We start from the raw sequence: 56780 nt of genomic DNA on the forward strand, positions 1-56780 counted from the left end.
TTCGTCCAAAACATCTGGTGTGCACACGTCGCCAGCGTGCAAGATGACTGAAGCATCGCGCAGATGCTCGGCCACTCGGGGCGGGCATGACTTCCAGCGCCGTGGCGAGTGCGTGTCGGCGAGTACGACCACTCTCATCCGTTCATTCTGCTGCAAAGGTTCTGCAACGGCTGTTCATACGATGAACTAATGGGAGTTCCCTGGGGCGTAGTCGCCTACTCAGCTTCAGCCGACCGCGCCGAGATCATCGAGGAGTGGGGTCCACTCGCGCAGCAGTCCTACGAGGACCTCGGCCTCAACATCCTGCACGGCAACGACCGCATCCATTTCCTGCCCAGCACCGAGCCGACGGTCCACCATGACCCCGAGGCCCGTGCCCTGGTCGATGCGTTGCCGTACTGCGATGGTTCGTACGACGACTTCGAGCGGCTTTTCGATGGGTACGAGCTGTTCGTGCCGTGGGATTCCTTCGGTGCGGTGCATGTCCCGGGCAGCAGCCGGGTGGACGGCAAGTTCGCGGTGTGGGTACGGGATTTGGCGCGATGGATGAAGAACCGCGACGACTTCCCGGCCGGGTCCGATGTGGCCTTGCTGGCCAGCCAGTTGCACGCGCAGGCCACACTCGCCACCGAACTGGCGATGATCATCGAAATCAGCTTCTGACCAAGGCGAATCCGGCTTCCCGGCTGATTTCCAGAGCTGTCGCGGTGTGCACGGCGGCTTGGGTGTGGTCGTTCAGGCTTTCCAGTGCGGCGGCAAGGCCGAGGTGGATCCGTGCTTCGGTATGCCGCTGGCCGCCGCGTACCGCCAGGTCAAGGGCACGGATCAAAGCGAAATACGACCCGCGTGACGTGTTCACCCACAAAACTGGGGGTACACCCCTCGTGAGTGTTTTCGCCGGTTCTAACCGGCGAAAACACTCACGAGGGTCTTTCAGGGGTAATTGGCCAGGTTGGCCACGTTGCGTTGCGGGTTGGAGGGGCCGCCGGTGTTGTTGATGATCCGGTTGATCGTGCCCGCGCCGCCGAGGGACACGGTCACCATGCTGTGAAACCGGACGCCGGGAACGTTCGGCACCTCGAAGGCGCGTTCACCGACAACACTGCGGTTGACATTGAAGTTGCAGTAGCTGCCAAGGCCCCACGCCTCGTGGTTGGTGACGTTGTGGCCCACCTTGTAGGCCGCGTAACCCCGCGTCGCCCCGTTCATCCAGGCTGCCTGGTTGGGCGGGTCGTACGGCATTTCGTTCTGGTAGAAGTACGTCCAGCCACGGTTGCCGTTCCAGATGGTCTGGTATTTCTGGTAATGCTCGACGAACAAGCCGTACGCGGTCACGTCGTTGCCGTTCACGATCAGCCCGACATCCGCGGTGTTGGTGTTCCAGCCGACACCGGAACCGTGGTCGCCACGCCAGATCCACGAGTGGTCCGAGATGACGTTGTTGCTGTTGATCACCAGGCTGTTGGTTGCCCGGCCGACACCGGCGCCGCCGACCCGGATGTACAAGTCGTGCAACGAAGTCGGGTTCGCCGCGTGATTGGCGGTCGATCCGTTCGGTCCAACTTGGACAAGGGTGTTGGAGTTGGTGGCACCGGCGTCAACCAGGATCCCGGCGATCTTCACACCGTCCACATCGGCCACTGACATGGCCGTGATGCCGTTCTCCGGGATGAAGGTCGCCAGCCCGAGGCCGAGGACGACGGTGTTCGGCCTGGTGATCTGGATCGTCTGGTTCAGCCGGTAGATGCCAGGCGTGACAAGCAGATGCTGTCCTTGGGCGAGGGCCGCGTTGATCTGCGCGGCCGTGGTGCCCGGTTTGACGATGAAGAACTGGGAGATCGGAATCGACGTGCCCGCGGGCGCGCCGCTCTGCCAGGTCGTGCCACGCGCGTTGTTCCGGACAGCTGGAACGAAAACGTGGTAGTTACGGCTCGAGTCGGAGTACAGGAACGGCTTCTCCCGGATGACCGGTGTGTTGGCGACCGTGGTGTGCGGCGGGCTCGGGAAGGTGCTGGCCGGAGCGCCTGCGACGCCCGTGAACACCATGTTCCAGTTGGACCCGGCCCAGCTGCCGATCTGCGAGTCCCGCGTGTACCACTGCTGTTGCGAGCCGGACCGGACCTGTCCGTCGATCCTGCTGTCGGCGATGAACCCGCCACTGGACCATCCGCCGTCGTCGAGCTGCAGATTGCCTTTCAGGTGCATGCGGCGATACGCCGACGCCTGCGAAACGGCCCAACGGTCATTGCCACCGGTCGGCGCGACAGCGAGGTTTTCCGCGCCACGCCAGAAGTTGTGCGTGGCGTTGCCGCCGAACCAGTCGGCCTCGACGTGCACCGCGCCGTTGATGTTCGTGTTGTCCGGCGACATGCCAAGACCGATAACCTGGGTGTAGTACCCGACATTCACGTTGACGTTGTACGAACCGGGCTCGAACAGGAACGCGTACCGGTTCGCGCCGAACTGGCTGCGTTCTTGTTGCGTGAACACTTGGTTCACGCGTTGCTGAATGGTCGACTGCGGCGTACCTGGCGTGAAGATGATGACGTTCGGGCCAAGGTCGGGCGGTGCCGCCATCGCTTGCGTCGGCACGAGAAGCGCCGCCGTGAGCGAGGTGAGGACCCCCAGCCGGAGAAGTCGCCGTGAGATCACCAGAATCTCCTAACGTCGGCCGCTGCCGCTCGCTAACAGGGCAGGGTCAAGCGCACAGCGGCGTCCCATCCACCTGGCGGCGACACGCTCATGTGCGCGACGTGGAGCACCGTGATGATAGCGCTCTCACGAGCGTGGCGCGACGCGAAGTCGCGGTGACGGGATGCTGAATTCAGCGGGATTCGAGGAAGCGAACGGCCTCGTTGACCATGTCGCACAAGGGACACGACGGCGTTGTGGTCGTCGCCGCAGGCCGTTCGACGGTCCGGGCCTCGGGCTCCTCCGTCGGAGTAGGAGAGGTGTGCCCAGTGGTTCGCGGCTTGTGCGTGGTTGACGGCTTCGGCGGCTGCACGGTCGCCGTCATCGTGACGGTCGTCGGCACGGTCACGGGAGGAAGCGTCACGGTCGGCAGCGCCGGAGCTGGCCCGGACGCGGTGACCTGACTCGCGGACGGTGCGTCGCCCACCATCGCCACCACAGCAAGGCACGCGGCGCACGCCCCGGCAATGGCCAGTGGCACGCGAAGAGACCGTCGCGACGGCGTCTTGACCCGGTCCCGGCCGCTCTTCTTCGCGCGGCGCAGGGCGGCGTCGGCCTCGACGATCAAGGCCTCCAGGTCGGTGTCCGGATGTCCGATGGCGACGCCGAACGACGCCGTGATCGAGTCGATCCGGACGGTTCCGCCCTCGGTGGGGGCGTGCACGATCAACGACCGGACGGCCTGCCGGACGCGTTCGGTCACGACCATGGCTTCGTCCAGAGTGGTCTCCGGGAGCAGCAGCAGGAACTCGTCGCCGCCGTGCCCGCCGTACCGGCCGAGCAGGTCACCCTTTCGAGTGCCCTCGCGCAACGTGCTCGCCACGCCTTTCAGGACCGCGTCACCCGCGACATGGCCGTACTTGTCGTTGACCTGTTTGAAGTTGTCGAGGTCGACGACGACCAACGCGGTCGATGCGGACGCCGCGAGCAGCCGTGGTGCCTGCGCGTCCCATCCCCACCTGTCCAGCAACAAGGTCAGGCGGTCGGTTGCCCATGGGCCATGCGGGTGGCCGCACGAATCGCAACTGGACGAATTGGTCATCTTGGGGCAGTCTCCCTTCGGCCGGTGAGACTATCGGTTGACTGCCCGTGACGCAGCGTTCAGAGGGGTGAACCGTTGATCTGTCGGGTGATCTCTGTGTGACCGGCCCGCAGGCTCGCGATAACTGTGCCCCACATGACAATCGCGCCACCGAAACCTGTCACGGCAGGCCATGCCAATGGCTGCCCGGACGACCCGAGAACAGTGGCGAGAATGGCGACGCCGCACAACAACAGCGCCATCGTGCGGAACCGGGTCGATCCGAAGATCTTCGTGAACGGGATGAAGTGGACGCCGACGCAGAACAGGATCCACGTCGCCACGGCCTCAGGCTTGCCCAAGAGACCGGTCAGCACCCGTGAACCCGCGAAGATCGCGACAACCATGAGCAGAACCGCGATGCCGTACTGCTTGCCGAAGGGGTTCTTGGCGCCTTCGCCAGGATCCGGCAGCTGACCGCCGTGCCGACGCAGGCTCATCACCCACGCCACCAGGCCAATGAGAATCGCGATCCCGACAATCCGCAGGATGGTCGCCTGCTCGGGCGCTGACGTCACGCCGTAGAACCACCAGCCGATACCGAAACCGCAGCTGATGAACGTGGTCGCCATGAGAGTGGCCATGTGGCCTTTGGTGAACAAGATGGACCCCAGTGTGTTTTCGAACCGTCAGGCGAGGATCTTCGCCAAGACGGGCAGTGCGATGTTGCGTCCCGAGACAACCGCGACCGGCTGACCGACGACGTCGACCTTCCCGGCGAGCAAGGCCGCGACCGAGACAGCGCCCGCGCCCTCCGCGATCACGCCATGGTTCGACGCGAGGTACCGGATGGCGTGATGCAGTTCCGCCTCGGTGACCTGGACCAGCGAGTGGACGTGCTTCTTGATGAGGCCGACGGTGACCGAGCCGGGTTCGAGGTTGCCGGTAATGCCATCGGCGATGGTGTCACCGACCGTTATCTCCACCTCATGGCCCGCTTTGATGGTTTCCGACATCGCGACCGACTCAGCCGACTCGACGCCAACTATCCGTACATCTGGTCGCTGCGACGCCCACAACCCGAGACCGGATGCCAACCCGCCGCCTCCGACCGCGCACACAACCGTCATCGGTCCGTCAACCTGCGCGTCGAGCTCGTAGCCGATGGTTCCCTGGCCAGCAATCACGGCCGGGTCGTTGTACGGCGATACAAACACACCGTGCGTGAGCGTGAGGGCGTGCTGTTCGGCTTCGTCGTACGTCGTGCCTACCTGGATGAGCTCGACGCTGTCGAAGGCTTGCAACTTCGACACCTTCACGGACGATGCGTGGCCCGACACGACAACCGTCGCCCGGGTTCCCAGCAATGCCGTCGCCGTCGCGACTCCCAACCCGTGATTCCCGGCGGACGCGGTCACAACTTCAACGTCCGACGGCAGGTCTTGCATGGCCGCGATGGCACCACGGACTTTGAAGGACCCGCTCGGCTGCGCGGTCTCCAGCTTCAGCCAGATGTTCCCGGTGGTGTCCAGCGGCGTCGGGCGCAGTACGGCGGACACCCGTTCCCGCGCCTTGGCCAGATCGTCGACGTCAGGGACATGGACCGTGCGGATCATGGGCATAGCCTAATCACACCGAGTTTTGCGGGGCGTTTAATCCGTTGAGCCGACGACGGCCGACGCCGTAACCTGATGTCTGCGAGGCCATGAAGGACCTTCCTCCTCACTTCGACTCTAAATCGACCACAGGTTCTTCGCTTTCCTCGCATCAGACTTCGGGCTCGCCACGCAGGGGGAGGGTGGCGAGCCCTCGCCTGTTTGCAGCTCGATGCCGATCCCTTGCCACCTCGCCTGTGAACCTGCTTGTCTCACCTCACTGGGAGGTGACCATGAAGGTTCGAGTGGTTTTGGCGGTCGTGCTCGCGTTGGTGGGAATGGCACCGGTGGCGACAGCGGCGACACAGGTCAAAGTCCTTCAGCTGAACATCTGCAACAGCGGTGTGGCTGGCTGTTACACCGGCCGAGCACTGTCCAAAGCGGTCTCGGTGATCACGTCGACCAAGCCGCAGGTCTTGTCGGTCAACGAATCCTGTTCTGGCGACGTCGAACCGCTCCGCCAAGCGATGGGTTCGGCCAGGGCGGCATTCGTTGCAGCGCAACGTCCTGATGGTTCGCCTGTGCTGTGCACGAACGGGCAGCAATACGGCAACATCGTGATGGTCTCGGAATCTCTCGCGGGTTCAACCACAGCGACAGGCAGGTACGACGCGCAGGACACCAGCACGGAGCGGCGGGTCTGGGCATGTCTTCCCGCTGGGCGGATCAGCGCCTGCACCACGCACCTCTCCGCGCGGAGCGGGTCGACGGCGATGGCGCAGTGCAAGGAGTTGATGGCCAAGGCCGTCACCTACCCGCGGCCTACGGTGATCGCCGGGGACATGAACATGCGGTACCAGGGCTCGCCGAACGTTCAGGACTGCAATCCGAGCGGCTTCTACCGCAAGGGTGACGGCAGCCTGCAACATATCTTCGCGAGTGCCGATCTGGCATTCGTCAGCGGTACGAAGATAGACATGGCCGGAACCACTGATCATCCGGGTTGGCTTGTCACGGTAAATATGGCTTGACCGCTGTCGGGGCGCCCGGCATGATTCAGCTACACACCGAGCAAGGAGAAATCATGGCGAACATGCGACAGCGGGGATACTCCGCCCAGTTGCTTTCGCCCTGCTTGCGAGGTTGGCAACTGCACAGTCGTGCGTGGCTCTCCGCAGTGACATAATCTTTGTCATGTTGCGAGAGCCGCCCATCGGTCAGCCGATAAGGGCGGCTTTTGCTTGTGCGGAACATGCGGTCGTTGCGTAATCGGCTAACGCGCCAGGCTTCCACCCTGGAGACGCGGGTTCAATTCCCGCCGGCCGTTCTATTTCCATTGTTTTATTGCCCGTTGGTCCAGCTGGCATGGACGCCGGACTCTGACTCCGGAGACCGAGGTTCGAACCCTTGACGGGCAGCGTTTCACCAAAAAGAAGGCCCCTGTGGCGGAAGTGGCAGACGCACGCGACTCAAACTCGCGCGCCCGCACCGGGCATGCAGGTTCAAGTCCTGCCAGGGGTACGTTCCACAGTGGAGGGCTGGCCGAGCGGCAAGGCACCTCATTGCTAATGAGAGGTCCGGCTTAACATCCGGCGCGCGTTCGATCCGCGCGCCCTCCGCAGAAGTTCCATTACTACCAGGGGAATCACGATGACCGACACCAAGGTCGTGATCCGCAAGACCTTGCGGGTGCCGCGAAGTGCGGGTGCGCCGGGAGACGGCGCACGTGTCGCGCGGCAGATGGACGCCGCGCTGGCCGGGGTCGTCTTCAAGGCGAGTGGCGATTTGCTTGCGCACGTCTCGCAGCTGGAGCCCGGCGCGGCGATGGACCTCGCGGTCGACGTGATCGGCGCGGTGCGTGAACTCGTCGGCGACAACGTGCCGCACAACTCGTACTTCATCAAGTTCCCGGACGGTGTCCCGGACACCGTCGAGTTCTGGGTGAAGTGCCTGCGCGAGGCGCTCACACCGGCACGCAAGTGGTTCCGGAGCGACCGGGACCTGCTGACCATGGGCTGGATCGACCTGCTCAAGCTGCCACGCTACGGCCGCTACCAGCACACGTACGAGGAGCTTCTCGCCGCGCACGACGAGCTGATCCCATCGGTAAAGGACCGCGTGACTGTCCTGCACCTGGGTGACATGCTCCAGGAAGAGCTCGACCGTCTGTTCGTAGACCTCACGGGCAGCGTGACCCCGCTCGGCGAGGCGGACCTCGTAGCGCTCAAGAGCCTGACGACGGCAGCCACCGTACAGCTGGACGCCATTCCGGTCAGGGAGAACCGGGCGGTCGTCAACGCGGCACGGATGGAAGACGGTCAGCCGTTGGTGTTCGTGGACACGGTCACCGACGTGTTGCGCGTGGCGTGCCAGACGAGCGGCGGCGACGTGACGCTGCAGGAGCGCACCAAGTTCCGCAGTTTTAAACGGCGTGAGCGTCGCGTGTTGCTTGCGGCGTTGGACGCGGTCATCGCTGGCAACAGCGGCAAGCTCGGTGACGTGACCATGTACGCGGGGCCGTGGAAGCGGCTCGGCGAGTACCTGCACCCGCACGAGTACCCGCAGTTCCCTCACGCGCAGGACGTGTTCGCGGTTGCCCGTGGCGAGCGGAAGGTTCGTACGCTCGCGGGTCGCGCTGAGCTGGCGTTCGCGACCGACGGCGTGACGAAGGCCGTGTCCGTCCTGGCCAACGCGCCGGGTCTGCTGGTGCGGTCGCTGGACCGGTTGCTGCGTGAGGCCGAGCCGAACGAGATCGAGGCCGTGGTTGACGCGGCCACGAAGGCGTTCGAGTCGACCTCTGGACGCGTGCTGTGCTCGCTGCGTGAGCACTTGGTCAACCGTAACAAGCCGGACGCTGCGCGCGTGTTCACGACTCGTGCGCGTCGGGCGTGGGTGACCAAGGACAACCGGAAGCCGTTGTCGCGTAACGTGATCGACCGTGCGACCACAGCGCTGGACATCGAGTTGCTCAACCGCATGCCTGCGTACGAGCGGCTTGTGGTGGACCCGGCGGTGCTTGACGTGGCGTTGCCGCTGACTGGTAAGGCCACAGAGGACGGTTTCGCCGTGCTGCCGCGCGGTACCCGGACTCCGGTCGACGGCGAGGTGTTGCGATTCTTCACGTACTGGAAAGAACAGGAGCGCCGGACCGACTACGACTTGTCGGCCCTGTTCCTGGACGAGAACTTCCAGTACGCGGGGCACGTGTCGTGGACGAACTACCGTAACGACGGCGCAGTCTACTCCGGTGACATCACCGAGTCGAAGAACGGCGCCACGGAGTTCATCGACATTCCACTGGACTCTGTGGACTTCGCGTACGTCGTGCCACAGGTGAACATCTACGCGGGGGAGGGGTTCGACGAGGTCGGAGAGTCGATGTTCGGCTGGATGACCCGTGAGCGCGCGCAGAAGGGCGCGCCGTTCGAAGCGCGGACCGTACGGACACGTTCGGACATGCGGGGCTCGGGCCGAGTCGCGTTGCCGATCATGTTCGCCCGCGGTGAGAACGGCACGTGGACCGCGAACTGGATGCACCTCTACCTGACCGGAGGCGTGAACTTCAACATGGTCGAGGGCAACCAGTCCAGCGCGAGCCTGCTCGCGCGCAGCCTGTTCCACCGCGACTACCTGACGATGTCGTACCTGGTCGACATGCTGAAGGCGAAGGCGGGATCGGTGACCGTGTGGGAGCCGGGTCTGCGGCTGACCGAGCCGGTCGTGTTCGTCGGACTCGACCGCCCGGAAGGCCTGCCGGACGGCTCTGAGGTGTTCACAAGGGATCGGCTCAACCAGCTGATCCCCGCGTGAGGTAAACTGAACAAAGCGAGGCCATGGAAGGACTTCCTTCTCACTTCGAATGGTCATAGTCCTCCCACTTTCCTCGCGCCGACATGAGGCGGGGGCCTGCTGGCCCCCGCCTTCTTCCATGTCACGTCCCGGCGCACGCTGATCAGCCTGGCCGCCACAGCCGCGATGACGGCGTAGGCGATCATGACCAAGGCGCCTGCCCACACGGGCAACAGGTCACCAGCCGGGAACGGGCCTGACGAAAGAGCATCTCGCGTCCAGCCGCTGGCGGCCTTCGCGACACCGGTCGGGGTCCAGCGGCCAACATCAGGAACAAACGACACCAGTGCCCACTCGACGTACATCACCCACACGAACGCGACGATGATCGCGGCAACCATGTTGCGTACCAACGCGCCCACAGCCGCACCGAACAAGCACCAGAGCGAAGTGCTCGCAACGGAACCAAGAAGCACCAACGGCACGTCCGAAGTCCACACTGGATAGTCGTGGCCAGCCAACAGGATTGCCGCGACCGGTACGCGCTCGTGGACCAGTTGCAGGACCTGGCAAAGCAGTTCCGGTCGACCACCGGCCGAACCTGCGAGGTCTCGGTATCCGGCGACGCCGGGGCAGTTGGCGCCAGAAGCCTGGCTTGCCGTGGTTCGTACCGCACAAGAAGCATTGACCAACGCGCACAAACACGCCCCCGACGCGCAGGTCATGATGGACCTGCGTTGCGCGCAAGACTGGTGTGAACTGGAAGTCCGTGACACGGGCGGAACCTCAGGCGAGTCCACAGGGAACGGTTACGGGTTGGTGGGAATGCGGGAACGAGCCGAGCTGATCGGCGGAACACTCGACGCGGGACCGGTGGATGAGGGCTTCCGGGTCCGGTTGCGGGTGCCCGCGTGACCCGGGTGATCGTGGTTGACGACCAGACCGTCGTCCGGGAAGGCCTTGTCCTGCTGCTGCGACTGTTGCCGGACATCGAGGTCCTCGGTGCCGCGGCTGGCGGGGAGGAAGCGCTCCGGCTCGTGGCAACCGAACGGCCGGACGTCGTCCTCATGGACCTCGGAATGCCCAAAATGGACGATGTCGAGGCGACCGTGAAGTCCCACATCAACAATCTCTTCGCCAAGACAGGCGTACGTGACCGCGCCCAAGCGGTCACGTACGCATTCAGGAGAGGACTCGTAGGCTAAGTGCCGCGTGACCCCGCTCCCTTGGCTTTGCTGGGGCTCAAATCGTCCCTGGCGGCACCGGCCGGAACGCCGAACGACAACCAGTATTCCGACGTCCCGGCGTCACCACCAGGAACGATTTGATCTCCCAGCAAGGCGACAGGGAGCGCGGCCACACGACACTAAATAGGCTGCCACAGCGCGAGTGTGGTAGGCGGTGCCCAGTCCTCTTGGGACCTGTGTGCCTGGCGGCAGCGGTAGGTCACATCGTCCACAGTGACCGTGTCGCCGATGGCGTACGCGATACCCACGGCCCAATCCGGTGTCGGATCGGTCACGAACACTCTGTCCTGCGTCTCCACTCCGGTGTTGGCGCGGATGATCTGGCCGAGCGTCTGCCGGTAGGTGATGCCGTACCGGCGTTCGATCTCGGCGAGCGCCGGGTCGTTGAGGTAGAAGAACCGGTCACCATCCCGCAGGTTCTCGAACTGCTTGCGCCAGATGGCGTTCTGCAGTTCACCGAACTCGGATCCGGGCACGTGCCGTTCGGCGATCATGCCGGTGAACGCGTCGAGATTGTTCACGTTGCCGCCGTGTGTCGCGCTCAACCGTGCGGCCAGGGTGCTGCGCCGGACACCGGTCACACCGTGGCTGTCGGCCGCTGGGCTGCCCAGCAGGATGTCGCGGCCACGGATGTCCGACAGCCGGGTGAAGTCCATGATGTCCGGGTCGTTGCTCGGATTGGCCGGGTCGATCTCGGGGTCACGCGGGAACTGGCTGGTCGATTCGCCCGTGATCGCGGTGAAGCTGGTCTTCGGCGCGAGGCCGTACGCCCGCCGGAGATCGTTGTAGAGCGGCAGCCCGTGGTCACGGCCGCGGGCGATGTCGATCGCGCCGAGGTCGCTCACGCCACGGAAGCACTTCGGCAATTCCGGTCCGTCAAGGCATTCCGGGTTGCCGGGTACCGGGATCTGGAACAGCACACTGCGCAGCTGGTTGTCGATCTGCTCGTCGTTCTTGTACTGCGACTCGCCGCCGAGGCCCTTGAGCACCGGTCCGATCCCGACCTTGGCAAGCAGGTCCGGGTTGAAGAACGCGGTGTTCAGCGGAACGACCAGTGCTACCTCGTCGCCTTCGTGCTCGACCTCGATACCGGCCGCCTCGAACTCGGCGAGCTGCGCCTCGGTGTACTGATCCGCTGGCGCGCTCGGCTCGAGCTCCCCGTGGATCATGCTGTGCGCGCGGTAACCGACTACCGCGAACTCATTGGACAGTGATGAGTTCACGTTCCGGTTGTAGCCGCTGTATTGCGACAACCGAACACCCATTGCGGGCAGGAACTCGTTGTACGTGATGTACTGCTGCTCGGCGCCGATCACCCGCCGGGCGATCTCGAACTTGTCCTGTTGAGACAGTGTGTTCGGCAGCCGGTTGACGATCCGGTTGTGCTCCAACGCGAACAGGGTGTGTGTCGCGGTAAGGCCCCAGTTCTCGTTCGCTCGCACGTCACCGGCGACCATCGCGCGCCCAGGGTTGGCCCGGAGGTGCCCGGCCGCGTCCATCGGCGGCGCGGTGTTGACGTTGCCGCGTGCGGAACGGCGTGGCAGCAGACCGTTTTCCAGCAGCAGTCTGGCACTGTTGTTGGCCATGTTGCCGTCGACCGGACCTTCACGCAGCCATTCCAGTCGTTGCGGTGTTCCACTATAGACAGAGAACCCGTCGATGTAGCTGGACACCGTGTTGATCTGCTCACGGACCACATTGCCCGTTCCGGTGCCAGGAGCCGCTGGCGTGCGCAGGAAACCAATGGATCCCAGATCGTTGACGAATTGTTCGAGCGGATCGTTGCTGTTGAAACGGATCGGCGCGTTCTCGCCGCCCGCTTCCTGACGCAGCCCGAAAGTATGGTCCATGAACTGTCCCCATGCGAATCCCCATTGGGTGACCCGGCTTTCGGAGAACAGATTCTGGGATACGTCACTGAACACCCGGTTGCTGACGGCCCGTGGTTCCGGCCCGCCGACCGGTCGCCCGATCCCGTCCGCGTAGTTCGCGGGTGCGACCCTGATGTATGGCGTGTTGGTACGGCCCCAGTTCGGGTTGGCCAGGTTGTTGCAGCTGCCATCCAGGGTGCGGATGGTGGTGGTCGAACATTGTTCTTGAGCAGGTGCTACTGTGGCGGACAGGGGGAAGACGACGAGAATCGCTCCGACCAGCGCCACAGGTCGGCTTCTTCGCATCGGGAGACCTTTCACAAGGCGTGCAGGGTGAAGCTGGCCGGGCGGTCAGGCGGCGGGGCCAGTGAAGATCAAGCGTAGTCCCGGCACGGAAACCCGTGATATGACAAGCTGCCCTTAAGACTGATGGTCTTCCCTCACGTGAAAAACCCCTCCCACTGGAAAAGGTGGAAGGGGTCAGGCTTGAGATCCCTCAGCTCATCGCCAGATAGCCGAGGAAGAAGCCGAGCGCGGTGGCCACGACGGCAACCGGAATCGCCCATTTGCCAAGGACTTTGTCACCCATCGCGAAGCCGACGACGGTGAGCACGATCGCCGCGAGGCCGAACACGATGGGCAGGAACAGAATCGCGATGGCGGACAGGACGAACGAAATGATGGAGCACACGCGGGCGCCGGTGACCGGCTGCGGTCTGGCTGTCTGTGACATGGCTACTCCCAGTGTCTGACAACAGAACTGTCTCACTGGAATACCCAAGCCGTTATGGCCCAATCATCATACTGATGGACCGATGGAGCAGGGCCGCCGTGCGAGGGCGGACGGCGGCCCTTGTGGGTGTCCGCTCAGCAGCGCTTCCAGATGAACCGGTAGCGGCTGTTGGGATTGCGGTCGGGGGAATCCATCGAGATCCAGCTCGATGTGACCTGCGGGTTTGACGTTCCCGCGCTCACGCGCAGCGCGGTGTTGATGTTGAGAAGGCGGTGCGCGTCGCATGGCGCGTACACGACCTGTCCAGGATTGGTCGTGTCGGTTGTGGCCCAATCATCACGCAGTGGGCCGTTGAACGCGTGCACGCGCCGGTCGGTGTCCGAGTCGCCTTGGAAGTAGTAGTTCGCGCCCTGCCACGCCTGGGCGCCCGCGGCGAGGCTGATCCGGCCGGTGTAGTCCGCGCGCACGATGCCGAACGTGAATCCGCTCGGCACCCGGACATCCAAGCTGAGCTGGCAATTCTTCCTGAAGTCGGTCGGGTCCGCGCCAACACCGACCCTGGCGACATAACTGCGGTGCGCGATGGTGAACTCGGAATTGTCGTCGGCGACCGTGACCTCGGTCGTTCCGGCCGGGCAGCCGGAGCCGTTGGCGGTCACGACATCCACGGTCACCCGCCCGACCGGGACGTCGTCCGCGGCCGTAACCGTTGGCGCATTGACGGATAACGCCGCAACAAGGGCAAGCAACGTACTGATCATGAGGCACCTTTCAAACACAAACCATTCCGGTAGCGGGCCCTGCACGCAGGGTAGCCCCATCGCCGGACAAGAAAAGCCGACGGATGGAGCAATACTTTGCGCGACGCGATTTCGGACAATTCCTCATGTCGTCGTGATTATGATCCGACGACTCTATGAATCCCATTCTCCGGCACAGTCCATAACAGATTTACCCAGAATTGGCGGCCGTCCACTCCGGAGTCGGATGTGGCCGGGAGTGCACCGGCCGGCGACGTCGAGTCTTGAACTAAGTGTCGCAACCCGTTGGCGGACAGTGGGCCTTGACTGGTGTAAACCATTTCATCAATGTGAACGCCCTGGTCGCGCTCTTGCGGTTGATCTTGATATTCCATCCGCGCATACCTGAACCGAGGTCGTTGACCGCTCGTACTCATCGATAAGGCAAGAACTGCCGAAAGCGAGGTGACCACAGTGGACGGCAGATGTCAGCGCTTGACTTGTGCCGCAACGGTTATGTGGTCTAGACCAATTGCTGATCTTGATTGGTCTGGTGGTTGCGGCCTCCCGGTCGTGACCACTTGGGCAGCACGGCGCGAGCTGTCCGCCGCCAGAATGTTTTTTGCTGCTCTGAGGAGTTCTTTTTCCCATGTCTCTCAAACGCAAATTGTCCGTGGCCGCCGCGGCGGCTGGACTCGCTCCCGCATTGCTCGTTGTGCTGCCATTCGGCCAGGCAAGTGCGCATGGTTATGTCTTCGCCCGGCAGCCGCCAGGCCCAGTGCGCGGCAGGCACGGTGTCCTGCGATGAGATCAAGTTCGAACCGCAGAGCGTGGAAGGCCCCAAGGGGCTGACCAGTTGCAGCGGTGGCGTCGGCCGGTTCGCCGAACTCGACGACAACGGCAAGCCGTGGCGTGCCACGTCGGTCAGCGGCACGGTCGACTTCACGTGGACCTTCACCGCCCGCCACGCCACCAAGAACTACGAGTACTTCCTCAACGGGCGCAAGATCGCCGACATCGACGGCGCGGGCCGTCAGCCCGCACCAACGGTCAAGCACTCGGTCAACCTCGGCGGTGTGTCCGGCAGGCAGACGTTGCTGGCGGTGTGGAACATCGCCGATACGCCGATGGCCTTCTACTCGTGCGTCGACCTTCAGATTGGCGGCGGTGCAACGGCTCCGCCGACCACCCAGCCGACCACGCCGAAGCCACCGACCAGCCAACCCACGACGCCGAAGCCGCCGACCACGCAGCCGACGACCCCGAAGCCGCCGACCAACACCCAGGCACCGCCTGCCAGCGGCGCCGAGTGGAAGCCGAACACCGCTTACCCAGCGGGTGCCGAGGTAACGTTCAAGGGCGCGCGCTACCGCATCATCCAGCGTCACACCTCGCTGACCGGCTGGGAACCGCCTGCCACGCCGGCACTCTGGCAGAAGCTCTGACCCGGTAGCCATTGGCGGACCGCGCTGCAGAGCCCGGCGCGGTCCCCTGATCAGGAGAACCAACTGAAGTGAAGCGCTTCTACCTCGCGATCGCCGCGGCGAGTCTGATGGCCGTCGCCGCATGTACTTCAACGCAGCCGGGTTCCGGGTCCCCGGCCGTACCGCCGACGCAGGCGCCCGTCGACGCCGAGGCGAAGTCGGCACCAGCGGGCAATTTCAACGATGTCGACGTGATGTTCCTGCAGATGATGATCCCGCATCACGCGCAGGGGATGGAAATGGTGCAGCTGGCCGCCAAGAACGCGGCACGGCAGGAGATCAAGGATCTGGTTGCCGCGATCGAGCTGACCCAGGCCGACGAGGCCAAGAACATGACCGCGTGGCTGCGGCAGTGGGGCAAGCCAACCACGGCCGACCCCCATGCGGACGCGCACGTCAACCATGGCGGACTGCCCGCGACCAACCCCGAGGTGATCGCGGATCTCGCCAAGGCTTCCGGTTCCGAGTTCGAAAGCAAATTCCTCAACCTGTTCACCGGGCACCAGGGTGCCGCGGTGGAAATGGCGCAGCGCGAGGTCAAACAAGGCGCGAGCCAGCCGGTGAAGGAACTGGCCGACCGGATCGTGAAGTCCCGCAGCGGGCAGATCCAGCAGATGCTCACCCTGCTCGGACAGCAGTGAGCCCGCCGGGCGGCGGCCATGGTCTGTCCACATGCGACAAACCGGAGGGTGGGCGCCGCCCGGACGTGACGCGGCAGGACGACTGACAGGCCCGTCGGTGAGGGACTACTGTGGAGGTCAACCGAGGCAACACCCCTATGAAGGGACCTCACCGGTGTCGGAGAACGGCCTGCTCAACTGGCACGTCGAGGAAGACTCCGACGTCGTCGTCCTGCACATCGCCGGCGAGATCGACCTGGCGAGCGAGGACGACTTCGCCGAGGCCTTGGCCCACGCGCTGGACATGCCGACGCCCGTCGTGCTCGTGAACCTCGCCGAGGTCACGTTCCTCGGCTCGGCCGCGTTGCACGTTCTGCTGCAAGCCAACGAAGAAGCACACCGCCGCAAACAGGCCCTGCGGATCGCCCACGGCGGATCCTTCGCCCAGCGCGTGCTCACAGTCGCCGGGCTGGACCAGGTGCTCGACATCTACGAGACCAAGCAGTCGGCCATGTCGTGGTTGCCTGAGCCGTCCGACGGCCGTCACGACCTGGGTGTCCGAGATGCCAAGCGGTAGCGTGTGCGATTAGGTTTCCGCGTGACCCGTGATCCTGATCGCCTGGTGCTGTTTACTGACGCTGTTGCCGCTCGTCGACCTCGCCAACGAGCGCGTGGACCATCCAGTCGAGATCGTCACCGGCAACTGGGAGACGATCGGCAGTTTCGCACTGAGTTTCGTCGTCATCGCCCGGCTCTGGCTGACCCATCACCGGATGCTCGCGCACGTGGCGCGTTACACCAACGGCCTGGTGCTGTGGAACATGGCCTGGCTGTTCACGGCCGTGTTGCTGCCGTTCCCGACCGAACTGGTCAGCCAGTACGGCAGCGACACGTTCACCATGGCCTTCTACATGGGCACGGTCCTGGCCAGCAGCATCTGCCTGTCCGCGATGACCGCCGTGATCTACCGTTCCCCGGACATCCAGGACCCGGAGAACCCGCTCGACGTGTGGCACCTGGCCAACGGCGTCACCACAACGGCACTGATCGCTGTCGCACTGGTACTCGCGCTGGTCGTGCCCGGAGTGAACTACTTCGCCCTGTTCTTGCTCGTGCTGACGCCCGTGATCCTGCGAAGCTGGGCACGGGCTAGGACGTGAGCGTGACCCCCGCTTCGGTCAGCAGCCGTTCGGCTTCGTCCCGCTGGTCGTCCTCGACGAGGATTCGTTGCTGGAGCGCGCCGATGGAGCCGTCGATCACACTCATGTGACTGTCGGTGAGGCTGTGGTTGATTCCCGCGTCCTTGAGAACGGAAGCGGCGAACGACATCAGAACGGGATCATTGGAACGAAGCAGCTCGATCATGGCTCCACGATACGGGTGTCGGTGAATCGCGGCCGACCGTGACGAGTTCGCGCCATCACCGGAAATCGGCAGCATGATCCCTGGCCCACTGAGCGAACGTGCGCGGCTTGCGCCCGGTGAGTCGCTCGAAAGTGTCATTAGGCGGTAAGACGTTCGTGCCCGCCTTCAGCTCGACCAGCCACTGCGGATAGTCAGAGGGGACGCACTCCTCGAACCGGATCTCCCGGCCAATGGCAGCGCCGATGGCCCGGACCTGGTCGATCTGGGACACGTTGGCCGGACCAGTGATCGTGTACGCGGCACTGACGTGGTCATCGGTGAGTAGGGCGTCTACGGCAAGCGTGGCGACATCGAGCTCGTGGACCCACGGGTAGCCGGTGTCGGGGTTGGGCTCGCGTACGACGCCCGTCGCGCGGATCTGCTCCGCCCAGTCCAGGGCGTTGGCCGCGAGGAGGCCGGGGCGGATGTGGGTCCACTCGGCACCGGTGGATTCGACCATTGCTTCCACGGATCGGTGCCATTCGCGTTCTTCGTTGAGGTGCTCGGCGAGGGCCGTACCGTCGTCCTCCACCCCGAACCCAGCGGCCGCGGCGGAGTGCACGACGAACCTTCGGACCCCGGCATCATGTGCGGCGCTGACGAACTTGGCGTCCGCGAAGGGAAAGAGGTAGATGCTTGTGATTCCTTTGAGGACATCCGCCCAGGTGTCCGGACGTTCGAAGTCGCCGTAGACGGCGTTCTTGCGTTGTGGGCTGCGCGTCATGACGCGTGGGTTGTGATCGGCCAGAAGCCTTGCCACGCAACGGCCGATGTTGCCCGTCCCGCCGGTGATGAGAATGGTCATCGAAAGTCCCCCACATGATCGGCGGCCCATTGGCAGACGGTCTTGGCCGGGCGTCCGAGGACGTCCTCGACGGTTGGTAGCACGGGTTCTGGGGTTACGGTCGCTTGTTGCCAGATGTCCAGCAGCCAGTCAGCGACGAAGTCAGGAATGCCGGATGTCGTCCGCCATTCGTCGGGCGTGAGTTCGTCGAAGCTGACTTTGAGGCCGACCGCGTGGCCGATGGACTCGGCTTGTTCCTTCTTGGTCAGGGATTCCGGGCCGGTCAGGGCGTATGTCTGTCCATTGTGGCCATTGAAAAGGAGGGAGGTGGCGGCGACGGCGGCGATGTCTTGCTCGTGCACCGGGGTTTGCCGGGCGTTGGCGTAGGGCTCCTTGACGACGCCCTCGGTCTTGATGCCCTCGGCCCAGTCGAGCAGGTTCGCCGCGAACATTCCCGGCCGGATGTGCGTCCACTCGAGCCCGGAGTGTTCTACGGCTTGCTCGGTTGCTTGGTGCGCTTCGTCTTCCACGGCTGAGGTCAAGGTGACTATTCGTTGCACTCCAGCGTTTTTGGCTCGATCTATGGCGGCCTTCGGGTCACCGAGGGACAGTAGGTACATCCGGTCGATGCCTTCGAACATCTCGGACGTAGGGGAGTCGAGGTCGCCACGGACGACTTCGACTGTGGGCGGAAGTGCGGCGGTTTCCGGGTTTCTGGTCAATGCGCGGACAGTGACGCCAGCGGTGAGGAGTTGATCGACGACGTGACGGCCGACCGTGCCCGTGGCGCCGGTGACAAGAATTCTCAACGGGGAATCCTTCGTTTCGTGGGATTGGCCCCGACGCTAGCGAAAAATACGAACAAGGCGCACATAGCTATTTGCTTTAGGAAATCCCTTGCATTTCTGGCTTTTTTACACCTCATGCTATCTGGGTGGTTGAGGAGGGAAAATGACCGGTCGTCTCGGGGTGCGGGGTGGGGAAGCTGCTGTGGTGGGGGAGAAGTGCCTGTTGGGGGGCTGAAGGGAAAAGGGGTGTGGCCGGTTGGCCTGGCTGGTTTCGCAAAGTAGAGATGGCTGCGAGCCTTTATGGGCATATTTCAAGGCAAGTCACAATTTCGGCATGGGATGCCGTGGGGTCCTCACGTGGGCACTTCATTTCTCAACCTAGAATGGAGTCTGTCGTGCCTGAAATGGTTGAGGGGGACCGTGACCACCACCCGAGCGTTGTTGATCGACTTCGACGGCGTGCTGCGCCACCACCATGCCCTAGGTAGCGGGTTGCCTGACGGTGCCCTGCTGGCGACTGCCTTTCGGCCCGAGCTGGTGAACCTTGCCATCACGGGCGAAATCACTCAGAAAGAGTGGGAATCCCGGATCGCTGACGAACTCCAAAAGCGTTACCTGGCAGCGGATGTAGCAAGGGCGATCGACCACTTCAGGGACATCGGGTACATCGACGAAGAGGTCATGGCGATCGTCGACGCGGCCCGTCCACACGCAACGGTCTGTCTGGTCAGCAACGCGACCGACCGTCTGCACAGAGACCTTGTCGCGCTTGGCAGCACCGACCGTTTCGATCACGTCGTCGCATCGGCCGACATCGGTATCGCCAAACCAGACGAGCGCATCTTCGCGGCAGCCGCGAGGCTTGCGGGCATCCCCGCTGAGCGGTGCCTGATGGTTGATGACACGCCCGCGAACACCGAAGCCGCACAAAGTCTCGGCATGAGCGGTCACGTTTTCAGGACCGCATCGGAACTCAAAGAAGTCCTCGATGACTGGCTTGCCCGTGACCTGATGGACCGGACAATGCCGGAGGTCCGTGACCGCGAAGCCGTCCGTGTCCTGTGCCTCGACCAGCAAGACCGCTTGCTGTTGCTGCATTGGCGGGATCCGGTCAGCGGCGCCTACCTGTGGGAGCCCACTGGCGGTGGCGTCGAGCCGGGGGAGAGCTATATCGCGGCCGCCCATCGTGAAGTCCTTGAGGAGACGGGGTTTCTCAACGTCCACATCAGCCCGGACAGCATTCCTGTACGTCGAGACCAGCCGTGGCGGGGGCGACGGTTTCGCAACGTCGAGCAGTTCTTCGTCGCACGCATTCCCGACGATCAAGCCATCACCACGCCTGAGCTGACCGACACCGAGGTTGAAACCCTCGTCGGCAGCAGGTGGTGGACGTGGCCAGAGTTGCTCAGGACAACCGAGCGGATCGAGCCCGTCGACATCGTGCACGTGTTACGTACGTTGGCGCCGGGTGGTCCGTGGTCCGATCCGTTCAAGACAGGCATGTGATGGTGGGAGCATGACTGCAGATATCGCCAAGGCCACTTCATTCATGGCCACTCATGCCCGCGTTCTGGATCGTCGCCGGTTCGAACTGCTCATGGGCACGGCGGAGGCAAGCGCTGTGCTCGCGGCAGTCGATGGGTACCGCAATCCCGATGGTGGGTATGGCTGGGGTTTGGAGCCGGATCTTCGTGCTCCGGAAAGCCAGCCGGGTGGTGCCTTGCATGCTTTCGAGGTTTTCGCCGAGGCCAAGATGCGGACTCCGCGTGCTGCCGAGTTGTGCGACTGGCTTGAGTCGGTTTCCTTGCCGGATGGCGGAGTTCCGTTCGCGCTGCCCGTCGCTGATCCCGCTGGGTGTGCGCCCTTCTGGTTGCAAGCTGATCCCAAGCAGGCCGCGTTGCAGAGCACTGCGTTTGTCACGGCCGTTGCCTTGCGGGTAGCCGAGTTCGACCCGGCCGTCGCTGAGCATTCTTGGCTCCGCAAGGCTGTCGAGTACTGCTTCCGGACGATCGATGCGATCACCGATCAGCCCTTCGCTATCGAGATGTGCTTCGCCGTTCACATGCTCGACGCTGCCCACGAGCGGTATCCGGAGGCGCAGGGTTTGCTGGACAAGCTTGGGCAGTTCATTCCGGCGGACGGGCTTGTCCCAGTTGCCGGAGGCAAGGAAGGGGAGACCCTGCGGCCGCTGGACTTCTCGCCGTTGCCGGACTGCCCGTCACGGCGGCTCTACAAGCCTGAGGTGATCACCGAGGAGTTGCGGCTGCTGGCGGACCAGCAGAAGGACGACGGCGGCTGGACCGTGGACTTCCACAGCTATTCGCCCGCGGCCGAGATGGAGTGGCGGGGATACAAAACGGTGTCGGCGGTGACGGTTCTGCGGGGCAACTCGCTAGTGTGATAGCGGCGCCAACTAGCCATTTTCCAGGCCGTACAACGCGATGTTGATCGCGCGTCGCATCGCTTCCCACATCTTCTCGTCCCCCTCGCCACGTGCCAGAACCTCCAGTGACGCGGCCTGAGCCGCCCCAGCCACCGCGCCAACGATGGCCGCGGCACTGACCGGATCCAGTTTGTCTGGATATGCCGCGAGCAGTGCCGTGGCTACCTCACGCTGGACCTGGTGCGCTCGTTGTAGCGCCTTGGCCTGCAGTGCGGGCACCGACATGACCAACTCCCGGTACGCCCCCACCTTGTCCGGGTCGTCCAGCCCGGGCCCGTCGGCCAGATAGGTTCCGATCGAGGCTTCGTATGCCCTGGCCAACAGGTCAGGGATGCTCTCGTCCTTGTGGCGCTCGGCGATCACCTTGACCGGGATCTCGCTGCCGTAGTGGCCTTTGTCCGAGAGCAAGACGTCCTCTTTGGACGGGAAGTAGTTGAAGAAGGTCTTCGTCGCCACGTCCGCGGCCGCGGCGATCTGAGCGACGGTTGTCTGCTCGTACCCCTGCGAGATGAACAGCTCCAGGGCGACCTCCGAGATCAGCCGTCTGGTCTGCTGCTTCTTACGCTCCCGCCGAGAATCCATGCGCGAACCTTACATCAACAATATTCTTACTCACATTGCAAACTTGCACTCGATGTAGTTTCATGGCCGCATGGATCCCATCACGTACCCACTCACCAGTGACGGTCCGTTCAGTCCGGCCAAGGAGGCCCGGATCCCGGTGTCCCGCCTGCGTTATCTGGACGGTGACCTCGGCTGGCTGGTCAGCAAACGGTCGATGATCCGCGAAATCCTCGCCGATCCGCGGTTCAGCGCGCGCCAGGAACTCCGCAGCACCTTCTTCGCCAGTGCCGCCGACACCCCACCGGCACCGCCAGGCATGTTCATCGGGATGGACCCGCCCGGCCACACCCGCTACCGCAGGCACCTCACCGGGCAGTTCACCGTGCGCCGAATGCGGCTGCTGACCGAGCACATCGAGCAGGTCACGGCCGACTACCTCGATCGGATGGCCGAACTCGGCCCACCGGCTGACCTGGTGAAGGCGTTCTCCGCGCCCATCCCGGCCCAGGTGATCTGCGAACTGCTCGGCGCGCCACTGGACTACCGCGAGCGGTTCATGGCCGAAATGATGACGATGTCCAGGACGGACGTGTCCAAGGACGAACGCACCGCGGCATTGACGTCCGTGTTGACCTATCTCGCGGCGCTGGTCAAACAGAAGCGGAAGTCGCCGTCCGACGATCTGCTCAGCGGCCTCATCCAGGACAGCGACCTGACCGACGAAGAAGTCACCAACGTCGCCTTGCTGTTGCTCGGTGGCGGCCTCGACACCACAGCGAACGTGTTGGCGCTCGGCACCTTCGCCTTGCTGCTCGACAAAGCACAGATCCCAGCCCTGACCGACCCCGCGAACACGGAGAACGCCGTCGAGGAGCTTTTGCGTTACCTGCCGGTGGTTCCGGGGACCGCGCGTACGGCCCTTGAGGACGTCGAGGTTGACGGTGTGCAGATCAAGGCAGGGGAGACGGTCATGCTCTCCTTGCCTGGAGCCAACCGGGACACCGAGAAGTTCGCCGATCCGGACACTTTGGACCTACACAGGGACACGCACGGCCATGTCGCTTTTGGACATGGCGTGCACCAGTGCCTTGGGCAGCAACTCGCGCGCGTGGAGATGAGGGTCGCGTTTCCCGCGTTGTTCCGGCGTTTCCCTGATCTGACGCTGGCCGTGTCGCCGGAAGAAGTGCCGTTGCGCGACGACATGGTCATCTTCGGCGTCCACTCCCTGCCAGTCACCTGGTAAGTCGGTCGAAAGTAGGACGCGCGAAAGGTAGCACCCACGCCACCCTTGATCGCATGATGCTCCAGCTCCTGACGATCGCCGTCCTTGCCGCAGGCACAGTCGTGCCCGCTGAGAACAACCTGGTGGCGCAAGCGGATGCGGCGCCTACGCCGAAACTGGACTGGGCGCCGTGCACCGAAGAAGGCCTCAGGCAGTACGAATGCGCGATCGCTGACGTTCCCCTCGACTACACCAAGCCGCACGGCGCCAAACTGGGGGTCGCCGTGCTGCGTCAACGCGCCACCGGTGACCGGATCGGCACGTTGTTCACGGCGGTGGGCGGTCCAGGTGGGTCGGGCATCGACGCGGCAAAGGATGGCCTCGCGTCGCCGGAAATCAGCAAGCGGTTCGATGTCGTCACGTTCGACCAGCGCGGTGTCGTGCGCAGCCGTCAAGTGAAGTGCTTCGCTTCTCCCGAGGAACAAGCGCATTTCTGGGACACGGTCCCGATGCCTCCGGCGACGAAGGCCGAGGAGAAGCGGACCACGAAGGGAACCAAGGCATTCACTGAAGGATGCGCACGGCACAACCCTGACCTCGTCAACAATCTGACCACTGTGGACGTCGCAAGGGATCTGGATCTGTTGCGGCGCGCGGTCGGTGACGCGAAACTGACCTACACGGGCGGGTCGTACGCCAGCTACATCGGCGAGGTCTACGGCGCGCTCTTCGGCGACCGGGTGCGTGCCTTGCAGCTCAACGCGATGATGGATCCGGTGAGCTACTCGACATCGACCCTCAGCGCATTGTCGGAAAGAGCTCAGGGCACAGCTGGCGTGTGGGCTGAGTTCGCCAGGCTCTGCACCCAGGCGGGAAAGCCCGCTTGCGCGTTCGCGGGACCGGATGTCCACGGCCGCAACGCTTCTTTGCTCACAAAGCTGAAGAACGGCCCGATGACGGTCGGGCGCGGCGAGGCGGCCGTGCAGGTCCGGTACCAGGACCTTGTTCCCGCGCAGGTACAGATGCTCTACGACACGCAGGGATGGCCAGTGTTGGCGGCGATCCTCGACGCCATCGAACGCGGCCCGGACGGCGATCCGGAGATCGCCGGTGCCATCCTTGGCGGTGCGGGATTCCGGTTCGACTTCCTGTCCTCGTTCATCGCCATCTCGTGTGCCGACATCGATGTGCCGAAAACACCGGAACTCTGGCCACTGCTCGCGAAGGCGTTCGACGCGGGCATCCCGAACTACGGACGGCATTGGTTGTACATGACGCAGCCGTGTGCCACATGGGCCAAGGTAAAGCAGCGATACACCGGGCCTTGGCGGTTGACGTCGGACGTCCCGGCTTTGCTCATCAACAACCGCTTTGATCCGGTGACTCCATTGAGCATGGCAGTCAAGGCGCAGCGGGAAATGGGCAACGCTCGGCTGCTTGTGGTCGAGGGTCACGGTCACGCGATCGTGAACGCGTGCACCGACAAGGTCCGCGCCGAATACCTGATCGACCTGAAACTTCCGGCCGACGGCAGTTCCTGTGCACCCGACCGCCGGCCGTTCGATGGTGTATGAAGATCGTGTGACAACTCTTGGTGCGGTCTTCCGTCCCCAGCTTCCGCCTGAGCGGCTGCGTAGTGTCGTCGAATCGGCCGAGCAGGCCGGGCTCGAGCAGTTGTGGGTGTGGGAGGACTGTTTCTTCGAGAGTGGCATCGCGGCCGCGTCCGCCGCGCTTGCCTGGACTGAGCGGTTGAAGGTCGGCGTCGGCCTGCTTCCGGTGCCGCTCAGAAATGTCGCACTGACCACAATGGAGGCTGCGACCCTCTACCGGATGTTCCCCGGCCGCGCGCTGATCGGTCTTGGCCACGGCGTGCAGGACTGGATGGGACAGGTCGGTGCGCGGGTCGAGTCGCCGATGACCTTGTTGCGGGAGTACGCCGTCGCGATGCGGGCATTGCTCGCGGGGCAGCGGGTGACGACTGAGGGACGCTACGTGAAACTCCGGGATGTGGCGTTGGATTGGCCGCCGCTGAGCGTGCCGCCGCTCTTCGCCGGGGCGACCGGGCCCAAGTCGATCCGACTGTGTGGCGAGATCGCGGACGGGACGATCCTCACGTGCGCCACAACACCGGACTCGCTGCGTAAATCCCGCGAGTTGATCGACGAAGGCCGGGCCGCCGCAGGCAAGTCCGATCCGCACGAGGTGGTCGTGTACCTCCTGGCAGCCACGGGACAAGACGCGGCCGAGCGGATCGCGGCCGACAGCGAAGGAGCCGAGGCTGGCGTCGCGGGCAACGCCGAAGACATCGCCGCGGCTGTCCTGAGGTTGGCGGAGGCGGGCGCGGGCACCGTCGTGCTGCAACCGACGGCCGACGAACCCGACCCCGAAGGCTTTGTTCGTTTTGCGGCGAACCAGGTCAGGCCGCTAATATAAGCGGTCGCTTACCAAAAGCCGCTATACTCACGGTTATGAGCGATCAGCCGTTGTCCGCGCGTGAAGAGGCCCTATGGCGGGCGCTGACGCGGGTGATGGTCTCGCTCCCACGAGGCCTCGACGATGATCTGCTCCGCAACACCGGATTGTCGTTGACCGACTACTCCGTGCTCATGCATCTGTCCGAGGCGGAGAACAGGCAGTTGCGGATGGCAGACCTGGCGACGGCGACCGCGTTGTCCGCGAGCCGGATCACCAGGGTGGTCGACAACCTGCAAGCACGTGGTCTTGTGGACAAGCAACGCACGTGTACGGACGGCCGGGGGTACAACGCCGTCCTGACCCCTGCCGGGATGACCCGGCTGGAGTCCGCCTATCCAACCCATCTGGCGAGTGTCCGCCGCCGCGTGATCGACCTGATGGACCCAGACCTGGTTGGCCCGGTCGGAAAACAGCTTGCCGCCGTGGCTGAACAGCTGTACACGGAATGTAAACGGCAGGGCTGACACGTGGGGGCGGTGGGGGAGTGTCAAGGAGAGTCGGCAAGAGTGTGCTCAGTTTGGCGGCGACGCTTGGGGTCAGTTTCGCGTTGCTGATGGGGACGGCCGACGCCGACCCGTCACCGATCATCGGCCCCGCGCAAGCCGATGGGCTGCACATCATGTCGTACAACCTGAGGTTCGCGTCGGACAAGAAACCGAACTCGTGGGACCAGCGCCGCCCGGTGATGGCCGAGATGCTCAACGGGGAACTGCCGACGATCATCGGCACCCAGGAAGGCATGTACGCGCAACTGCAGGACATCGACCGCGATCTGCCGTCGCACTACGAATGGATCGGAGTCGGCAGGCAGGGTGGCACGCGCGACGAGTTCTCCGCGATCTTCTACGACTCCCAGCGGTTGAATGCGTTCCAATCCCAGCACTACTGGCTGTCGGACACGCCGGAAGTGGTCGGTTCGAAGTCGTGGGGCAACACCGTGCCGCGGATGGTCACGTGGGCACGGTTCCTCGACCTGCGTACTGGCAAGGAATTCGTCACGGTCAACACCCACTTCGACAACCATTCCGAGGAAGCGAGCATTCGTAGCGCGTACCTGGTGCGTGAACGGCTGAAGCAGTTCGCGCCCGGGCTGCCGGTCCTGCTGATCGGCGACTTCAACGACCCGGCGCTGAAGTCACGCAGCTACCAGATATTGGTGACCGAAGGCGGGTTCGCGGACTCGTGGGTCGCGGCCAAGCAACGCCTGTCCCCGCTGTATTCCACGTATCACGGATATCGCGGGGTCCGGCCCGGTGGCAACAGGATCGACTGGATCCTGACCAAGGGCGCGAGCACGACCTACGCGGCGATCAACACATTCGCCTCCGCTGGCCAGATCCCGTCCGACCACTTCCCGATCCACGCCCTCGTCACCTTGCCCTGAACCCCTCGTGAGTGGTTATCCGGGTTAGAACACGTCTAACCACTCACGAGCTTTTAGTCCAGGGACACCGAGGCGACGAGGTTGTCAAAGCGCGCCTTGGTCAGGTCGGGGACCTTTCCCCTGACCGCGAGCGACCTGCCAGTGCAGCCCTTTTCCGACCAGAGCGTGACCCAGCCTGAGGCCGAGACTGACGAGGTGACCTTTGGCCGGTCCAGGTTCTGGCATCCTTGGCCGCCCACGTCCTGCGAACCCTCGCTGAAGTTCGCGGCATCGAACAAAGTCGCGCCTGCGGGGGCACCGGCCTTCTTGCCGGTCGGTGTGACGCCGAACCACGTCTTGCCAACGCCTTGTCCCTTGGTGTCCCCAGGCTTCTTGTCGTCGATGTGCCGGTAAACCGGCCAGCCACCCACGGTCACCTGCAGGAATCCGTCGGCCCGCCGGACCACCCCGACATCGGACTTGTCCACGCCCGTCAGGAAAATCCGGCCATTGTGTGCGACGAGCACCGGTGGCCACGACGTCACGCAGTCACCATCGCAGTTGGATTGCGGCGGGTCAGCGGTGTCTTTGTCGAAGCGGTACAGCGTCATTCCCTTGACGTCGACCAGCACCGAGTTCAGAGCGCCTACCTTGCCCGCCTGCAACTGTGCCCAGCCGGTGGAATCCGGTGGCACGTTGTACATCTCGGCCGTGCCGAACAACTTCAGTGGCCCGGCCTGCGGTAGCCCGGCAGCGTTGTTCTGCGGTTCGACGGCCAAGTCGGTCGCGTCCCGTTGGTCAGGTTCTTGTCCGGTACATGCCGTGAGGCCAACCGCCACCAGGGCGGCGACGAGGACGGAAGGCTTGCGCGCCATGGGAATCACTCCAGTGCGAGCCTGGGGCAGGCGGTCGGTCGCCTGCCCGTTTCGCCCTGACACGCAAATGCCTCGAACCAGGTTCAAAAGAATCTTGAAGCAGAAGTTTCAGCAGGTCCTGCGGCTGTTCACGCACTCGACCATTCGGCTCATCACCGGCTGCGGCAGCACATTGATGAACATCGCGTGGTCGGTGAGGGGCTTACGACCCTCTTCCGGGAACGAGTCGATCGCGTACCGTGCGCCACGCGGGATCGAGTACGAAACCTCGATGTGCAGCTGTGGCACGGGAAAAGTACCCACACGGCACGCGTCGCCGGTCGGGAACGTGAGGTGGCTGCGATGCAGTTCGCTGTCGGTCTGCAGGCCGTCCCAGCAACTCGGGAAGTCGAAGATCCGAACCACCTGCTGCCCGTCGGCGCAGCGTGGATACAGATTGGTGACCCGGGTCCGTTCGCCCGAGCACGTCCATTGGACGCGCTCGGCGTGCTCGCCCTTCTGGGACACCGCAACCGGATTCCCGGTGATCGCCCGGAGAAACCGTGGCATGGCAACGACGTTGCTGGCCGCGTTGCCGCGGTATTGGATCAGCACGGAATCCGGCCGCAGGATCCGGCCGTGATTGCCGTGTATTCCGCCGCCAGGGGCGTGCGCGTCGGCGCCTTGTTCGTCCACCAGTCGCAGGACGGGCCAGTAATAAGTGGATTTGTCGTCGAACTGGCAAGTTGTCGCCGACGCGGCAAGCGTGTCGTTGGTCGAGAACGCGTTCGTGGACACATTTCCCACGTAGTCGTGCACGTGGTGGGCCCCGGCCGGCAGCTGCGGCTGTGCGACCACGTTGTCCGCGTTGCGGTGCTGGTTTTCGTTGGTACCGCAGTCAATCTGCCACGTGCCGACGGCTGGTTGACGCTGTCGCACGGACACCTGGGCGATGTCGATGTAGTCCGAATTGCCTGACTCACTACTGCAAGCGGACGTGACCGCGGCCAACGTGCACAGCATGGTTATAAACGTGATCCGTAACGGCACGTCTGATAATCCCACAACGGGCAGATGTGACCGGCGTCACATAAATTCTGGTGAGCCGTTTCGACCCGAAACGCGTGTTGGTCGAGAACTTAGGCCGTGGAGGTGTGAACGGATGGGCGGGTTGAGAACTCGTCACCGCCAAGTCGCCGATGAGGCGCTGGTCCGGACATTGTTCGAGGAACATGGCCGGGCCATGCTCGCCTATGCGACCCGGCTGACCAATGACCGGGCCACGGCCGAGGACGTCGTGCAAGAGGCGCTGATCCGGGCGTGGAAACACCCCGACGCGCTGGTCAACGGCAAAGGGTCGGTGCGTGGCTGGCTGCTGACCGTGGTGCGCAACCTCGTCTTGGACGGGGTACGCGCCAAGAACGCTCGCCCCAAGGAGGTCGCCGAGTCGCCGACCACCGGACCGGTCGAGAAGGACCATGCCGACAAGGTGGTCAACCAGATGGTCGTGCTGGACGCACTCGAACAGCTGCCGGACGTGCACCGGTCGGTGCTCGTCGAGATCTACGTCCGCGGTCAGAGCGTCACCGAGACCGCGGAAACGCTAGGTATCCCACCGGGAACGGTGAAGTCACGCTCGCACTACGCGCTACGGGCGTTACGTGACTTGTTCACCGCACGGGGCACCGGCATGGAAGGAGCGGCCTGATGAGTGCGTCCGAACAGCAGCACGCCGAGATCGACGCCTACGTGGCCGGCGAACTGACGCCGGAGCAGGCCGCCGACGTGGAACAGCACATCGCCGGATGCGAGGAGTGCGGAAGGGAGGTGGACACATTGCGGGAGTTGCAGGAGATCTTGGGCGAAGTGCCGCCAGAGGCACTGCTCGAGGGGTACCCGGAGGACGCGGACCTGGTCTTGCAGCGGACGCTGCGCCGGATGCGGACCGAGTCGACGACCGCCCAGCGCCGCACCCGCTTACTGACGGTCGCGGCCGCGGTCGTGGCTGCCGCCGTGCTTGTCACTGGAGGCGTTTTCGTCGGTCAGTCCACTTCGTCCACCGAGCAGTCAGCGGACCCGACGACCGCACAGCCGACAGCGACCCAGCCGCCAGGTGTGCGGTTCGCCAGTGCCACCGACAGCGTGACCGGTGCACGGATCACCGCACGGATCACGCCAGCCATGCACTGGCTGCGGATCAACGCGGCGGTCAGCGGGATCCCAGCAGGTGAGCCGTGCCGCCTGATCATCGTCAGCAAGAACGGCACCCGCGAGTCCGCGGGCAGCTGGGTCGTGCCGCCGACGGAGAAAGCTGACGGCACCACCTTGGACGGTTCGGCGCTGATCCCAGCCGAGGACGTCGCATCGGTGATCGTCGAGACCACGACCGGAAAGCAGTACGTCAGCGTGAACGTCTGACTCGCGGTCCGCCGTCCCGAGTCGGGGCGGGACGGCGGACAGTGTTTCGTTCGCATCCGGTCGAGTGGATGGTCTGCCGTCCCGCCAAGGGGACGGGACGGCAGACCGCTACCACGTCGTGGTGTTCGCGAACGTCTTGAAGTCGCGGGGCGCCCGGCCGAGCGCACGGTCAACCCCGTCGGACACGTGGTCTTCAAGGCCGCGTTCGATCGCGCTGACCACTTCGGCGAAGTCCGCGGCGTCCTGTGGCGGCCAGCCGTCCCGAATGGACTCCGCGACGAACTCGTCCACAGTGAGCGGGACGTATCGAACCTGCCGGCCACCAGCCGCCGAGATCGCCTCCGCCGCCTCGGCCATGGTCACCGCCTGGGGCCCGGACAGTTCGTAGATCTCGCCCGCGTGCTTGTCCTCAGTCAGTGCTGCGACGGCCACGTCCGCGATGTCCTGTGCGTCGACGAACGTCACCCCACCACCGCCCGCGGGCAGCCGGAGTTCCCCGGCCTGCACGGCCGGGGCGAAGAAGCCCTCGCTGAAGTTCTGGGCGAACCAGCCGGGCCGCAGGATCGTCCACGGGATCTCCAGCTCCCGTACGGCTTTCTCGCCTTCGACGTGCGTCAGGCCGGTGGCGTTGGTGTCGCTGCCGTATTCCGGGTTGTCGACACCCCTGCCGGACAACAGCACGACCCGCTCGACCCCGTTGGCCACGGCCTTGTCCACGAACGCCCGGGTCAACGTCGTGCCGTCAAGGGGAACGACGAACACCGCCTTGACCCCAGCCAACGCCCGGTCCCACGTGGACTCGTCGAGCCAGTCGAAACCGGTCTGCCGCGCGCCAACCCGGGCGCTCACTCCCTGTTCTTCGAGCCGGGAGACCACTCGCTTGCCTGTTTTGCCGGTGCCGCCGAGCACCAATATCGGATCCATGCCGCTAGTCAAACCACGATCGGTGAGACGAGCCATGGCTGAAACGCTCGCTGCGATACGTGAGCGTCTACCCTTGACCGGGTGGACATGCTCGCGGACTTGCTGGACGGTGTTCGGGCCCGAGGTGCGCTGTTCAACCAGACATCGATGAACCCGCCGTGGTCGTTGCGGATCGAACTCGGCGTGCAGGTGACGCTGGCGGCGATGCTGCGCGGCCAGGCGTGGGTGATCAGCGATCAGCCGGTCGAGCTGGGCACGGGCGAGATCGCGATCATCAAAGGGCCGTACACGATCGCCGACGATCCAGGCACGCCACCGCAATACCTGGTCAGGAGCGATGACTACTGCATCACCGAATCGGACATCGCCGCGTGCCGGGTAACCGACAGCCCGGCATTACTGCTGAGCGGCGCGTATCCAGGCCCGATCAGCGAGCGGCTGCTCGACGCGCTCCCGCCCGTGGTCGTGGTGCGCTCGAACCCCCTGATCGATCTGATCACCGCGGAAATGGCGCTGACCAGGCAAGGGCAGCGGGTGGTGCTCGACCGGATGCTGGATCTACTGCTCGTGACGAGCCTGCGTACGTGGTTCGACGAGCACGACGCCCCGGTCTGGTACCGAACCGCGGACCCGATCGTGAGCGACGCGCTGCGGCTGATGCACGAAGATCCGGCACGTCCGTGGACCGTGGCTGACTTGGCGACCAAGATCGGCACATCCCGCGCAGCGCTCGCCCGCAGGTTCACCGCGCAGGTCGGCGAACCGCCGATCGCGTACCTCACCAGTTGGCGCATCGCGATGGCCGCGGACCTTCTTCGGGACACGGACGACACGGTCGCGTCGATCGCACGGAAAGTGGGGTACGGCAACGCTTTCGCGCTGAGTGCCGCGTTCAAACGGTTGCGCGGCAGCACGCCATCCGAGGTCAGGGATGTGGCGCTTAAGCTTGAGCGGTGACCGACTTGATCCTGCTGCCGCGCGTGGCCTTTCGTGGTCGGCAGATCAAGGGTGCCCGGCTGATCGGGTTGATCGCGCTACTCGCGGGCGACCTGCGCACCGGGTGCGGGATCGCGCGGCTGGTCGAGGGATTGTGGCCGGACAAGCAGCCAGAACACCCGGTGAACGCGGTGCAGGTCCTCGTGTCACGTGCCCGTGCGCAACTCGGCCCGGAGACCATCGTCAGCACAGCGACGGGCTACCGGCTCGCGCTCGCTGAGAACGAGGTCGATACCTCCACGGTGCTGCTCAGCGCGTCCGCCGCCAGCCGCGAATCCCGTGCGGGCGATCACGTGGCCGCGCTCGCGCATGCCGAGGCCGGATTGGCGTTGTGGGAAGAGGTACCTTCGGTCCAATCGTCTGACGATCCGTTGACCGCGCTTCGGGCCGAGCGGGTGCTGACGTACCAATCGCTTGTTCGAGTTCGTGCCCTGACCCTGTCCAGGTTGGGACGGCACGCCGCCGCCGTTGCGGATCTGACGGCCTTGGTGGCAGAGTCCCCTCGCGACGAGGAACTGCTGCTGGAGTTGTTGCGCTGCGAGCACGCCACGATCGGCGCGGCCGCGGCTTTGACACGATACGACGAGTATCGGCGGTTATTGCGGGACGAACTGGGCACTGACCCTGGCCCGGCCTTGCAAGCCATGCACCAGCAGTTGCTGGAAGGACGGTCGCCTACTGTCCGATATGGAGTGCTGTACGACGCAAACCCTTTGCTGGGCAGGTCGTCTGACATCGCAGCTGTGACTTCGTTAATGCGTACGTCAAGAGTGACGTCCATTGTCGGGACAGGCGGTTTGGGCAAGACGCGGCTTGCGCACGTCGTGAGCAGGCAGGCAGATCAGCGCGCTGTGTATTTCGTCCCGTTTGTCGGACTTGCCGAGGGTGTTTCCGCAGCGGTCGAGTCCGCAGTGGAGACCACGGACCTGGCCAACGCGCTCAGCGGAGCGTTGCTGGTCCTTGACAACTGTGAGCATGTCCTAGACGAGGTCGCGGACCTGGTGCGGACCTTGGTGTCGTCCACTGAGGACGTGCGTGTGCTGACGACCAGTCGTGCGCCGCTTGGTCTGTCCTCCGAGGCTGTCTACCTGTTGCCAGAACTGGACTTGCCGGTCGCTGTCGAGTTGTTCCGGCAGCGCGCCACTGCTGCCCGCCCTGGCGTCAGCTTGCCGAGTGAAGCAGTGGAGCAGTTGTGCCGCAGGCTTGATGGCCTTCCGCTCGCGTTGGAACTGGCGGCCGCGCGGGTGCGGGTGATGTCCGTCGAGGAGATCCTCCACCGGCTGAGTGACCGGTTCACGTTGCTGCGTGGAGGAGCGCGGGACTCGCCCGAACGGCACAAGACGCTGCAGTCCGTTGTCGAGTGGAGCTGGCAGTTGCTCGACCCTGCCGGGCAGGCGGCTTTGCCTGTGCTGTCGGTGTTTCCTGGCGGTTTCACCGCTGAGGCCGCGGCACACTTGCTCGGTTCCGACGACGTGCTCGAACATTTGGTGGACCACTCGCTGCTCAAGGTGGTCGAGACCAAGGCCGGAACTCGGTTCCGAATGTTGGAGACGGTCCGCGAGTTCGGTGCGTTGCGACGTGGTCCGGACGCCCTCGCGCGATTCCTCGCATGGGCAAGGGACTTCGGGCGTGCCAACTACGAGTCGTTATTCTATACCAATCCTTATGCTGGAGCCGATCTCATCCGGTCCGAGCAGGACAATCTGCTGCACGCGTTGCGCATCGGGCTCGCGACCGACGACGCCCCAACCGTCGCGGCAACGGCCGCCGTGCTCGCGGCATTGTGGACGGTCGAGTCGAACTATCCGAGGCTGCACACGCTGAACAAGCAGATCGCGTGGATTCTCTCGCACTACCACCCGGAACCCGAATTCGTCGACGTGACAAGGGCGGCTGCCGTCCTGTGCACCTCGAACCTGTTCGCGGTCGAAGGACCCCAGCCAAGCCGCGTCTTGCTTGTGCTGCGCAGGCTGCCTGCTGAACCAGTTGGCAACAGTCCGCTGCGGGCAGCCTCGCTCGCCCTTGCCGCCGCGCCGGAATATTGGGCGGACAACCAGGCTACGCTGAAAGCGTTGTGTGATCACACGAATCCACTTGTGGCGGGATTCGCCAACGGCGTCGCCAGCTATGTTTACCGAGGGTTGAATGACCTTGAGTCGGCGGTCACGGCGGTGGACCGCGCGATCAAAGCGTTGTCCACAACGGATTGTCCGTGGTTACAGGTCGCCGCGTTCGGGGTGGGCGCCGGGATGTGCTTCCACGCGGGCCTGTCGGCGAAATCGCGGGCGTACATGCAGATGTCGTTGCCGTTGCTTGAGCGGCTGGGCGCGTGGTCGGACGTCGCCCAGATCCGCTGGGGAATGGTCCAGGTCAACCTGCACCTCGGCGAGATCGACGAAGCCGAACGATGGCTGGCGCTGACGGCGCTCAACAAGGCCGACGACATCATCAACGGGTTGCTGCCCGTTGCCGGTGCCCGTGCCGAGATCGCGCTGGCGCGTGGTGAGATCGACGCTGGGCTGCGCCAGTGGCGGCGTGCCGTCGAACAGATGCGCAACGCCAAGTCCAGGACGTTCACTGTCGAAATACCAGGCATGGCGCCATGGGTATTGGAACACGAGGCCATCGCCATCGTGGCGCACGCTCAGTACGGCAGGCTCGACCTCGTGGCGGATCTGGTCGGCACGTTGCCGGGCAAACTGGTGACGTTGCTGAAAAACCCGACAACCGCGCCATCGCCCTACATTGTCGACCACGCGCTGATCGGCGTCGTGCTCATCGCACTGTCCTATGTGAACCTCGGCGACGCGCCACGGATGGTCGCATTGGCCCAGCGGTTCCAGTACCTGGGCGGGTTTCAGCCGACCATGTCCGTCCCGCGTGTCCGTCAACTGCCTGACAGTGTGGACACACAGGCCTATGAGCAGGCGGTCGCGGAGTTCGCGACCATGCGTACGATCGATCTTCGCCCCGCAGTGCTGGCCATGTTGGAGGCGCGGTGACCGAGCTGGTTCTACTGTCGCGAGTGGAGTTTCGCGGCAGACAGATCAATGGTGCCCGGCTGATCGGCCTGCTCGCCATGCTGGCCCGCGACCTGCGCACCGGGTGTGGGCTCGTCCGGCTGGTCGACGGCCTGTGGCGGGACAAACGGCCGGAAAATCCGATCAACGCGGTTCAGGTTCTTGTCTCAAGGGCTCGCTCGCAACTCGGGCCGGGTGTTATCGTCAACACATCGACCGGTTATCGGCTCGCACTGTCCGAAACGGACGTTGACGTGTCAGTGGTGGTGTCCAGTGCTTCCGATGCCGCTCGGCATTCACGGAATGGCGACCACGCGACCGCGCTCATGCATGCCAAGGTGGGACTGGCTTTCTGGGCTGAGCCGCCGTCGATCGAGCCGGGCGAGGATGCTCTTTCGGTACTGCGTGCCGAGCGGGCGGATACGTACCAATCACTTATTCGGATACACGCGCTGTCGCTCTCGCCTGAGCCGCTACGCCGAAGCGCTCTCGGCGCTGTCTCCTTTGGTCGCCGACCATCCGCGCGATGAGGAACTCCTGTTGGAGCTGTTGCGCTGTGAGGAAGCCATTGTCGGCCCTTCGGCGGCGGTGGCTCGGTACGAGGGCTACCGAAGATCACTGCGCGAAGAGCTCGGTACCGAGCCTGGTCTGAGACTGCGCTCACTGCACCAGCGGTTGCTGCAAGGGCAGGCACCAGCTGTCCGATTTGGAGTGCTGCACGACCCCAATCCTTTGCTGGGCAGAGAAGACGATGTCACCGCTGTGTCGAAGCTGCTTGGGGCCTCGCGAGTGACCTCTATCGTGGGCATCGGCGGGCTCGGCAAGACCAGGCTCGCACACGTGGTGAGCAGACATGCCGAGCAACGAGTCGTATACTTCGTGTCGTTGGCGGGTATCACATCGGGAGTGCTGGCCGAAGTTCAGTCCATAGTAGACAATGTCGATGTCGTGCAGGCACTAGGCAGTAGTCGCGCGTTGTTGGTGCTTGACAACTGTGAGCATGTCCTCGACGAGGTCGCCGATCTTGTCCATAGGCTGATGACACAGACCGAAGATGTCCGAGTGCTGACGACCAGCCGTGCGCCACTGGGATTGTCTGCCGAAGCCGTGTACCCGTTGCCGGAACTGGATTTGCCGACCGCAGTCGAGCTGTTTACACAGCGCGCCCTGGCCGCCCGTCATGATGTGACGCTTCCCAGCGCTGTCGTGGAAGAGTTGTGCCACAAGCTCGACGGGCTCCCGCTAGCGCTGGAACTGGCCGCGGCGCGGGTGCGTGTGATGTCCGTGGAGGAGATCGCTAGTAGACTGGCAGATAGGTTCACGTTGCTGCGCGGGGGAGCGCGCGATTTGCCGCATCGGCACCATACGCTTTCGGCGGTCGTCGAGTGGAGCTGGCAGCTGTTGGACCCGGCTGGACAGGCAGCATTGCCAGTCCTGTCGGTGTTCCCCGGTGGTTTCACAGCTGAGGCTGCGGCACACCTGCTCGGGTCGGACGACGTGCTCGAACACCTGGTGGCCCATTCTCTGCTCAAGGTTCGGGAGGACAAGGCGGGTACGCGGTTCGTGATGCTGGAGACGGTCCGCGAATTCGGTGCGCTGCGCCGTGATCCGGCAGTCACGACGTCGTTCCTGGCCTGGGCAAAGGACTTCGGCATCACGTACTTCGAAGCTCCTTTCCTCAGTGGCTCTGTTGCCGCGGTCGAGACGATCCGGGCCGAGCAGGACAACCTGATGCACGCGATGCGCCTCGGGGTCGCGCTTGGTGACGCTCCGACCGTAACCGCGACAACTGCCGCGCTCGCCGCGTTGTGGGTGGCTGAGTCCAGCTATCAGCGTGTAGCCGCGCTGACCAATGAGACGGCGTGGATGTTGTCGCACTACCAGCCCGAGCCGGAATTGGTCGACGCTCTGCTGGCGGCCTCCGCGTTGTGCATTTACGGCTCTTTCGCGACGGTAGGCGCTCGCGCGGGACGGTCGTTGTACAACCTCCGCAGGCTTCCTGTCGGCGATCCTGGTGACAGCGTGGTTCGCGCGTCTGCGAAAGTGCTGGCGTCCGCACCGGAGTACTGGGGCGACGAGTACAGCTCGCTGGAGAAACTGTGCGCCGACCCGCACCCGTTCGTTGCCGGGTTCGCCAACGTCCTGTTCAACTACCGATACGGGTCTGTGAAGGACCCGGGTCGTGCGATCGCCTCGGCGAAACGCGCGGTCGAGGCGTTCTCCCCGGTCGATCACCCTTGGCTGCACACCGCCGCGCGGTCGTATCTGGGCAGTACCTATTTCCACTGCGACCAATTGGCGCAGGCGAAGGAGTACATGCTCGCCACATTGCCCTTCCACGAGCAGATGGGGGCAACCTGGCAAGTCGCCCAGATCCGCTGGGCCATGGTCGCGATCAGCCTCGGCCTCGGTGACATCGACGAGGCCGAGCACGGGCTGGCGCTCACGGCATTGAACGGGGTCGACGACTTCGCTGGTGAACTGCTGCCCGGGCCGGGCTTGCGCGCGGAGGTGGCGCTGGCGCGTGGCGACATCGACACCGGGTTGCGGCGCTGGCGGCACGCCATCGACCAACTCGGCACCCAGCGTGGGGAAGGTTTCCTCGCCACCACCCCAGGGTTGGAGGTGTGGGTACTGGAATGCCGCGCTGCGGCGGTGGTGGCGCATGCCCAGCATGGCAGGCTCGACTTGGTCGCTGACGTGGCCGCGGGTCTGCCGGACACGTTGGCAGGGTTGCTGACCGAACGATCGACCTCGTCGGCCGCGTCTGTTCAGGACATCCAAGTGATCGGTGCGTTGCTCGTCGCGCTGGCCTACGTCAACCCGGAACGTGCGCCGCGGATGATCGCTTTGGCCGAGCGGTGCCATTACTTGCGCGGCTATCGGCCGACCATGGCTTCGGATCGGGTGCGATCGCTGGCCGAACGCGTGGACAAGGCTACATATGGGGTGCCAGTCACGGAGTACGCGGCCCTGGCGGATGACGAGCTACGGTCAGCGGCTTCGCTTATCCCAACCCGCTGAGCAGAGGTGCCCAGTGCGGATCGGACAGCCTGGCATCGTTCAACTCCGGATGGCCGCGGACCACGCGCTCGGACACGGCGTGATGGGTCGCGACGGCTACGAGGAGCTGTTCGGCGTTCCGCTGCGTCAACGCGTCGAGAATGGCGAGCCGGATCGGCCTGATATCCCGATCTCGGCGGTCAGCGTGCTGGAATCCGGCCCGTAGACATCCGTGATGACAGTGATCACGACGCGATCGAGCATCCGTGACAGCGCGCCCAAGAGCGGATCGTGCGTGGCGTCGACGAACGTCACCAGGAACCGCTCAACCTGCGGGCCGAGCACGCCTGCCGTCTCACCCGTGATCCCGTCGATCGCTTCCCTGAGCGCGTTGATGTCGTCCTCGGTCGCACGCTCGATCGCAAGCGTCGCGGCATGACCGTGCAGGACTCCGGCGAGGCACACGACATCCGTGACCCCGGAGTGCTCGAACCTGAGGAGCATGCCGAGGGAGGTGCCTACGACACCGGACGCGGACCCGGTGACGTAGGCGCCACTGCCATGCTGGATCTCGATCAAGCCCATCAGGCTCAATCCACGGACCGCCTCGCGGATGGTGTTCACGCTGACGCCGTATCGCGCGGCGAGTTCCTTCTCGGTCGGCAGCCGCTCACCCCGCGCGATCTCGCCAGCACAGATCTGGTCACGCAACATGGCGAAGATCTGGTCGGAGGCGCGAGTACGAAGCGGAGCACCCTCAAGCATCTGGCTCTGGTAGACGAACGGATCGCCTCCCGACGTGACCAGAAAGGTTGGGGGAGCGTCCCTGAAATCCTTGCGACGCAATGGGCTCAGCCGTGGGTCGCCCAGTGGCACGCCGCCCGCGTACAGTTCGGCGACGCCGTCGAGGACTTCTTGCTCATTGTTCGTGACGAGGCTTTCAGGCAGGTGGTCGTCGAGGCCGAACAGACCGCTGACCAGGATCTCGCCAGCGAGATTTCGGTTGGCGGTCACGGTCGCGAGGTTGGCGCCGACACTGTCGCCACCGAGCGCGATACGTTTGGGATCGCCGCCGTATTCTTCGATGTTCTTGCGGGTCCAGGCGATGGCCGCGTTGGCGTCTTCGAGGGCGGCCGGAAAGAGGTGCTCCGGGGCGAGCCGGTAGTCCACGGACACCACGACGCACGGACCCCGGGCAGCCACCTCCCGGCAGAGCACGTCGGACGCCTCAAGATCGCCTCGGACAAAAGCGCCACCGTGCAGGTAGACAAGGACAGCGGTGTTCGTGTCCTCAGTGGAGCGGCAGATCCGCACACCTGGCGGCCGGACTTCGGTTATCTCGGCGATGTCCCTGCGTGGGCCTGGGTCGAAGCCCTTTGGTTCGGCGCGGAATTCCTGGACGTCAAGCACTGCGCAGCACTTCCTTCCGATCAGCCAAAAGCAAGGCCGTTGCGGCGACGCCGCCGATCAGGCAGCTGATGGCGATGTACCAGGCGACCACCCAGCCGCTGCCCTACACGGTCACCAAAGTTTGAGCGACGACAGGCGCGGCGCCACCGCCAAGCACACTGCCGATGTTGAAAGCGAACGAACTGGCCGCGCGTCTTCTCCGCGGGCCGCCCCTAACCATCACCGGCTCGATCCGTGGCTACCCTTGTCCCCGCAGAGCGCGAACGCTTCGGCCCATGGCTATATCGGTAAAGCCTGCGAGGTCGGGCAGCCCGTTGGCTCGCTCTTGGCCATCAGTTGGTGCGAGTGCGGTCGACAAGGTCGCGGATTGCTGCGACTACTTCGTCTGCGGCGTCGATTGTGAGGGTGGTGTGGGACGCGTGGTCGACGACGCGGTGTTCGCCGCGTGGGACCGAGCGGGCGATGGCTGCGGCGAGTGCGAGTTTGCCGTCGTTGATCTGCTGGACCTGTTCCTCGGTGACGAAGAGTTCTTGTCCGGGGTCGGCGCTGAGGGCGGTCATCACGATCAATGGGACGTCGGGGAAGTCGCCGTGGTCGCGCATCTCGTCCGCGAGTTGGGCGAGGTTGGTGCGTTCGGTCGCGCCGATTTTGAACCACTCGTCGGACAGGTGTTTCTCGATGAGCAGGTCGCGAAATCTCGGGTTCCAGTCGGTGAGACGCTGCCGGAGTACTTCGCGCAGGAAGTCGAGCAGTTCCGGCGTGAACTCCGGGTCTTGGTGCTGCTCGGGGACTTCTGCCAGACGCGAGCCTTCGGGTAGATAGTTGTCCCAATCCTCGTGCAAGGCTTCGAGTAGCAGCAATCCGGCTATCTCGGCTGGGAAGAGTTGCGCGTAGCGGCGGGCATAAGCGCCGCCGAGCGAGTGCCCGACAAGGATGTATGGCCCGTCGATCTTGGCAGCTTTGAGCAGGTTTCGGAGTTCGAGGGTTGGTTCGGTGGCGTTGCGGGGTGGGGCGGCTGGATCACTCCAGCCGGTTCCGGCCCGGTCGTAGAGCACGCTGGTGGTGAACCGGCTGACGCGTTCGTGGATGTTGAGGTAGTCCAAGCCGACCATGGTCTCGGCGGGAAGGAACACCGCGGGTGGTCCGTCGGTGCCGTTCTTGTGCAAAGCCAGTCGCCGACCGCTGACCTCGTATAACTGGCCAAGTGGTGGCGTGGTGGACACTTGTGGCTCCCTCGGACTGATCGACTGGATCCGAGGGTGACGCCATCGCCTTTCATCGAGCTTTCAGCAGGTCCGCCTGTGCCGCTGCGAGGGTGATCGCTGCGGCGTGACCTGCGGTTTTCTCGTTCACCGGGACGCCGGTGACGACCAGGTCAAAGAAGATCGGCGCGAGCAGCGTCTGCACCAGCACCGCAGGGTCGACGTCTGCTGGCAGCTCGCCACGATCGACCGCGGCGGTGATCATGGGCGCCGCTCGTTGGGGACCGGCTTCGTAGAGCCTCCGGGGTATCTCAGCGATCTGCGGAATCCTGGCCGCGTCCGACAGCAGCACAGCGAGGATGGCGCGGCCGGTTGCGCTGGTTATCCAGTCGATGAACGAACTTGCGAGGCCGCGCAGATCCTCCTCGATCGAACCGGTGTCAGGAATCGGGATGTCCATCTCGGCGTGCTCGGTCATCGTGTCGAGGAGCAACGCCTGCAGATCGCCCCACCGCCGGTAGATCGTCGTCTTGTGCACGCCGGTGCGGCGCGCGATGTCCTCGACGGTGAGATTGGCGTAGCCCTTGTCGGTGAGTTTGGTCAGAGCGGCCGCGAGTACGGCTGTCTGCGCCCAACTGGCCGCGTCGCCTTCCTTGCTGGTGGCGCGCTCGAACCTGACAGTGACAGCATGGCCGCGTTCGAAGCCTTGTCTTCGTTTGTGCCCAGGCCTGCGCGTGAATTTGAGGACACCACCCCGAGCCTCGCCGCACTGTCCGACCCTGTCTACGCCACGAAGGTATTCAGCGAGGCAGGATTCGGCGCCGTCGTCGTCGAAATCCGAGAAACCGTTGCCATTGCTGGCAAGGACGCTGCCTACACGACTGACTTCATCCTCACGTGGGGTCCGGTTCGCTACGCGTTGGAGCAGGCTTCCGTCGGTGACATGCCGGAAATCCGCGTCGCGCTCCGGCCGCTCGAAACATCGTCGGGCGTGCGATGGACCTCCGATGTTGTCTTGATCACGGCTCGAGCGGAATCGAATACTGGATGAAGCCTTTGTTCTCGGCAACCTTGTCGTAGAGCAGACGTGCCGTGTGATTGTCCTGCTTGGTGTGCCAGTAAAGCTGGACGCACCCTTGGCTGGTCCCCCATTCCTTGACGGCGGCGATTAGTTGCCGGGCAACACCTTTCCCGCGCGCCTCCGGAGATGTGAACAAATCCTGCAGGTAGCACACATCGGCGGAGGTGGTGCTCGGGTGGACGAAGAAGTGCACGATACCCACGATTTCCCCGTCGACCTTCGCGCCCAACGCGTGCATCCGTTGACCGGCCTGGAATTCGGCCCATGCGTCGTCGTAGAACCCTGGCGGCATGGTGTCGCGGCCGTAGAAGGCGTTGTATTCCGCGAACAGCCGCTCCCACGCGGGGCGGTCGGCCGGTGCCAAAGCGTTGATGGTGATCATTCGTTCCCCAGTGATCGGTCCGCTGTAGCTCGACGCTATCGCGGCCAGGTCGAAGATGTGAGGCAACTTAGCCTGAATCCACCGATAGACCTTGTGTTGATCTTCCGGGGTGTTCTGGTCATGTGTGGATCTTGGGTTTTGGTGGTGGGCATGGTGAAACGGCTGGCTTGTCCAGCGTGTCCACGGGAGGTCTCCGGTCGGGCCCTGGCGGGCGGGTGGTGAAGAAAAGGTCAGGCGGCGGGTGGGCTGGCGGCGGTGTGCAGGGTGGTGAAAGCCTCGGCCCAGGGCCAGTGCTCGGGTAGGTGCAGGACCGGGCGGCCTTGAGGGCGGGCAAGGCGGGCTGGGACGCAGACGAGGTGTTTGCGCAGTGTCGCGCCGCGGGCTTTGGCGTGGAAGGTGCTGGTGAGGCTGCCTGCGGCGCGCAGCAGGTTGTGGGCGAGGGCGGTGCAGACGACCCACGCGGCGTTGGCGTCGAACTGCCCCGATGGCAGATGCGCCAGCGGGCCGTCGATGAGGTCGGCGAAGGTCGTTTCGACGATCGCGTGCTGCCGGTGGGCGAGATCAGCGTCTACTGTGGATAGTTCGGTGTTGGTGAAGAACGCGTGGTAACGCCAGATCGGGAACAGGGCGTTCTCGGAGTTCTTGTCCTTCACCCGGCGTACCACCAGCCGGGCGGTGATGACGTGGCGGGTTCCGGCGAAGGCGGTATAGCCGGTCTCGGCGACCTCGGCGTCAGAGATCAGCTCGCCGGTATCGGGATCTTCCACCGAACCCGGGTAGCGCACCGCGACCCACGCGTCCTCGGCGATCGCCGTGATGGCGGCCTGGATTGACGGGTTGGTCGCCACGGTGATCGAGAACATCGCCCCGGCGCGGCGTGCGGCACTGACCACTGTGCCGGCGTAGTAGGCGGAATCGCCGCGGACCAGGATCCGTCCCGCGCGTGCCCCGGCGGCTTTCGCAGTGTTCAGGGCTTGGGTCAGTAACCTCGCCGCGCCCCGCGCGGAACCGGCGTTGCCTGCCCGCAGACGGATCGCGGCGACGAGGGGTGCGGCCAGCCGGGTGGAGATCGTGACCACCAGCGGCGAGAGCCCTCGCAGCAACAATTGGTAGCCACCGACTTTGGCCGGCCCGAACCGCGCACCTCGTTTCTGGGTGCCGTACACGCGGCGCAGCAGCGAGTCGATGTCCACAAAGGTCATCTGATCCGCCCCGGCCAGCACCGGGGTCTTCGCCGCCAGCGACACCAGCATCGCGCGCAGCACCGCGGCCAGTTGCAGCGCATGGCCGTGGGTGAACGAGCGCAGAAACGATCCCAGCGTCGAGGGCGCGTACACCCCGGTGAACAGACGTTTCATCCCGCCGTGGCGGATCACGTCCAGGTCATCGATACAGTCCGCGCCCGCGAGCATCCCCGCGACGATCGAGGCGACCTTGCCTGCCGGGCTGGCCCCAGTCGACGGGATCGGAGCGTTCGTGATCTCTACCTTCTGCGCTACCAGTTCCGACATGCCCGCCCGCTCGGCCAGCGCCATCACCGGCACGATCCCGGCGCAGGACACGAGATTCTCCTCATCGAACCGCACCGCCGCCCGCGACCACCTGTGCGATAATTTCACTGAAAGTGCCTTCCATCCCCGGGTGATAATCGAGCCTCAGTAACTCGTATTATCGCAGGTCAGAAGGCACTTTCACTTGTAACACGCCGCCCCGAACACCCACTCATCAGTGGATTCAGGCTTAGGTCGCGGCGATGTTCAGGGGGCGGCCAGGGTCGTAGTGCGCACGGCGGCGAGGAGCGAGATCACCAGTACTGGCTTTGGAGCCGACGCGGTCGGCCGCGCGGCCGCCGACGATCAAGCCGACGTTGACCACGAGCAGGAAGCTCAATGCTGAGCCGAGCGGGAAGTTGGTTGGCGCATGATCTGTGCGGTCCGGCCATGCAATACCAGGTATTCCACTGATTCGGGTAGGTAGCGCAGTGCCAGCGGGATGATGATCGGGAGCGGGCGGCGCCGACAGGTACGTCATCTGCCAGCCCACGGCGGGGATCAGTGGGATTGCCAGTGAGGCTGCCGGAATGCCGCCGACTTCGTCGCCCGACCGCGTGATCGTATAGGTGGTGTGCTGGGTGTAGGTAGGCGGTGATGGCGCTTCGCGGTGGCGGGTGGTTGTTTGCTCTGTCAGCAAAGGTCTGCGTCCTTTGTCAGCAAAGGTTTGCGTCGTGGGCGAGGAGGGCGATTTGGGTGCGGTTGCCTAGGTTGAGTTTGGTGAGGATGCGGGTGATGTTTGCTTTCACTGTTGCGGTGCTGAGGTGGAGTTCGGTGCCGATCTCTGCGTTCGTTTTGCCTTGGCCGACGGCGACTGCGACATCGTGTTCACGCGGGCTGAGGTCGCCCAGTGTTTTTCGGGCCTTGGTGTAGTTCTCGGCTGAGTTGGCGGCACGGTCCATTAGGCGTCGCGTGATGTGGGGTGACAGGATCGGTTCACCCGCTGCGACACGCACGACGGCGTTGACGATGGCTGACGGCAGCGCGTCCTTGAGCAGGAAGCCGCTCGCGCCGGCTCGTAGTGCTCGTAGGACGTTGTCGTCGGTGTCGAACGTGGTCAGCACGATCACCTCGGGTGGGTTGGGGCGAGCGCGGGCATGCTGGGTGGCATCGATTCCGTTCATCCGCGGCATCCGGATGTCCATCAGCACGACGTCGACAAGGTGGGCGTCCAGAACCCGAGGTACGTCGATGCCGTCGGCGGCTTCGGCGACGACTGATATGCCGTCGGAGCCGTCGAGCATCATGGTGAGTCCGGTGCGGACTACAGCGTCGTCGTCGACGATGAGCACTCGGATCATGTCGGCCACGGCAGCAGTGCGTGCAGGCGGAATTCTCGTGCGGTTACCTCGTGGTCGAGTTTTCCGCCTGCGAGTCGTACGCGTTCGGTCAGGCCGATCAGGCCGGTGCCAGTGCCTGGGAATGTGGGTGTGTCCGCGTGACACAAGGGGTTGGTCACTTCGATGATCAAGTTTCGTCCTGGGTTGCCATTGATGTCGATCTTCACCGGTTGACCCGGTGCGTGTTTGCGGGCGTTGGTCAAGGCTTCCTGCAGGACGCGATAAGCCGTGCGGCTCGTCGCGCCAGGGACCTCGGTGACGTCGCCATTGACGTCGACCGGTGTACCGACCGCGCGGGATTCCTCGACCAGGGTGGGTAAGTCGTCCAACACGGGCACTGGGCGGTCCGTGTTTTCGGGGGACGACTTATCACGTAACACCGTGATCACGTCTCGAAGCTCGTCGAGGGCCTGATGTACGCCCGATCGGATGACCCCAGCGGCTTGGGAGAGCTTCTCCGGCGCGAGATCCGGCCGGTACTCCAGTGCTCCCGCGTACGTGGCCAGCAATGACAATCGGTGGGCGAGGACGTCGTGCATCTCGCGCGCGATTCGGGTGCGTTCAGCCGCTCTGGCCTCGAGAATGCGTCTGCCTTGTTCAGCCTCGGCGCGCTCGGCCCGTTCCCGCAACGACGCGATGACCTGACGGCGTGCTTGGGCCAACGCGCCCCACCCGAGCAACCCGAGATGGGTGATCACGACCAGCACCATCCACCACGCGAAGGACAGGCCTGGCAACGGGTGCCAGGCGAACCGCACGGCGTGCGCGGCGATACCGAAGACGGCGACCCCAAGGGCGGCAGGGAATGGCTGTCTCGAGGAAACCTGCAACGTTCCTATTGTCGAAGGTGGCGTGGCGGTCGGGGAGATGGCTGCTAGCACAGCGAGCACGAGCGCTGTGGCGACAGGCCAGCGGAACAGCAACGGTACCAACGCACACGCGATGATGCCGATCGCGATGTCCAGCGCGACAAGGGAACCAGACGCGTATTCGCCGTACCCGGTCGCCACTGAGCACACCCCGACCAGAATGGTGATCAGGGTGATGTGCCGTCCGCAGAGATCCACGCTGGCGAGCCTAGGACGTGCGGTGATTCGTGGCATAGCGACCAAAGTTCACATCGCTATCGACTATTGGTCGATGCGGGAACGCGCCGCCCGGCGGCAGGCTCGCCACATGACACAACGCGGCAGCACACTCCCCAGTCCGGTCGTCGGCGACTACCGCATCGACCGCGCCCAGTCCAAGATCGAGTTCACTACCCGGCACATGTTCGGCCTTGGCAAGGTGCGGGGCAGTTTCGAACTGCGTGACGGTTATATCTATGTAGCCGATCGAATCGAGGAGTCCGCGGCGCGCGCGACGATCGCGGCGGACAGCATCGACACAGGTAATTCCGTGCGGGACGCGACGGTCCGTCGGCAGTACCTCGACGCGGCGAACCACCCTGACATCGGCTTCGCGTCGACGCGGGTGGAGAACACGGACAAGGGCTGGGTCCTGCACGGCCAGTTGACAGTCTGTGGCCAGACGCGGCCGGTCGACTTACCCATCACTACGGTGGACAACGGACTGCGCGTCACAGCCATCTGCGTGGTCGACCGCTACGCCTTCGGCATCACCAAGATGAAGGGGATGACCGGGCGCCGGCTCATGTTCACTCTCGATATCGTGGCGAATCTTTCTACTTAATGTTGACGACTTAGTAGAGTTCTGTAGACAATGGTGCGGTACCTTCGTAGCCGAGGAGGCGACATGGACGTGTCCTTCGACGCGCACCCGGGCAGCTATCGGCACTGGAAGATGCGCACCGAAGGGGACATCGCCTGGCTGGTCCTCGATGTCGACGAGACCGGCGGCATCGTCCCCGGTTACGAGCTCAAGCTGAACTCCTACGACCTCGGTGTGGACATCGAGCTCTACGACGCGACGCAACGGCTGCGGTTCGAGCACCCTGAGGTGCGCACGGTGGTCGTGACCAGCGGCAAGGACAAGGTGTTCTGCGCGGGTGCGAACATCCGGATGCTGGCTGCCTCCGCGCACGAGTGGAAGGTCAACTTCTGCAAGTTCACCAACGAGACCCGCAATGCCATGGAGGATTCGGCCGGTCAGACCTACCTGGCCGCGGTCAACGGATCCTGTGCCGGCGGTGGGTACGAGCTGGCGTTGGCGTGTGAGCACATCCTGCTGGTCGACGACAACTCCTCCGCGGTGTCGCTGCCCGAAGTGCCGCTGCTCGGCGTCCTGCCTGGAACGGGCGGTCTCACGAGAGTGGTCGACAAGCGCAAGGTCCGCAAGGACCTGGCCGACGTCTTCTCCACGAGGCCGGACGGGGTGAAAGGCAAGACAGCGCTCGAATGGCGTCTGGTGGACGAGCTCGCCGCGCCCCGCCAGTTCGAAGAGGCAACGCGTCAGCGTGCGGCTGAACTCGCGGCCAGGTCGAACCGGCCGCAGGACGCCAAAGGTATCGAGCTGACCCCGCTCAACCGGGAAGCAACCGAAGACGGGATCCGCTTCGAGCATGTCACCGCGGACTTTGACAGGTCGACCTCCTCGGTCGTCATCACTGTTCGGGCACCGCGGACACCAGCGCCGTCCGCGGTGTCCGATGTCGACGCGTCGTTCTGGCCGCTCGCGGTCACCCGCGAGCTGGATGACCTGATCCTTCGGTTGCGCACCAACGAATCGACGCTTGGAACGTGGATCATCAAGACCGATGGGGACGCCGGTGCGGTCGACGCGTACGAGAAGCTGCTGAGAGACAACCAGGACCACTGGCTGGCCGACGAGATCCTGCGTTACTACAAGCGCACGCTGAAACGGCTCGACGTCACCAGTCGCAGCCTGATCGCGCTGATCGAGCCGGGTAGCTGCTTCACCGGCATGCTCGCCGAGCTGGCCTTCGCGGCCGACCGCCAGTACATGTTGGACGGCCCGCCGGTCGACGACGAGGACAGCCCGCTGCGTGCGGAACTGCGGCTGACCGAGGCCAACTTCGGCCTCTTCCCGATGGGCAACGGCATCTCCCGGTTGGAGTCACGGTTCTACGGCCATCCGGACCACATCGAGTGGCTGCGCAAGGAGACCGATCGGCCGCTCACCCCGGCTGAGGCCAACGAGCTCGGTCTGGTCACCGACATCCCCGACGACATCGACTGGGAGGACGAGATCCGGATCGCGATCGAAAGCCGCGCCTCGCTGTCCCCGGACGCGTGCACCGGCCTCGAGGCCAATCTGCGGTTCACCGGTCCGGAGACGACCGAGACCAAGATCTTCGGCCGGTTGTCGGCCTGGCAGAACTGGATCTTCAACCGGCCGAACGCGTCTGGGGACGAAGGGGCGCTCCGCCGCTACGGCACCGGTCAGAAGGCGATCTTCGACAGGAAACGAGTCTGAGATGTCCACCTCGATCAACTACGAGGACAAGATCCCCAACAATGTGGACCTGTCATCCGACCGCCGCCTGCAGCGCGCGTTGGAGGGCTGGCAGCCGAAGTTCATGAACTGGTGGGGCGAGATGGGCCCGGCGTTGGAGACGCACGGCGTCTATCTGCGTACCGCCGTCAGCGTCGGCCGGGACGGCTGGGCGCACTTCGACCACGTGAACGTGCCGGACTACCGATGGGGCATCTTCCTCGCCGAACCCAAGGCGGATCGGCGGATCGCGTTCGGCGAGCACAAAGGACAGCCGGTCTGGCAACAGGTTCCCGGTGAGTACCGGGCTGATCTGCAGCGCCTGATCGTGATCCAGGGCGACACCGAACCGGCCTCGGTCGAACAGCAGAAACTGCTCGGCCTGACCGCGCCCAGCCTGTACGACCTGCGCAACCTCTTCCAGGTCAACGTGGAGGAGGGCAGGCACCTCTGGGCAATGGTTTACCTGCTGCACGCCTACTTCGGCAGAGAGGGCCGGGAAGAGGCGGAAGCGTTGCTGGTGCGCAATTCCGGCAGTCCGGACTCGCCGCGTATCCTCGGTGCGTTCAATGAGGAGACTGCGGACTGGCTGGCGTTCTACATGTTCACATACTTCACCGACCGGGATGGCAAGTACCAGCTCGGTACGTTGAAGGAGAGCGCCTTCGACCCGCTGTCGCGAACCTGCGAGTTCATGCTCAAGGAAGAGGCACACCACATGTTCGTCGGCACCACTGGTGTCGACCGCGTGGTGACCCGCAGCGCCCAGCTGATCCGCGAGCACGACACGTTGGACATCGGCAAGCACGGCGGCATCCCGCTGGACATCATCCAGAAGTACATCAACTTCCATTACACGGTGTCGCTGGATCTGTTCGGCAGTGAGACGTCCACCAACGCGGCCAACTACTTCACCGCCGGGCTCAAGGGCCGGTGGATGGAGGAGCGGCGCAAGGACGACCACCAGCTCACCGAGCACGGCATACAACTGGACCGGCCGAACGCCGACGGGACGTGGACGAACGACGAGCTCTCCGCACTGCTGGCGCTCAACCTCGACCTGCGCGGCGAGTACATCTCCGACTGTCAGAGTGGCATCAAGCGGTGGAACAAGATCATGGCCGACGCCGAACTGGATTTCCGGTTCGCGCTGCCGCATGTCGGGTTCAACCGCCACGTGGGCATGCACGCCGGGTTCCACATCACCCCGGACGGCTCGATCGTGGATGAGGCGACCTGGCAGAAGGGGCGCAAGAAGTGGCTGCCGACCAGCGAAGATCTCGCTTTCGTCCGGTCGCTGATGCATCCGGTGTACGAACGCGGCAAGATCGCTAGCTGGGTGGCGCCGCCGACCAACGGGATCAACAACAAGCCGTTCGACTACGAGTACGTGTACTTCCACTAGGAGGACGGACGACATGACTGCGGTGCCATCGGCTGTATCACCAGCGAAGCCAAGCAGCATGCCGTTCAACGCTGCCGAATACCTGGTGGACAGGCACGTCAAGGCCGGGCGCGGTGAGCGCCTGGCAGTCGTGGCCAGTTCCGGTGCCCTGACCTACCGCGAACTGTCCGAAGAGGTGAAACGCAGCGCAGCCGCCCTCCGTTCGATCGGTGTCCGGCCGGAAGAACGCGTGATGCTCTGCATGGCCGACGACATCCAGTTGCTGGCGGGCATCCTCGGTGCGATGTACATCGGGGCTGTCCCGGTGCCGACGTCGACCATGTTCACCGGGCCGGAGTTGGGCAAGGTTCTGGCCGACTCACGCGCGCGGGTGCTGTCGGTGTCCGCCGAGTTCGCGGAGGTTGCCCAGGTAGCTGTGGCCGCTGCGCCCGAGGTGACCGATGTCCTGCTGGACGCCGAGGTGCCGTTCAAAGCCCGCCGGGGTGTGCGTGTCCAGCAGTGGCTGGACCTTGAGGGAGACAGCCCGGCCAGACCGTACGACACCTGGCAGGACTCACCGGCACTGTGGCTGTACACCTCAGGCACGACCGGGCTGCCGAAAGCAGCCATGCACCGGCATTCCAGCATCCGGATGGTCGCCGAGGCGTATGGCAAGGGTGTACTGGACATGGGGCCGGACGACCGGTGCCTGTCCGTGGCCAAGCTGTTCTTCGCCTACGGCATCGGCAATTCGTGCTTCTTCCCGTTCGCTGTGGGTGCCAGTGCGATCCTGGAACGGGCGAGGCCGACGCCGCAGCTCGTCGCCGAACACGTCAAGTCCGAGCAGCCGACGCTCTTCTTCGCGGTGCCCACGTTCTACTCGGCGTTACTGCACAGCGACATTCCCGACGACACGTTTGCCGGTGTCCGGCAAGGGATCTCGGCAGGCGAGGCGCTGCCACCGGTGCTGTACCAGCGGATCAGGGACCGGTTCGGCCTCGAAGTCCTCGACGGGATCGGCTCGACCGAGGCGTTGCACATCTTCCTGTCCAACCGTCCCGGTGCGGTGCGTCCCGGATCATCGGGTGTCGCGGTCCCCGGTTATGACGTCGAACTGCGGGACGAGCAGGGCAGCGTGATCACGCAGGCAGGCAAGGCGGGCGACCTGTATTTGCGTGGATCCTCAGTGGCCACCGGATATTGGTGCCGTGCGGAGACCACCCGGCAGGTGTTCCAAGGCGAGTGGTTGCGCACGGGTGACACGTACATGCGCAATGAGGACGACACGTACAGCTGCCTCGGGCGTTCCAACGACATGCTCAAAGCCGGTGGGATCTGGGTTTCGCCCGCCGAGGTGGAGGAGCGGCTGCTCGAGCACCCGAGTGTGGCCGAGGTCGCGGTGGTCGCCGCACCTGATGCCGACGGGCTCGACAAGCCAGTTGCCTGCGTGGTCCCGGTTGCAGGTGCGGCGGTCGATGCTGATGAGCTGATTGCCTGGTGCCGTGACGGTTTGGCGTCGTTCAAACGGCCGCGCGAAGTGGTCCAGGTCGAGGAGCTGCCGAAGACTGCGACCGGTAAGGTCCGGCGCAATGTGTTGCGGGAGCACGTATACGGAACGTTGACGGCGGAGCCTGCTCATGCTGGTTGACGCACATATGCACGTGCCAAGGCTGTCCACGCTGAAGCCAGCGTGGATGGAGTGGGCGGCCGAGTTCTCTTGCGGCTATGCGTGGCGCGATGCGTACGACGAGTCCGGTGATCCCGTTCCCGCGAAGCTCGACGCTTTGCTGGAGTCCGAGGGCGTCGACCGGGCGCTGTTGTTCTGCGAGTACAGCCCGAGGGCAACAGGAATCCAGACCATCGACGACCTGCTGCCGATCAGGGACTACAACCCGGACCGGTTTCGATTGGTGGCCAACATAAATCCCCACCTACACCACCCGATAGCGTCCGAAGTGGAGCGTCAGCTGGATCTCGGCGCGGTCGCGTTGAAGATCCACCCGGTACACGCCGGATTCTCGCCGGACGATCCGCAGATGCGCTCGGCGTACGAGGTCTGCGTCGAGCGCGGGGTGCCGGTGATCATCCACTCTGGAGTGTCCAGCTTCCCGGGATCGCAGTCCAAGTACGGCAATCCGGAACTGATGCTCGGCGTGGTCGAGGAGTTCACCGGCCTGAACTTCGTGTTCGCGCACGGTGGCCGAGGCTGGTGGTACGACACGGCCGCGTTCCTCGCGCTCGCCAAACCCAACGTGTGGCTCGACCTCGCAGGCCTGCCACCCAAGAAACTTCCGGAGTACTACGCCCGCTTCGACCTCAGCCGCCTGGCCACCAAGTGGATCTTCGGCACCGACTGGCCAGGCGTCCCCGGCGTTCGGCGCAACGCCGACGCCATCGCCGAGATCGGCCTGCCAGCAGACGTCATCGAAGGCGTCCTGTCCGGCAACGCGATGAAGGTCTTCCCCGGCCTTTAGGCCACACCAAGCAAGCGATGGGCCGTGGTCGGGTCGGAGCGGAACGACTCGGTATCAGTGCGGTGCACGATCACACCACGATCCATCACGGCGATCTCGTCGCACACCGAGAAAGCCAAGTGCAGATCCTGTTCGACCAGCAGCACGGCAACACCTTCCGCGCGCATCCGGCGAATGACGTCCATGATGGACTCAATGATCGCGGGCGCGAGACCGTCCGAGGGTTCGTCAAGCAGGACCAGGCGTGGGTTGGTCAGCAGGGCTCGAGCGATCGCGAGCATCTGCTGTTCCCCGCCGGACAGCGAACCTGCGGGTTGCCGGATGCGTTCCGCGAGCCGGGGAAGAAGTTCAAGCACAGTCTTGGTGGTCCATGTGCCAGGTCGGGCGTGCCGGGTGGCGAGCTTCAAGTGTTCGCCGACCGTGAGCGGCGCCCAGACGCGGCGGCCTTGGGGACAAAGGGCGACACCGGCCCGAGCGATCTTATGTGGACGGTGGGGCATCGGTGAACCGTCCAGCAACACGTTCCCAGAACTCAAGGGCACAAGGCCCATCAACGTCATGATCAGAGTGGATTTCCCGACGCCATTGCGGCCAAGCAGCCCGAGCGTCGCGCCGGTGTCCAGGGTGAGGTCGACGCCGTCAAGCACAGTGCTGCCCGCGTAACCAGAACGCAGTTGGTTGACTTCGAGTAGCGGGCTCATCGGAACAACTCCTCCCGGCTGCCCGCGCCAAGATAAGCCTGGCGCACTTCCTCACTCGCCTTGACCTCGGCCGGATCACCGGAAAGCAATACGCGCCCGAGGTTCAGCACAGTCACGGTGTCGGCGAGCTCGAACACCAGGTCGAGGTCATGTTCGACGAACAAAACCGTGATCGCGGAAGGCAAGCTGGAAACAAGCGCGACGAGCCGGGCACGTTCGGCCGCGGACATCCCGGCCGCGGGTTCGTCGAGCAGCAGCAACTTGGGCCGACACGCCAACGCCAACGCGACTTCGAGCTGCTTACGTTCACCATGAGACAACGAGCTGACGGTCACTGAGCCACGACCAGTGAGTCCAACCTGGTCAAGCAGGGAATCGGCGCGTTCGTGGACCGACCGTTGCCTGCTGGGCAGCCACGAGATCTTGCCTTCATGCCGTTGCACTGCGAGCACGATGTTCTCCGCAGCCGACATCGTCGGAAAGAGGCTGGCGTGCTGCAGCGTCTGGCTGATGCCCAGGCGGCACCGCCGCACTTCAGACGCCTTGGTGACGTCCTGACCGGCGAGCTCGACCCGGCCGCCGTCACTCCGAAGCAGGCCGGTGATCAGCTTGAACAGCGTGCTCTTGCCCGCGCCGTTCGGCCCGATCAACGCATGTCGCGCGCCATCGGACACGGACAGCGACACGTCATCGACGGCTTTCAGAGCGCCGAACTGGCGGCGCAAACCGTGGCACTGCAATGTCATTGGCGCCGCCTCCGCAAGATCCCCGCCGCGCCGCGTGGCAGGACATAGACAACGGCGATGAATACGAGGCCGAGGAGCAGTGCGCCATGTCCGTCGAGACTGGGGCCGATCGCGTCTCGGATGATGATCACGAGCGCGGCCCCGAGAACAGGCCCCCACAACGTCCCGGCGCCACCAATGATCACAGCCAGCAACGCCAAAGCCGCCGTCGCGAAACCAAGATCAGCAGGCGTGACGAGACGTTGTTGCGCCGCAAGCAAAGCACCAGCCATTCCAGCGATCGACCCGGCGAACACGAACACCGCGTACTTGTAGATCCGTGTCGGGTAGCCCAACGCGCGCATCCGAGGCTCGTTGTCACGGATGCCCCGAAGCGCCGCGCCAAAGGGAGAACGACTGACGATCCAGACGATCACGAAACCCACAACGAACGCCGCGAACACGTACCAATAGATGTAGCCGGACAGCAGCAGCGGTTCGCTGCCGACCCGAGCTGGCGGGATTCCGGCCATTCCGTTGGCGCCGCCGGTCACTGTCTCCCAGGTCTGCGCGAGCTGGTGCAGCAGTTCACCGATCGCCAACGTGAGCATCAGGAAGAACACGCCGTGTGCACGGACCGTGATCCAGCCAGTGAGCGCGGCGCCGACAGCACCAGCCACAGCACCGACGAGCAACGGGGCCGGGATGGCGCTGGTGACGTTGATCGACACCCATCCGGCCGCGTACGCGCCGATGCCGAAGTACGCGGCATGCCCGAGCGACGGCAGGCCGGAGACGCCGACAAGCAGATCCAGGCTCACCGCGAGCAACCCGAACACCAGGATCCGGCTCAACGTACTCGTGGCGAACGGTGCCAGGAACATCGGCGCTAGCGCCAGAACCACAGCGACCACGGCGAGAATCGCCGGAGTCAGCCAGCGCCGCGACCGAGTGGTGTCGGGCTCGACGGTCACGGGTGCCTCTGACGGCGCTGTCCGAGTCATGACCGCACCCCAACCTTGCCGCCGAACAGACCCTGCGGCCTGAGCACCAGCACCAACGCCAGCGCGCCGAACAAGATGAACGACGCGCCATCGGGAAACAACGTCCGGCCGAGCGAGTCGATCTGGCCGATGACCAAGGCGCCGAGCAACGCCCCGCGTACCGACCCGAGCCCACCGATGACGACCACGACGAGCGCCAGGATCAGGACGGTCGAGTCGAGCCCCGGCCGGGCGCCGTAAATTGGCCCGCCCAAAACCCCAGCAACCGCCGCAAGCATCGAACCAAAAGCGAAAACGCCGACCCGGATCAGCCGGTTGTCCACGCCAAGCGCCGCCACCATCTCGCGATCCGCGACCGTCGCACGAACCAACGCGCCAAGCGATGTCCGCTCGACGGTGAAGTACACCGCGATGGCCAGCACCAAACCGATCCCGATCAACACCAGGCGGTACGTGGGATAAGCCGCCCCGAGCACCGGCACGGAGTCGTCCAAACCTGGCGGCGCACCAACGGGAAGCGGGTCGTCGCCGTAAACCATCACGAGAACCTCGGCGACGACCAACGTGACACCGAGCGTCAGCAAGGCTTGATCAAGATGCGAGCGTTTGCGCAGCGGTTCGGTCATCGCCGAGAGCAACCCGCCGCCCGCCAGCCCCAGAACTGCGGCAAGGCCAAGCGCGCCAAGGAAACTGCCCCACGTCGCGTCCCCACCGATCAGGGCGGCCCCAACGTACGCCCCGACGAGGAAGATCGCGCCGTGTGCCAGGTTCAGCACGTCCATCATGCCGAACACCAGCGACAGCCCGACCGCCACGATGAACAGCAGGAACCCGATGGCGAACCCGTTGATGACGCCGACAAGATTGGCGTCCAGCCACGCGCCCATGATCAGCTGAACTGGCCGGTCGGACCGAGGTCGGTAGTGATCGCGTTGACCAGCTTGCCTTCCTTGCGTTCCACGGTCCGCAAGTACATGTTCTGCTTGGGATTCTGGTTTTCGAAAGTCCACGGTCCACGCGGGCTGTCGTCAATGGACCCGATGCTGCCCAGTGCTTTGGCGAGCGCGTCGCCAGTCGTGGCCTGCGCGGCCTTCAACGCACGGCTCAGCACGTTCGCGGAATCCCACGTCTGCAAGGAGAAACAGCTCGGTGACTCGTTGTACTTGGCCCGGTAAGCCTCGACAAAAGCTTTGTTGGCCGGGTTGTCGAGCTGATCGCTGTAGTGCAGCGAAGTCTGGACGCCCAACGCGGCATCACCCTGCGCCTCAAGCACTTTGCCTTCGGTCAGGAAGCCGGATCCGTAGAGCGGGATCGACCCGGCGAGTCCGAACTGTTGATACTGCTTGACGAACGCGATCGCCTCGGCGCCGGAGAAGAAGCAGAAGGTCGCTTTGGCGCCCGACGAACGGATTGCGGAGAGGAATGGCTGGTAGTCCGTCGTGGTCGCGAAGGGCGGTTTCGCGCTGCCCGCGACCGTGCCTCCGGCGGCCTGGATCGCCTTGGTGAAGCCGTTCACGACTTCGGTTCCGGCGGCGTAGTCCGGAGCGATGACGTACACGCCGTCTTGTTTCTTCTCTTTGCCAAGGTAGGTGCCGAGCACCGAGGCCACTTGTGCGTTCTGGAACGACGTTCGCCAGACGTACGGGCTCAGCTTGGCCGGGTCTGTGATGGCTGCCGCGCCCGCGTTCGACACGAGAAGCAGCTTCTTCGCTTCAGCCACCAGCGGCGCGGCGCCCAGGGCGGTCGCGGAGTTGACGATGCCGACGACGACGTCGACTCCGTCGGACTGTAGGACTTTCTGGATCGCGGGTACGCCGGTCTGCGGGTTTTCGCCCTCGTCGGCGGTGACTGTGGTGACCGTGAAGTCGCCTAACTTGCCGCCGTTGCGCTCCAGCCAAAGGTCCCAGCCGCGCTTGAGGTCCGTGCCGAGCGCGGCGTACGTGCCGGACTGCGGAATGACCAGGCCGATCTTGACTGTTCCGCCGCCACCCGACCCGCCTCCGCCGCCGGGATTCTCGCTGAGGGAGCTGCCGCAGCCGGGGATGGCGGTGACCGCGCCTGCCG

General features: G+C 64.4%; 57 protein-coding genes, 4 tRNA genes and 1 pseudogene (2 of these 62 cut by a window edge). 31 read left to right on the top strand and 31 right to left on the bottom strand.

Translation table 11 applies throughout. The features are described from left to right. Positions 1-138: the beginning of a metallophosphoesterase family protein gene (locus tag LWC34_RS08750; RefSeq protein ID WP_233724497.1), read on the bottom strand. The gene continues 357 nt to the left of window position 1, outside the view; 138 of the gene's 495 nt are visible here — the first part of the coding sequence; it begins with the start codon at positions 136-138; its stop codon lies beyond the left edge, outside the window. Between the two features lie 51 nt (positions 139-189). Here LWC34_RS08750 and LWC34_RS08755 point away from each other — a divergent pair, with 51 nt between their 5' ends. Next, on the top strand, positions 190-663 hold the full coding sequence (locus LWC34_RS08755) for a hypothetical protein (protein WP_233724498.1): 474 nt from the start codon (positions 190-192) through the stop codon (positions 661-663). Here the strand turns inward: LWC34_RS08755 and LWC34_RS08760 are convergent. The 5 genes from LWC34_RS08760 to LWC34_RS08780 form a co-directional block, all read right to left on the bottom strand. Then, a complete protein-coding gene (locus LWC34_RS08760) occupies positions 653-859 on the bottom strand; it encodes a hypothetical protein (RefSeq protein ID WP_233724499.1) in 207 nt (68 codons plus the stop codon). The two genes, LWC34_RS08755 and LWC34_RS08760, sit on opposite strands and share 11 nt — an antisense overlap. Positions 860-933: 74 nt before the next feature. Beyond that, positions 934-2652 carry a pectate lyase-like domain-containing protein gene (locus LWC34_RS08765; RefSeq protein ID WP_504924123.1) on the bottom strand — a complete coding sequence of 573 codons (1719 nt, stop codon included), beginning with the start codon at positions 2650-2652 and terminating at the stop codon, positions 934-936. Between the two features lie 172 nt (positions 2653-2824). Next, entirely contained in the window at positions 2825-3733 is a 909-nt protein-coding gene (locus tag LWC34_RS08770) for a GGDEF domain-containing protein (protein ID WP_233724500.1), read from the bottom strand. A gap of 59 nt (positions 3734-3792) precedes the next feature. Next, positions 3793-4356 carry a hypothetical protein gene (locus tag LWC34_RS08775; RefSeq protein WP_233724501.1) on the bottom strand — a complete coding sequence of 188 codons (564 nt, stop codon included), beginning with the start codon at positions 4354-4356 and terminating at the stop codon, positions 3793-3795. Between the two features lie 45 nt (positions 4357-4401). Beyond that, positions 4402-5328 (bottom strand): threonine ammonia-lyase, encoded by a 927-nt coding sequence (locus LWC34_RS08780; RefSeq protein ID WP_233724502.1) that lies wholly within the window; start codon positions 5326-5328, stop codon positions 4402-4404. Positions 5329-5600: 272 nt separating this feature from the next. Here LWC34_RS08780 and LWC34_RS08785 point away from each other — a divergent pair, with 272 nt between their 5' ends. The 6 genes from LWC34_RS08785 (at position 5601) to LWC34_RS08810 (ending at position 9117) form a co-directional block, all read left to right on the top strand. Beyond that, complete coding sequence (locus LWC34_RS08785) at positions 5601-6338, top strand: endonuclease/exonuclease/phosphatase family protein (protein ID WP_233724503.1); 738 nt, start codon at positions 5601-5603, stop codon at positions 6336-6338. A gap of 223 nt (positions 6339-6561) precedes the next feature. Beyond that, positions 6562-6634 (top strand) — tRNA-Gly (locus tag LWC34_RS08790). An 18-nt stretch (positions 6635-6652) separates the two neighbouring features. Continuing rightward, positions 6653-6725, top strand: a tRNA-Gln gene (locus LWC34_RS08795). Between the two features lie 18 nt (positions 6726-6743). Next, positions 6744-6828 (top strand) — tRNA-Leu (locus LWC34_RS08800). Positions 6829-6839: 11 nt separating this feature from the next. Continuing rightward, positions 6840-6926: transfer RNA gene (locus LWC34_RS08805), tRNA-Ser, on the top strand. 31 nt (positions 6927-6957) lie between these two features. Further along, positions 6958-9117, top strand: coding sequence for a TerD family protein (locus LWC34_RS08810; protein WP_233724504.1), 2160 nt, complete (start codon positions 6958-6960; stop codon positions 9115-9117). Between the two features lie 53 nt (positions 9118-9170). On the opposite strand, the gene LWC34_RS08815 is transcribed toward LWC34_RS08810, so the two are convergent. Beyond that, positions 9171-9581, bottom strand: coding sequence for a hypothetical protein (locus LWC34_RS08815; RefSeq protein WP_233724505.1), 411 nt, complete (start codon positions 9579-9581; stop codon positions 9171-9173). A gap of 151 nt (positions 9582-9732) precedes the next feature. On the opposite strand from LWC34_RS08815, the gene LWC34_RS08820 reads away from it, so the two are divergent. After that, positions 9733-10011: an ATP-binding protein gene (locus LWC34_RS08820; RefSeq protein ID WP_233724506.1), complete on the top strand. Its 279-nt coding sequence runs from the start codon at positions 9733-9735 to the stop codon at positions 10009-10011. Next, positions 10008-10301, top strand: coding sequence for a response regulator transcription factor (locus LWC34_RS08825; RefSeq protein WP_233724507.1), 294 nt, complete (start codon positions 10008-10010; stop codon positions 10299-10301). The genes LWC34_RS08820 and LWC34_RS08825 overlap by 4 nt, the downstream gene beginning before the upstream one ends. Positions 10302-10462: 161 nt before the next feature. On the opposite strand, the gene LWC34_RS08830 is transcribed toward LWC34_RS08825, so the two are convergent. The 3 genes from LWC34_RS08830 to LWC34_RS08840 all read right to left on the bottom strand — a co-directional run bounded on the left by LWC34_RS08830 (position 10463) and on the right by LWC34_RS08840 (position 13708). Continuing rightward, the gene (locus LWC34_RS08830) at positions 10463-12520 is read right to left on the bottom strand and encodes a peroxidase family protein (protein ID WP_233724508.1); all 2058 of its coding nucleotides are present in this window, start codon (positions 12518-12520) and stop codon (positions 10463-10465) included. Between the two features lie 190 nt (positions 12521-12710). After that, a complete protein-coding gene (locus LWC34_RS08835) occupies positions 12711-12947 on the bottom strand; it encodes a hypothetical protein (protein WP_233724509.1) in 237 nt (78 codons plus the stop codon). 134 nt (positions 12948-13081) lie between these two features. Next, positions 13082-13708, bottom strand: a complete 627-nt coding sequence (locus LWC34_RS08840) for a DUF4360 domain-containing protein (RefSeq protein WP_233724510.1) — start codon at positions 13706-13708, stop codon at positions 13082-13084. 628 nt (positions 13709-14336) lie between these two features. Here LWC34_RS08840 and LWC34_RS08845 point away from each other — a divergent pair. The 4 genes and pseudogenes from LWC34_RS08845 (at position 14337) to LWC34_RS08860 (ending at position 16951) form a co-directional block, all read left to right on the top strand. Further along, positions 14337-15132 (top strand): annotated as a pseudogene (locus LWC34_RS08845) (lytic polysaccharide monooxygenase). A 68-nt stretch (positions 15133-15200) separates the two neighbouring features. Next, positions 15201-15812: a DUF305 domain-containing protein gene (locus tag LWC34_RS08850; protein ID WP_233724511.1), complete on the top strand. Its 612-nt coding sequence runs from the start codon at positions 15201-15203 to the stop codon at positions 15810-15812. Between the two features lie 154 nt (positions 15813-15966). Further along, positions 15967-16368, top strand: coding sequence for an STAS domain-containing protein (locus LWC34_RS08855; protein ID WP_233724512.1), 402 nt, complete (start codon positions 15967-15969; stop codon positions 16366-16368). Between the two features lie 28 nt (positions 16369-16396). Then, positions 16397-16951 (top strand): TMEM175 family protein, encoded by a 555-nt coding sequence (locus tag LWC34_RS08860; protein ID WP_233724513.1) that lies wholly within the window; start codon positions 16397-16399, stop codon positions 16949-16951. Here the strand turns inward: LWC34_RS08860 and LWC34_RS08865 are convergent. The 3 genes from LWC34_RS08865 to LWC34_RS08875 are packed head-to-tail and all read right to left on the bottom strand — an operon-like array spanning position 16941 to position 18788. After that, entirely contained in the window at positions 16941-17156 is a 216-nt protein-coding gene (locus tag LWC34_RS08865) for a putative signal transducing protein (RefSeq protein WP_233724514.1), read from the bottom strand. The genes LWC34_RS08860 and LWC34_RS08865 overlap by 11 nt on opposite strands. 55 nt (positions 17157-17211) lie before the next feature. Further along, entirely contained in the window at positions 17212-18000 is a 789-nt protein-coding gene (locus LWC34_RS08870) for an SDR family oxidoreductase (RefSeq protein ID WP_233724515.1), read from the bottom strand. After that, positions 17997-18788 carry an NAD(P)H-binding protein gene (locus LWC34_RS08875; RefSeq protein WP_233724516.1) on the bottom strand — a complete coding sequence of 264 codons (792 nt, stop codon included), beginning with the start codon at positions 18786-18788 and terminating at the stop codon, positions 17997-17999. The genes LWC34_RS08870 and LWC34_RS08875 overlap by 4 nt, the downstream gene beginning before the upstream one ends. 399 nt (positions 18789-19187) lie before the next feature. Between LWC34_RS08875 and LWC34_RS08880 the strand changes: the two genes are divergently transcribed. Beyond that, positions 19188-20273 carry an HAD-IA family hydrolase gene (locus tag LWC34_RS08880; RefSeq protein ID WP_233724517.1) on the top strand — a complete coding sequence of 362 codons (1086 nt, stop codon included), beginning with the start codon at positions 19188-19190 and terminating at the stop codon, positions 20271-20273. Positions 20274-20283: 10 nt separating this feature from the next. After that, the gene (locus LWC34_RS08885; protein ID WP_233724518.1) at positions 20284-21168 is read left to right on the top strand and encodes a hypothetical protein; all 885 of its coding nucleotides are present in this window, start codon (positions 20284-20286) and stop codon (positions 21166-21168) included. Positions 21169-21180: 12 nt separating this feature from the next. On the opposite strand, the gene LWC34_RS08890 is transcribed toward LWC34_RS08885, so the two are convergent. Beyond that, complete coding sequence (locus tag LWC34_RS08890) at positions 21181-21792, bottom strand: TetR family transcriptional regulator (protein WP_233724519.1); 612 nt, start codon at positions 21790-21792, stop codon at positions 21181-21183. 70 nt (positions 21793-21862) lie between these two features. On the opposite strand from LWC34_RS08890, the gene LWC34_RS08895 reads away from it, so the two are divergent. From LWC34_RS08895 to LWC34_RS08915, 5 genes are read left to right on the top strand one after another with little or no spacing between them, the layout of a single operon-like run. Beyond that, positions 21863-23017: a cytochrome P450 gene (locus LWC34_RS08895; RefSeq protein ID WP_233724520.1), complete on the top strand. Its 1155-nt coding sequence runs from the start codon at positions 21863-21865 to the stop codon at positions 23015-23017. 53 nt (positions 23018-23070) lie between these two features. Next, complete coding sequence (locus tag LWC34_RS08900) at positions 23071-24570, top strand: alpha/beta hydrolase (RefSeq protein ID WP_233724521.1); 1500 nt, start codon at positions 23071-23073, stop codon at positions 24568-24570. Between the two features lie 7 nt (positions 24571-24577). Further along, complete coding sequence (locus tag LWC34_RS08905) at positions 24578-25429, top strand: LLM class flavin-dependent oxidoreductase (RefSeq protein WP_233724522.1); 852 nt, start codon at positions 24578-24580, stop codon at positions 25427-25429. Between the two features lie 35 nt (positions 25430-25464). Continuing rightward, on the top strand, positions 25465-25935 hold the full coding sequence (locus LWC34_RS08910; RefSeq protein ID WP_233724523.1) for a MarR family winged helix-turn-helix transcriptional regulator: 471 nt from the start codon (positions 25465-25467) through the stop codon (positions 25933-25935). Positions 25936-25979: 44 nt separating this feature from the next. After that, entirely contained in the window at positions 25980-26855 is an 876-nt protein-coding gene (locus LWC34_RS08915) for an endonuclease/exonuclease/phosphatase family protein (protein ID WP_233724524.1), read from the top strand. Positions 26856-26908: 53 nt separating this feature from the next. Here the strand turns inward: LWC34_RS08915 and LWC34_RS08920 are convergent, their stop codons facing one another. Both LWC34_RS08920 and LWC34_RS08925 read right to left on the bottom strand, forming a co-directional pair. Then, positions 26909-27709 carry a hypothetical protein gene (locus LWC34_RS08920; RefSeq protein WP_233724525.1) on the bottom strand — a complete coding sequence of 267 codons (801 nt, stop codon included), beginning with the start codon at positions 27707-27709 and terminating at the stop codon, positions 26909-26911. A gap of 108 nt (positions 27710-27817) precedes the next feature. Next, positions 27818-28711 (bottom strand): DUF1996 domain-containing protein, encoded by an 894-nt coding sequence (locus LWC34_RS08925; RefSeq protein ID WP_233724526.1) that lies wholly within the window; start codon positions 28709-28711, stop codon positions 27818-27820. A 139-nt stretch (positions 28712-28850) separates the two neighbouring features. Here LWC34_RS08925 and LWC34_RS08930 point away from each other — a divergent pair, with 139 nt between their 5' ends. Both LWC34_RS08930 and LWC34_RS08935 read left to right on the top strand, forming a co-directional pair. Further along, positions 28851-29396, top strand: coding sequence for a sigma-70 family RNA polymerase sigma factor (locus LWC34_RS08930; protein ID WP_233724527.1), 546 nt, complete (start codon positions 28851-28853; stop codon positions 29394-29396). Further along, positions 29396-30106, top strand: a complete 711-nt coding sequence (locus LWC34_RS08935; protein ID WP_233724528.1) for an anti-sigma factor family protein — start codon at positions 29396-29398, stop codon at positions 30104-30106. Before LWC34_RS08930 ends, LWC34_RS08935 begins: the two co-directional genes overlap by 1 nt. Before the next feature lie 108 nt (positions 30107-30214). Here LWC34_RS08935 and LWC34_RS08940 read toward each other — a convergent pair whose 3' ends face one another. Further along, complete coding sequence (locus tag LWC34_RS08940; RefSeq protein WP_233724529.1) at positions 30215-31030, bottom strand: NAD(P)H-binding protein; 816 nt, start codon at positions 31028-31030, stop codon at positions 30215-30217. Between the two features lie 81 nt (positions 31031-31111). Here LWC34_RS08940 and LWC34_RS08945 point away from each other — a divergent pair, with 81 nt between their 5' ends. The 4 genes from LWC34_RS08945 to LWC34_RS08960 are packed head-to-tail and all read left to right on the top strand — an operon-like array spanning position 31112 to position 38070. Continuing rightward, entirely contained in the window at positions 31112-31987 is an 876-nt protein-coding gene (locus tag LWC34_RS08945) for an AraC family transcriptional regulator (protein ID WP_233724530.1), read from the top strand. Then, positions 31984-35028 (top strand): ATP-binding protein, encoded by a 3045-nt coding sequence (locus LWC34_RS08950; protein WP_233724531.1) that lies wholly within the window; start codon positions 31984-31986, stop codon positions 35026-35028. Before LWC34_RS08945 ends, LWC34_RS08950 begins: the two co-directional genes overlap by 4 nt. Then, positions 35025-35576, top strand: a complete 552-nt coding sequence (locus LWC34_RS08955; RefSeq protein WP_233724532.1) for an AfsR/SARP family transcriptional regulator — start codon at positions 35025-35027, stop codon at positions 35574-35576. The genes LWC34_RS08950 and LWC34_RS08955 overlap by 4 nt, the downstream gene beginning before the upstream one ends. Continuing rightward, positions 35551-38070 carry an ATP-binding protein gene (locus LWC34_RS08960; RefSeq protein ID WP_233724533.1) on the top strand — a complete coding sequence of 840 codons (2520 nt, stop codon included), beginning with the start codon at positions 35551-35553 and terminating at the stop codon, positions 38068-38070. Before LWC34_RS08955 ends, LWC34_RS08960 begins: the two co-directional genes overlap by 26 nt. Here the strand turns inward: LWC34_RS08960 and LWC34_RS08965 are convergent. The 9 genes from LWC34_RS08965 to LWC34_RS09005 form a co-directional block, all read right to left on the bottom strand. Next, positions 38054-38200 (bottom strand): hypothetical protein, encoded by a 147-nt coding sequence (locus LWC34_RS08965; RefSeq protein ID WP_233724534.1) that lies wholly within the window; start codon positions 38198-38200, stop codon positions 38054-38056. The two genes, LWC34_RS08960 and LWC34_RS08965, sit on opposite strands and share 17 nt — an antisense overlap. Continuing rightward, positions 38197-39459: an alpha/beta hydrolase fold domain-containing protein gene (locus tag LWC34_RS08970; RefSeq protein WP_233724535.1), complete on the bottom strand. Its 1263-nt coding sequence runs from the start codon at positions 39457-39459 to the stop codon at positions 38197-38199. The genes LWC34_RS08965 and LWC34_RS08970 overlap by 4 nt, the downstream gene beginning before the upstream one ends. A gap of 332 nt (positions 39460-39791) precedes the next feature. After that, the gene (locus LWC34_RS08975) at positions 39792-40682 is read right to left on the bottom strand and encodes an alpha/beta fold hydrolase (protein WP_233724536.1); all 891 of its coding nucleotides are present in this window, start codon (positions 40680-40682) and stop codon (positions 39792-39794) included. Positions 40683-40734: 52 nt separating this feature from the next. Next, a complete protein-coding gene (locus LWC34_RS08980; RefSeq protein ID WP_233724537.1) occupies positions 40735-41730 on the bottom strand; it encodes a TetR/AcrR family transcriptional regulator in 996 nt (331 codons plus the stop codon). Beyond that, positions 41681-42124, bottom strand: a complete 444-nt coding sequence (locus LWC34_RS08985) for a GNAT family N-acetyltransferase (RefSeq protein WP_233726390.1) — start codon at positions 42122-42124, stop codon at positions 41681-41683. The genes LWC34_RS08980 and LWC34_RS08985 overlap by 50 nt, the downstream gene beginning before the upstream one ends. A gap of 230 nt (positions 42125-42354) precedes the next feature. Continuing rightward, a complete protein-coding gene (locus LWC34_RS08990; RefSeq protein ID WP_233722400.1) occupies positions 42355-43743 on the bottom strand; it encodes an IS1380 family transposase in 1389 nt (462 codons plus the stop codon). 121 nt (positions 43744-43864) lie between these two features. Continuing rightward, entirely contained in the window at positions 43865-44314 is a 450-nt protein-coding gene (locus LWC34_RS08995; RefSeq protein ID WP_233724538.1) for a hypothetical protein, read from the bottom strand. A gap of 16 nt (positions 44315-44330) precedes the next feature. After that, positions 44331-44975: a response regulator transcription factor gene (locus tag LWC34_RS09000; RefSeq protein ID WP_233724539.1), complete on the bottom strand. Its 645-nt coding sequence runs from the start codon at positions 44973-44975 to the stop codon at positions 44331-44333. After that, positions 44972-46081 (bottom strand): sensor histidine kinase, encoded by a 1110-nt coding sequence (locus LWC34_RS09005; RefSeq protein WP_233724540.1) that lies wholly within the window; start codon positions 46079-46081, stop codon positions 44972-44974. The genes LWC34_RS09000 and LWC34_RS09005 overlap by 4 nt, the downstream gene beginning before the upstream one ends. Positions 46082-46103: 22 nt before the next feature. On the opposite strand from LWC34_RS09005, the gene LWC34_RS09010 reads away from it, so the two are divergent. The 5 genes from LWC34_RS09010 (at position 46104) to LWC34_RS09030 (ending at position 52286) form a co-directional block, all read left to right on the top strand. After that, the gene (locus LWC34_RS09010; protein ID WP_250109437.1) at positions 46104-46706 is read left to right on the top strand and encodes a YceI family protein; all 603 of its coding nucleotides are present in this window, start codon (positions 46104-46106) and stop codon (positions 46704-46706) included. A gap of 63 nt (positions 46707-46769) precedes the next feature. Next, positions 46770-48410 (top strand): 2,3-epoxybenzoyl-CoA dihydrolase, encoded by a 1641-nt coding sequence (gene boxC, locus LWC34_RS09015; RefSeq protein ID WP_233724542.1) that lies wholly within the window; start codon positions 46770-46772, stop codon positions 48408-48410. A 1-nt stretch (position 48411) separates the two neighbouring features. Beyond that, entirely contained in the window at positions 48412-49833 is a 1422-nt protein-coding gene (boxB, locus tag LWC34_RS09020; protein ID WP_233724543.1) for a benzoyl-CoA 2,3-epoxidase subunit BoxB, read from the top strand. A gap of 13 nt (positions 49834-49846) precedes the next feature. Continuing rightward, the gene (locus tag LWC34_RS09025) at positions 49847-51460 is read left to right on the top strand and encodes a benzoate-CoA ligase family protein (protein WP_233724544.1); all 1614 of its coding nucleotides are present in this window, start codon (positions 49847-49849) and stop codon (positions 51458-51460) included. Continuing rightward, positions 51450-52286 carry an amidohydrolase family protein gene (locus LWC34_RS09030; RefSeq protein ID WP_233724545.1) on the top strand — a complete coding sequence of 279 codons (837 nt, stop codon included), beginning with the start codon at positions 51450-51452 and terminating at the stop codon, positions 52284-52286. The genes LWC34_RS09025 and LWC34_RS09030 overlap by 11 nt, the downstream gene beginning before the upstream one ends. Here LWC34_RS09030 and LWC34_RS09035 read toward each other — a convergent pair. The 5 genes in view from LWC34_RS09035 to LWC34_RS09055 are tightly spaced (at most 2 nt apart) and all read right to left on the bottom strand, a layout consistent with a single transcriptional unit that may run on beyond the window. Beyond that, positions 52283-52987, bottom strand: coding sequence for an ABC transporter ATP-binding protein (locus tag LWC34_RS09035; RefSeq protein ID WP_233724546.1), 705 nt, complete (start codon positions 52985-52987; stop codon positions 52283-52285). The two genes, LWC34_RS09030 and LWC34_RS09035, sit on opposite strands and share 4 nt — an antisense overlap. Further along, complete coding sequence (locus tag LWC34_RS09040; RefSeq protein ID WP_233724547.1) at positions 52984-53733, bottom strand: ABC transporter ATP-binding protein; 750 nt, start codon at positions 53731-53733, stop codon at positions 52984-52986. The genes LWC34_RS09035 and LWC34_RS09040 overlap by 4 nt, the downstream gene beginning before the upstream one ends. Next, positions 53730-54716: a branched-chain amino acid ABC transporter permease gene (locus LWC34_RS09045; RefSeq protein ID WP_233724548.1), complete on the bottom strand. Its 987-nt coding sequence runs from the start codon at positions 54714-54716 to the stop codon at positions 53730-53732. Before LWC34_RS09045 ends, LWC34_RS09040 begins: the two co-directional genes overlap by 4 nt. Continuing rightward, positions 54713-55603 (bottom strand): branched-chain amino acid ABC transporter permease, encoded by an 891-nt coding sequence (locus LWC34_RS09050; protein WP_233724549.1) that lies wholly within the window; start codon positions 55601-55603, stop codon positions 54713-54715. Before LWC34_RS09050 ends, LWC34_RS09045 begins: the two co-directional genes overlap by 4 nt. Positions 55604-55605: 2 nt before the next feature. Beyond that, on the bottom strand, positions 55606-56780 hold the 3' portion of the coding sequence (locus tag LWC34_RS09055; RefSeq protein ID WP_233724550.1) for an ABC transporter substrate-binding protein. The gene runs 43 nt beyond the window's last position; 1175 of the gene's 1218 nt are visible here — the last part of the coding sequence; the start codon falls outside the window, past its right edge; it ends in the stop codon at positions 55606-55608.

Source organism: Kibdelosporangium philippinense (genome assembly GCF_021390435.2).
Lineage (GTDB): Bacteria > Actinomycetota > Actinomycetes > Mycobacteriales > Pseudonocardiaceae > Kibdelosporangium > Kibdelosporangium philippinense.

Excerpts from the sequence above, each read along its gene's own strand:
- LWC34_RS08755 (WP_233724498.1), top strand. The coding sequence starts at position 190 with ATGGGAGTTCCCTGGGGCGTAGTCGCCTACTCAGCTTCAGCCGACCGC.
- LWC34_RS08770 (WP_233724500.1), bottom strand. The coding sequence starts at position 3,733 with ATGACCAATTCGTCCAGTTGCGATTCGTGCGGCCACCCGCATGGCCCA.
- LWC34_RS08775 (WP_233724501.1), bottom strand. The coding sequence starts at position 4,356 with ATGGCCACTCTCATGGCGACCACGTTCATCAGCTGCGGTTTCGGTATC.
- LWC34_RS08780 (WP_233724502.1), bottom strand. The coding sequence starts at position 5,328 with ATGATCCGCACGGTCCATGTCCCTGACGTCGACGATCTGGCCAAGGCG.
- LWC34_RS08785 (WP_233724503.1), top strand. The coding sequence starts at position 5,601 with ATGAAGGTTCGAGTGGTTTTGGCGGTCGTGCTCGCGTTGGTGGGAATG.
- LWC34_RS08810 (WP_233724504.1), top strand. The coding sequence starts at position 6,958 with ATGACCGACACCAAGGTCGTGATCCGCAAGACCTTGCGGGTGCCGCGA.
- LWC34_RS08830 (WP_233724508.1), bottom strand. The coding sequence starts at position 12,520 with ATGCGAAGAAGCCGACCTGTGGCGCTGGTCGGAGCGATTCTCGTCGTC.
- LWC34_RS08835 (WP_233724509.1), bottom strand. The coding sequence starts at position 12,947 with ATGTCACAGACAGCCAGACCGCAGCCGGTCACCGGCGCCCGCGTGTGC.
- LWC34_RS08840 (WP_233724510.1), bottom strand. The coding sequence starts at position 13,708 with ATGATCAGTACGTTGCTTGCCCTTGTTGCGGCGTTATCCGTCAATGCG.
- LWC34_RS08865 (WP_233724514.1), bottom strand. The coding sequence starts at position 17,156 with ATGATCGAGCTGCTTCGTTCCAATGATCCCGTTCTGATGTCGTTCGCC.
- LWC34_RS08870 (WP_233724515.1), bottom strand. The coding sequence starts at position 18,000 with ATGACCATTCTCATCACCGGCGGGACGGGCAACATCGGCCGTTGCGTG.
- LWC34_RS08885 (WP_233724518.1), top strand. The coding sequence starts at position 20,284 with ATGACTGCAGATATCGCCAAGGCCACTTCATTCATGGCCACTCATGCC.
- LWC34_RS08890 (WP_233724519.1), bottom strand. The coding sequence starts at position 21,792 with ATGGATTCTCGGCGGGAGCGTAAGAAGCAGCAGACCAGACGGCTGATC.
- LWC34_RS08895 (WP_233724520.1), top strand. The coding sequence starts at position 21,863 with ATGGATCCCATCACGTACCCACTCACCAGTGACGGTCCGTTCAGTCCG.
- LWC34_RS08900 (WP_233724521.1), top strand. The coding sequence starts at position 23,071 with ATGATGCTCCAGCTCCTGACGATCGCCGTCCTTGCCGCAGGCACAGTC.
- LWC34_RS08910 (WP_233724523.1), top strand. The coding sequence starts at position 25,465 with ATGAGCGATCAGCCGTTGTCCGCGCGTGAAGAGGCCCTATGGCGGGCG.
- LWC34_RS08920 (WP_233724525.1), bottom strand. The coding sequence starts at position 27,709 with ATGGCGCGCAAGCCTTCCGTCCTCGTCGCCGCCCTGGTGGCGGTTGGC.
- LWC34_RS08925 (WP_233724526.1), bottom strand. The coding sequence starts at position 28,711 with ATGCTGTGCACGTTGGCCGCGGTCACGTCCGCTTGCAGTAGTGAGTCA.
- LWC34_RS08930 (WP_233724527.1), top strand. The coding sequence starts at position 28,851 with ATGGGCGGGTTGAGAACTCGTCACCGCCAAGTCGCCGATGAGGCGCTG.
- LWC34_RS08935 (WP_233724528.1), top strand. The coding sequence starts at position 29,396 with ATGAGTGCGTCCGAACAGCAGCACGCCGAGATCGACGCCTACGTGGCC.
- LWC34_RS08940 (WP_233724529.1), bottom strand. The coding sequence starts at position 31,030 with ATGGATCCGATATTGGTGCTCGGCGGCACCGGCAAAACAGGCAAGCGA.
- LWC34_RS08985 (WP_233726390.1), bottom strand. The coding sequence starts at position 42,124 with ATGATCACCATCAACGCTTTGGCACCGGCCGACCGCCCCGCGTGGGAG.
- LWC34_RS09000 (WP_233724539.1), bottom strand. The coding sequence starts at position 44,975 with ATGATCCGAGTGCTCATCGTCGACGACGACGCTGTAGTCCGCACCGGA.
- boxC (WP_233724542.1), top strand. The coding sequence starts at position 46,770 with ATGGACGTGTCCTTCGACGCGCACCCGGGCAGCTATCGGCACTGGAAG.
- boxB (WP_233724543.1), top strand. The coding sequence starts at position 48,412 with ATGTCCACCTCGATCAACTACGAGGACAAGATCCCCAACAATGTGGAC.
- LWC34_RS09025 (WP_233724544.1), top strand. The coding sequence starts at position 49,847 with ATGACTGCGGTGCCATCGGCTGTATCACCAGCGAAGCCAAGCAGCATG.
- LWC34_RS09030 (WP_233724545.1), top strand. The coding sequence starts at position 51,450 with ATGCTGGTTGACGCACATATGCACGTGCCAAGGCTGTCCACGCTGAAG.
- LWC34_RS09035 (WP_233724546.1), bottom strand. The coding sequence starts at position 52,987 with ATGAGCCCGCTACTCGAAGTCAACCAACTGCGTTCTGGTTACGCGGGC.
- LWC34_RS09040 (WP_233724547.1), bottom strand. The coding sequence starts at position 53,733 with ATGACATTGCAGTGCCACGGTTTGCGCCGCCAGTTCGGCGCTCTGAAA.
- LWC34_RS09045 (WP_233724548.1), bottom strand. The coding sequence starts at position 54,716 with ATGACTCGGACAGCGCCGTCAGAGGCACCCGTGACCGTCGAGCCCGAC.
- LWC34_RS09050 (WP_233724549.1), bottom strand. The coding sequence starts at position 55,603 with ATGGGCGCGTGGCTGGACGCCAATCTTGTCGGCGTCATCAACGGGTTC.